This is a genomic window from Nocardia spongicola, assembly GCF_047200775.1.
Taxonomy (GTDB): domain Bacteria; phylum Actinomycetota; class Actinomycetes; order Mycobacteriales; family Mycobacteriaceae; genus Nocardia.
In genome coordinates this window covers 57,672-115,342 of the sequence record NZ_JBJZOO010000012.1, presented here as the reverse complement: position 1 = coordinate 115,342, position 57,671 = coordinate 57,672, and the positions used below count along the sequence as shown (strand labels likewise).

Below are 57,671 nucleotides of genomic sequence, written 5' to 3'. Positions count from 1 at the left end.
ATGCATGGCTTCCAGCAGTGGGTCACGTCGGCGCACGGCGCCCGCACCGAACCCGCCGAAGGTGATCATCACCGCGCCGAAGAATCCGAGCAGCGCGGCATGGCCTTCGGGGCTTCTGGCGAAGTCGGAGTAGGCGCGCATTCTCCACAGGAAACCATGTGCGGCGGCTGATTCGCGGTAGGGGGAGTCGGATGCTGTGTGGTCGGCGCCGAGAGTGGAACCCGGTCCTTCCGCGCGTGTTTCGGGGGATGCCATCTGGTGTTGGTTCCCCCCGAGTGGTCGGCGGTCGCAACCGCGAGCGAATAGGTCGGCGCTCAGTTTACGGCGTCGTGCGGAATGCTATCCGGCTGGTGCGCGAGGTCAGGTGTCGAGCGGGCCCGGCAGTGCCGGAAATACGAGTTGCCGCCAGTTTCCCGGAAAGCAGCGCGGTCGGCACTCCGACGCCAGGCGTGGTACCACAACCAGCGATGATCACATTCGCACTGGACCGGGGGAAATTGTTCGGCCGAAACGGTCCGGTTTGCCGGAAAAGATGCGCCGCGGAGAACGGCGTGCCTGCGAGCATGCCGTAGTCGAACCACGTCTGTGGCGTGTCGAGCCGATCGACGGCGAAGTTCTCGACGATCCCGCGATACCCCCGTGCTTCCAGCACCATAAGCAGTTCGCGTAGATAGGCTGGGCCGAGCCGGGGCCAGTCCAGGGGTGCGGCTGTCAGGTTCGGGCATGGCGCCAGCAGGGAGAACGGCTCGTAGCGTATCCCGGACCGTTCGATGAACAGCGTGGGATCGGTATGCGCTGGGCGAGTCAGCAGCAGTGAGGGGTCGCTCATCAGCGTGCCACGGCCGCGCCGTGCGGTGATCTCGGCGAAGGTACTGTCCCAGGCCCGTCCGAACTCGATGACGTGGTGTGCCTGCACCGGCCAGCCCGCTGTGACCGCGGCGGGCACAGTGCCGTGCGCGACCACCGCCGAGGGCGAGGCCCGCAGGCCACGCCTCGGTCGTACGCCGAAACGGTCGAGTGATCCGAGATCGGCGGTGAGCACGAGCGCATCGCAGTCGAAGGACCGTCCGTCGGCGGTACGGGCACGCCGCGCTCTGCGGCCCGCGTAATCGATTCCGGTCACCTCGGTGTCGAGTTCCAGCGTGCCACCCGCATCGGTGAACGCCTGTGCCAGTGCCACGGCGATCGTCCGCATACCGCCTTCGGGAAAGTAGACGCCGAGCGAGGTGTCCATATGTGGGATCGCCCCGTATACAGCGAGTGCTTCGGCAGGCGGCATACCCGCGTAGAGGGCTTGGAAGGTGAACAGGCGGGCCAGGCGTGGATCGCGTAGAAACCGGTGTATCCGGTGTCCGAGCCTGCCGAAGCCACCCAGCCGCACCAGTTCGATCAGCGCGCGGCGCTTCGCGGGCAGCCGCACCAGGTCCAGCGGCGAGTCGAAGTTGGTATCCATGAACTCGGAGAACTCGGCCGCGTAGACGCGTGCGAGCCAGTCGCGCAGCCGCAGGTATCCGCGTGCTTCGGCGGGGCCGCAGGTCCGCTCGACCTCCGCGGCCATCGCGTCCGGGTCGGCGAACAGTCTGATCTGGGTGTGGTCGGCGAACCGTGCGTGGTAGCTCGGTGCCAGTCGACGCATGCGTAGCGGGGGGACACAGGTTTCCGGACTGCGCCCGACCGCGCCGAGTGCATCGGTGATCAGCTCGGGCAGAGTCAGTACGGTGGCGCCGGAATCGATGACATAGTCCGCGCCCTGATAGCGCCCGACCCGGCCGCCGGGGTGCTCGGCCCGTTCGAGCAGTGTCACCGTATGCCCCGCGCCGGTCAGGTACAGCGCGGCGGAGAGACCGGCCAGCCCTGCGCCGACCACCACTACCCGATCGGTGGGTCCGGTAACAGTTCTCATGCCGTTCTCCTTCTCACCCGGACGTGCGCCGTCACGAGGTTCACGCGGTCCGTTCGGTCGCGGCCAGTGCCATGGCACGTAGTCGTTCTTTCGCCACCGGAGTCGCCGAGCTGGTCTCGATGGCGGCAAGGCCACGCTCGGTGAGCTCGGCGATCCGACGTTCCACCGCGTCGACCGCGCCGAGTTCGATGAGCAGCGCGCGCAACCGTTGTACCGCCTCCGCGCTCAGCTCGGTGCCGATCCCGCTGCGCAGCAGCGCGGCAACGGCGGGGGCGGTGTCGTCCGCGCGGCGCAGCGCCTCGGCAAGTAGTACGGTGCGTTTGCCCTCGCGCAGGTCGTCGCCCGAGGGCTTACCGGTCACCGCCGGATCGCCGAAAACCCCGAGCAGATCATCGCGGAGCTGGAAGGCGATGCCGATAGCGGTGCCGAATGTCCGGTACGCCTCGATCAACCCGTGGTCGGCCGCCGCGAGAGCCGCGCCGAGATGCAATGGGCGTTCGACGGTATAGGCGGCGGTTTTATACCGGTTGATCCGTAACGCGGCTTCGATCGATTCGTCGGCACCCGCCTCGCCGGTGATGTCGAGCAATTGGCCGCCGAGCACCTCGGTGCGCATGGCAGCCCATACCGGGGTGAATCTGCTGAGCGCCGCCTGCTCGAGACCGGCCGAATGCACCATGTCATCTGCCCAGGCCAGCGCCAGATCACCGATCAAGATGGCCACGCTGGTGCCGAAGTGCGCGGCATCGCCTGCCCATTCGCGTTCGCGGTGGCGCTGGGTGAAGTCCACATGCACGGTGGGGAAGCGGCGGCGGGTCTGGGAGGAGTCGATGATGTCGTCGTGGATCAGTGCGCAGGCCTGGACCAGTTCCAGTGCGGTGCAGGCGGTGAGCACTGCGTCGGCCTCCGGTCCGGTGGCATTACCACCGGCGCCGAGCCAGCCGATCCAGGCGAACGCGGGTCTTGTGCGTTTCCCGCCACGTAATACGAACTGTTCCAGCACGTCCGCGGCCTCGGCGAAGACTGGGCCGAGTCGTTCGACAGTCGCGCGACGGGTACCGAAGAAACCCGTCAAGATCTCTGCTATAGCGGTGCCGAAAGCGGGGGTGCCCGGCTGCGGCACGGTGGCGTGCGGAGTCCGGGTGCCGGTTCCGGCGGACAGGGCGGCCTCCATGGTCGTGCGGACACCTCCATGGTTGTGCGGACAGGGGACGCACGGGCCGAAGAGCGCCCGAGCGCTGTGGGTGATCCCTCAGCCGACCGAGTACGTTCGCGTGCCGATCGGCTGAGCGGACATGTCGCCCGGTCCGAAGAATACGCGGGAGTCCGAACAACCCGGCAGTGCCGTTACCGGACACCTCTAGACTGGATCGGTGACTTTCGACAACGCGCGGGCAAGCTCGCCCCTCGACCGGCCTGCCCGGACACTACCCGGTGTCTCTGGAACGCCTTCGGTTGTCCAGAGTCTGCGGGCTCATCCTGGGCGCGCGGTGCCGTTCTCGGTGGAGTTCAATCCACCGAGGGACGAGGCCGCCGAGGCGCGGTTGTGGCGTGCGGTGCGGCAGTTCGAGCGCATGCATCCGGCGTTCGTGTCGATGACCTACGGTGCGGGTGGCTCCACCCGTGGCCGTACCGTGCGAGTCACCGGTGAGCTCGCACGGGAGACCACATTGCTGCCGGTGGCCCATCTGACCGCGGTAGGGCACAGTGTCGCCGAGTTGCGTTCGCTGGTCGGCGCGTATGCCGATTCCGGCATACGCAATATCTTGGTGCTACGCGGTGATCCGCCGGATGATCCGCTCGGGGAGTGGCACAAGCACCCTGACGGAGTCTCCTATGCCGAGGAACTGGTGCGCCTCGTGCGCGATCTCGGTGATTTCCACGTCGGTGTCGCCTCGTTCCCACAAGGCCATCACCATTCGCCGGATCTGGCGACCGATACCGCGTTTCTGGCCGCGAAATTGCGCGCGGGCGCGGAGTATTCGATCACCCAGATGTTCTTCGACGTCGAGCACTATCTGCGCCTGCGTGATCGGATCGCGGCGTTCGATCCGATCGAAGGCGCCAAGCCGATCATCCCGGAACTGATGCCGATCACTTCGCTACGCACTGTGCTGCGTGCCGAACAACTCTGTGGCAGAGCGCTCCCCGCCTCCGTTATGGAGCGGTTGCGCAAAGCGGCAGGCGATGGTGTCGAGAACGCCGCGGCGGTGCGTGCCGCCGGTATCGAGATCGCCACCGAGATCGCGCAGCGGCTGATCGACGAGGGCGCTCCCTGCCTGCACTTCATCACCCTCAACTTCGCCAAGGCGACCAGTGAGGTGCTCACCAATCTCGGTTACGGTGTCATGGACGCGCCGATCAGCGCCTGACCCTACGCATCGGCAGTGCGGTCACGCACTGTGGGTGGATGCGGAAATCGCTGCGAACGTACAGGTCTCGTGCTCGTGCTCCGGCATCACCGGGAATCGGGTGCCCGCCAGGAAATCACTGTCCGCAATACGGCCTGTCGTATCCGTTTGCCGGAGTACTGTGCCCCTCGATCGTTCCGCCGATGAGGAGGTTTCGTGACCATAGTGCACCGTCTGTCCGTGTTGCCTGCGTTGTCTGTTGTCGCGACGTTGTCTGTTGTCGCGACGTGTGCGGTCGTTTCGGTGTTCGCGGGGCCAGGAGTCGCGAACGCGGCCCCTGCCCCCGTGATTCCGGCCGTCGTCGATCATGCGACGCCGGTCGCCGAGCCGGAGCAACCGCCGAGTTCTTATCAAGCCGCGCTCGACGCACTGCGCGAGCTCGGCATCGAGCCGTTCCTGTACCCGGCCGCGGCGGCGTTCTGCCGGGAGGACACCGATTTCGGTATCGCTCCCGCCCTGGCAGGGATTATTCCTGGTCCGTGGCCGAAGAACACCGTGCAGATCCCCGGTCTCGATTTGAGCGCCGTCAAGGCACAACAGGCCGTGTTCACCTTCGTGCCCCTCGGTCTTACCGCAGACGGACCGGATACCGCGGGTATGCAGGTCGCTTGGCTCAATCTGAATAACGGCCGCGGTGGCACGGCCGCGATGGGCTCGCTGCCGGAGGTCGCCGGGGCGATGATCCCGACAGCGGTTCCGCCGCAGCTGCGGCCAGAGGCCGAGCAGCGCATCCGGGACTTCCTCGTCGCAGCTCTCCCGATGGGCGGGGTGCGTGCGGTCCCGGTGGATACCGGCTCCGGTACCGTCCTGGCCGCAGTGTTCGGCTCGGTTCGCAATGGCGCCAGGTCCTGCTATTTCTTGCCGACGGTCGGTATCAGCACCGTGCCATGAGTGAATGCGGTACCAGGAGCGGATAAGCGGTTGGTCACCCGGCAGCGCTGGGCGCCTCGACGGTGCCGCGCCCGCCGGGTGTCCCGCGATATCTACCCCGAGCTCAGCGGAGCGGGCGATCTTTCCAGCGCACCGTGCCGCGGCGCATCGCCCGATGCGAACGCACCCAGAGCAGCAGGTATGCCCCTACGGACAGGGGATGTGCGAGGGCGGCGAGAAAGTCGGTGCGGTCGAGTGACCCACCGGTCTCGATGGACCGGGCCAGCAGCCTGCTCGCTACCGCGGCGAGCCAGCCGATCGAACCCGTGCGCCGGACCCGGCCCTTACCGAGGAGGGCGGCCGCGGGCGGTGCTACATAGACAAGGGTGGACAACAGCCCCACTGCGGCTCCTCCTGCCACGGTGCCCCCATAAGCCGACCAGAGCCAGCGGGTGTAGCCCGCGTCCAGTTCGGCCGCGCCACGGTACATTCTGGTGCGGGTCAGCGGCCCTGCGGCTACCAGAGCAGTGGGATATCCGGCCCGACGCAGGATACGGGCGAGCTCGAGGTCCTCGGTGCGGTTTCCCGCCACCGCCGCGTGGCCGCCCACCGCGCGATAGTGCGCGTGGTCGAACACGAGGAACTGGCCGCAGGCCACCGCGGTCGATGGCCGCGGGCTCCGCTCGGCCGCGGTGATCGGCAGGGTCGAAGCCCACGACCAGCACAACAAAGGTTGCACCACGGCCTCCGCCACCGATCCTGCCAGTTGCAGCGGCCACGGCGAGACCAGTGCGGCTCCCCGCGCGCGTAGGGTACCGACCGCTGCCGCGAGTGCCGTTGGGGCCAAACGGACATCGGCGTCCAGGAAGACCAGCACCGGTGCGGTCACTGCCGTGGTCAACCGGGCGCAGGCCGCGGCCTTCCCGGTCCACCCTGGAGGCGGGCCGGATTCGGTGCGTGACAGGGTGAAGCGCGGATCACCTGCGATCGCCGCGCGGGCGGCGGCGGTGGTGTCGTCGGTGGACGCGTCGTCGAGAATACGTACCGACAGCTCTGGTACTCCCACCTGTGCGCGCAGATCGGCGATCAGATCGGGAAGCCGGTCGGCTTCGTTGCGCGCCGGGATACAGACGGTGATCGGCTCGTGTACCGGGGCAGGCGTACCAGGCAACCGGGGCACGGTGATGCGGTTGTACAGCGCGATGCCCGCGCCGAGCACCGCCAGTGTGGCACCGCAGGCAGGCAGGATCGAGCCCGCGGATAACGGTGTCGGCCGATCGGCATCAAACATGTGCGCCACGTTATTCCGGCGTACGGGCCGAGTGCTCAGCGGTTCTGCGTCACCGAGCGCCACCAGCGGGTCGGGGAGAATCCGGTGCCGGAGGGGGTGGGGTTGCGATCCAGGTAGGCCACCGCGGCGACAATAGCGGCAACCGCGAGGGTGACACCGCCGACGATACCTGCCCAGCCCGCGAACGAGCGGGTGTTCGGGTCGGCGTATCGGACCTCGGCATGCACCATGGAGACATCACCGGGTGGAAGTTTCCAGGAGACGGTGCTGTCGCCCTCGCGGATGCCGTTGGTTCTGGCGACGCGCGCCGGGAACGCGATGGTGAATTGCACATCGGAGCCGTGCGGCGGAACGGATTTCAGATCGAACCGGCCGGTCAGACCGACCAGGTCCCCGGTGCGCTGGAACTGTAGCTGGAACAAGCCCTGGGTTTGTTCGGACAGCTGCCCGAGTTGCTGTACTTCGCCGAAGGACAGGTCGTTGAAGAACACCTGACTGCCCACATATCCGTCTTGGGTGTACGGCTCCACCCGCAGTTTCGCCGCGATCGACTCCGGCGCTTCGAGCTGGGGGCCGGTGTCGTCGGGGCCGACGGGCACCACAGCGACCACGATCCGGCCCGATACCCGGTCGTTGGACGAGACTCCCATCGATACCTGGACGCGTAGGCAACTCGCGAGCATCGGGACCAGTAATGCCGCGAGCAGGAAGGCCGCTGTGGCACGTACTCCGGTGCGGCGGGGCCGACGCGGCGGACGATCCTGGGCGGCGGGCATCATGGTGACTGGACTCGGCTGCACGGGGATATCGTGCCAGGCCGCATGGCAGGCAAGGAAACGCTGGATGCGAGACCGTGTCGGCGCATAGTGCCGAGTGCCTCGGCGGTCACTTCATGGCGCGTCCGGCTACGACCAGCAGCGGGACACCGAGCACCCCCATCCCGACGAGACCGTACCCGGCGGAGTACGGCAGGTCGAGGAATACCGCGTGCGCCAGTGCCGAACCCAGCCAGGTCCACAGGAACAGTGCGACCGGTACGGCGAGTGTGATCGCGTTCGGCCGCGCCTGCGCGCGGGGAGCCGGCGCCGTGCGTTCCCAGATCGCCAGCACTCCGGCTATCACGAGCGCGACGCCGAACCATCCCAGATAGTTCGTGTACGGAATTTGCGCGAGCCCTGGCAGCCCGGAGGTGGTGTCGCACCAGGTCCACTGCCCGTCGGCGACCATCTGCGGATCCAGGAACAGGTCCCAGCCCACTGCGCCGGTCGCGGTCAGCGCGATCCGTGACACCGTACGCCGCGACACTATTCCGGCCACTATGTACACCGGATAGATACCGCCTGTCCAGGCCGTCGCGATGAGTAGTGGCACATCGAACAGGGTTGGGCCGAGTCTGTCGGTGGCGTATGCGTAGCAGCCGAACGGCACCCCGGTCGCGACCCCGACCACTTCGGCCAGCAATCCGATCCCGGAAACGAGCACCAGGAAACCGATGGCATACCGGATTCCCCTGGTGGCAGTCGCGTGCGCCAGTGCGGCACCAGCGCACAGCAGCACGATCGTGACTGTGCTGCGGTCACGTGCGGTGCCTGTCGTGAGGGGATAACAGATCTGCGCGATCACCGCTGCGGTGAGGAGGGCGAAGGGAAGGAGGAAACGGGCCGAACGCCATCCCGATGCGGACCGGTCCGCGGTCGGCGCGCGCTGTGGTCGTGGCGGCTCGGTGCGGTCGAGGGGCGCACTCGGTACGTCGTCCCGGCCTGTCATCGTCCCAGTCTGCGGCAGAGTCCGCGGCGGCGCATATCGCGCAGTGCGAGGGTGGCGGCGCTACGGCCGCTCGTTCCGCAGACACCACCACCGGGATGGGTGGACGCGCCGGTCAGATACAGTCCTGGTGCGCCGGGGACCCGTTGTCCGGACAGCTCAGGCAGGGGTCGCCACAGCATCATCTGGTCCAGCGACATCTCCACATGCATGACGTTTCCGCCGATGAGCCCGAGCTCACGCTCCAGATCCACCGGCGTCTGTACATGTCTGCGCAGCACTGTATCGGTGAAACCTGGTGCATACGAATCGACCTCGGCGATGATCCGGTCGCTCTCCCGATGCGCCAGTGTGGCCCAGTCGCTGCCGTCGGCAGGCCGGTAGGGGTGCCATTGGGCCCACAAGGACAACTGATGTTCGCCGGGCGGCGCGATGGTCGGATCCAGTGCGCTGAAGCTCATCGCGAGCACCACCGGCCGTGGTGGTAGCTCCCCAGCCAGTGCGGCGCCGTGCGCGCGGCGCAACTGTGCGCGATCGGACACCAGGAATTGTAGGCCGTTGGCGGAGTGCGCGGCCGGACTGTCCGGATAGTGCGGCAGCCGGCTGGTGGCGACCCGGACCACCATGCCGATCCCCGGTCCGACTCGAATGCGGCGGCGCCAGTCGTCGAGGATCGCGCCGTCGAATCCGCCTGCCCGCAGCAGATCGATCGTGGTCAGCACATGGGTGCCCGCGATGACGATATCGGCACGCAGTTCGCGGCCCGATGCGGTGCGCACCCGCCAGTGTCGGCCGGTGCGCTGTAGCGCCGATACCGCATCGCCCGTGGTCACCGTTCCGCCATCGGCGCGCAGCCGCGCTGCCAGGGCTGTGGTCAGCGCGCCACTGCCGCCGACCGCGCGACCCGGCGGCAGTGTGTGCATGAGCGCGGCGAAGCCGACCATCGGCGCTGTGCCCGGTTCCGACATCGGCGGGCCGGATTGCGCGCCGAACCAGGCCAGCGCTGCTTTCAGGCGTTCGTCCTCGAAGAAGGTGTCCAGCAACGCGTCTCCGGATTGCAGGAACTCCCTGGACAGCGCGCTACCGCCGTGCGGCGCGTCCAGGCCCCAGAACGATCGCACCAGTCCGCCCGGTGTCGGACCGATACCGAAGGCTCGCATGACACGGGTACTCCGTGCCCCCCACACCCGGACGAACCGGCGATATGCCGCGGCGTCTCCGCTGCCACAGGCCGTGGCGATCGAGGCACAGGTGGATTCCAGGTCACGATGGAATACGATCGCCGGGCGGCCCACATGAGCCGGGGCGAATCCCCATGGATCACAATCCAGGTAGCGCAGCCCGAAACGGTCGAGTTCCAGTTCCTCGAGGATGCCGGTGTGGCGGATCATGATGTGCGCCGACGAGCCACGATCGACCCGATGGCCGGGGAACCGTTCGACCGTCGATACCGCGCCGCCGAGTACGTCATCGCATTCGAGTACTTCGACCCGGTGCCCGGCACGGGCGAGGTAACACGCGGCGATCAGGCCGTTGTGACCGGAACCGACTACCACTGCCGTCATAACGGCAGCCGCCGGCCGAGGATCGCGAACGGCCTGGTGTCGCCTGCGAACACGAAGTTGCGCAGCACATCGGTGAATCCTTGCCTGCGGTACAGCCGCCAGGCGCGGTTGCCCTCACCGTCGACCTCGGGGGTGGACAGTAGTACGGCCCGCTCGGTCCGGTCGCGCAGCAGCCGTTCCAGCAGCGTGGAGCCGATACCGCGGCCCTGTGCGGTTGGGTGCACATGAAGTTCGGTGAGCTCGAAATAGTCCGAGAGCAGCTCCCGCGTGGTGTGTTCCGGCAGGCCCGAACGGCGCATTCCGTTGTGCACCTGTTGGTGCCACCATTGCTGGGTGGCACCACGGTAGCCGTAGGCGACCGCGACGATGGGTGCCTTCCTGAGATCGATCCTGCCGGAATTATCGGGTAGTACGGCGGCCACCGCTTGCCAGCCGGGCCTGGTCATATGCTCGGTCCACATCGGTGCGCGATGGTGCTCGGTGCCACGCGGATAGCCCATAGCCGCCACGTATACCGCCAGTGCGTCGGGCAGCCGGGAGCGCAGGGCTGCTACGGAGATGTCGACAACGGCGGGTGCGGGAGTGTGATTGGGCTTGACGGCAGTCATGGCTCTCGTCGGTTGCGCGCGGACGCGGAAGTTTGTCAGGGGGTGTCGCTACTATTCGAGCTCAATTGAAACGTTCGAATACCTGTTCGGTTCGGGCGGTGCTTGAAGGCGGTGCGGCATGCTGCCTCCAGCCTAGAGACCCGGCCAGGGTGCGCGATGGTGGAGGGACGCCGATGTCTGGTCGAGTGGAATATCCGGGGCAGCCCGGCCGGGCCTGCACGCTGTTGGAGCGGGCGGATGGCTTGCTCATGCAGGCGGCGGGAGAACGAGATCCGCGGGAGCGGTTCCGTACCGCCTATCTGGCCGCGCTGCGTGGTGCGGGGGCGGTGATCGCGCGTACCGGTGCCGACGCCACGCCGAGGGCGCGCTCGCGGAACGCGTGGGTGCTCTTGCAGCGCGCCGCGCCCGAGTTCGTGATGTGGGCGGACTACTTCAGCGCGCACTCGGAGACCAGGGCTGCGTTGGAGGCCGGGCTCGACCGATGTGTCGACAATCATGCGGCGGACGAGTTCTTTTCGCGAGTCGGCGCCTTCCTGCACGATGTGGAGGATCTGCTCGCGGAATCGGCTCGATTGCGACCCGCGCCGGGCGGCATCGGAGGGCTGACAGCTTAGTTATCGGCGAGTAGGTGGTCTGGCCTTGTTCGAACTCGTATCATTAGTGTCGGATAGCCGCCAAGGTCGGCTATCTGCCGCCTACCCGGAGGCGGCAGCCACGTCCTAGTGCCGGGGGAGGTACCGTGCCACTCTCCGAGCACGAGCAGCGCATGCTCGAACAGATCGAGAGCGCTCTCTATGCTGAGGATCCCAAGTTCGCCTCGTCCGTCCGCGGTGGGCGACTTCGTACGACGTCGAGTCGTCGTAAACTTCAGGCCGCGGCGTTGTTCGCTCTCGGCCTGTTCCTCCTTGTCGCGGGTATCGCGGCGCCCGTGAAGCCCGGTGGCTTCCCGATCATCAGTCTGATCGGGTTCATCGTCATGTTCGGCGCCGGTGTCCTGTTGCTGCTCGGCGCCTCCAGAAGCGCCGCCAAGAACGAGCGATCCGGTAAGGGTGTGTCCTCCGGAGGCTCCGGTGGCCATCAGGGCAAGCAACGCAAGTCCGGTGGTTTCTCCGAGCGCATGGAGGATCGCTTCCGGAGACGGTTCGAACAGGAGTAGCCGGCCTCAGGCGACCGGCGATCCCGGCATAGATGGCGACGCCGCACCGTACGGTGCGGCGTCGCCATCTATGTGACCGCGGATTGTGTGTGTAGTCACCTATACCGCGGATGATCTCCAATCGAATTCCTATCTCCCCCACCTCTCCCCACACCCTTTCCCGCGTGTGTTCCTCGCCGGTTCGCAGCGCCTATACCAGGGCATTTGCTGGGTATTTTCGGGTACTCGACCGAAGGTGCGGTGCGTGTCGGCGGAACTCGTGAAAGTTCCCCACCGCAGTGATAGCTGTGATGACCTGCGGAATCGGTTGCGCCAGGAGTCGGATCGCCGCTTGTTTCGATTGAAAGTGGGGGAAAGTGGGGTAAGGTGGGGCGCGCAGTACCGAAAGGCCGACCATCGAGGTGATCGACTAGGGAGGTATCGAGATGTTTCTCGGTACCTACACACCTCGTTTGGACGACAAGGGGCGACTCACGTTGCCTGCGAAGTTTCGAGACGATCTGGCGGGAGGGTTGATGGTCACGAAGGGTCAGGACCACAGCCTTGCCGTGTATCCGAAAGAAGAGTTCACCGCGCTCGCCCGCCGAGCCGCGGCCGCGTCTCGAAGCAATCCGCAGGCCCGCGCGTTTGTCCGGGCGCTCGCAGCCGGAACGGATGAACAACGCCCAGATGCACAGGGTCGGATCATGTTGTCGGCCGAACATCGTCGCTACGCCGATCTGAAACGGGATTGCGTGGTGATCGGCTCGGTCGACTTCCTGGAGATATGGGACAAGCAGGCGTGGGAGTCCTACCTCGCCGAGCACGAGGAGGACTTCTCGCAAGCAAAAGACGAGTCACTGGGCGGGATCTTCTAGCCGCGAGTGAACGAGTGCCGCGCGGTCTCTGCCCGGGCGCGGACCCTGACGTACTTCCCCGACGCCAGGCGCCGAAGTTCGGTCAGAGACCACGAGGCATTCGTATCCGTAGTAAAAGCACTGTGTATCAAGGCAGCACCGTCTATCCAGGCGATTTGTTTGCGGTGCTGGACAAGGCGAGGCAGGACTCCGGGAGGACGAGGTGAACCGTGAACAGCGCGGTCCTCGTCATGTTCCGGTTCTGCTGGAGCGGGCCGACGCGCTGTTGGGGCCCGCTATGGCCGAGCCGGGTGCGATCTACATGGATGCCACTCTTGGGCTCGGTGGTCACGCCGAGTATTTCCTGCGCACCTATCCAGATCTCCGGCTGATCGGCCTTGACCGGGACACCACCGCATTGCAGTTGGCCGGCGCGCGGCTCGCGCCGTTCGCGGACCGAATCACCTTGGTGCACACCCGTTATGACGGGATCGCCGATGCGTTGCTCGGAGCAGGGCTCGCCGCCACCGGCTCGGTCGCGGCGATTCTGATGGACCTCGGTGTCTCGTCGATGCAGCTGGATGAGGCCGAACGTGGCTTCGCCTATTCTGTCGACGCTCCGCTGGATATGCGGATGGACTCGAGCCACGGGCCCACCGCCGCCGATGTACTCAACACCTACAGTCACGGCGATCTGGCTCGGGTACTGAAAACCTATGGGGAGGAACGCTTCGCGGGCCGGATCGCCGCGGAAATAGTTCGGCGGCGCCGGAGCAAGCCGTTCAGTACCAGTGCCGAGCTGGTGGAGCTGCTCTACGCCACGATCCCCGCGGCCACTCGCCGCACCGGCGGGCATCCGGCCAAGCGCACCTTTCAAGCGCTCCGTGTGGAAGTCAACCGGGAACTGGATTCGCTACGCGCTGCGGTACCTGCCGCGCTCACTGCGCTCGGGGTCGGCGGTCGCATCGTCGTCATGTCTTATCAGTCACTGGAAGACAAGGTGGTCAAACAGGAGCTTTCCGCGCGAACGACATCCAGAACACCACTGGGCCTTCCGGTCGAACTGCCCGGTATGGGGCCGGAATTCCGGATGTTGACCCGCGGCGCGGAGAAGGCGACAGAACAGGAGATCGAGGAAAACCCACGAGCGGCACCAGTACGAATGCGAGCAGCGGAGCGGATCCAGGAGGCACGGTGAGGAATCATGGCGCAGCGCCTTGCCGTGCCGACCGGGTGCGGGTGTCCCGCGGGAGCGCTGTAGGCACGGTGAGGAATCATGGCGCAGCGCCTTGCCGTGCCGACCGGGTGCGGGTGTCCCGCGGGAGCGCTGTAGGCGAGGAGGGGAACCGATGAGTGTACGGTCGCGGACTGCCGAGGTGCCTGGCCGGGCCGCCCGGCGGGTCGAAGCTGCCGAGCGCGTGCGATCCGGTGCGGCGCAACGGGCCTATACGCGGCGGCGCGCGCGTGCGGAGCATCGTTCGGACACCGCGCTGTTGCCCGCGATGCGCCGTTCGGCTACTGCCGGGCACGTCCCCTTCGTCGCGGCCGTTATCGCGCTGCTCGGTTGCGGGCTCGCCCTCACCCTCCTGCTGACCACCCGAGCTGCCGAGGACAGTTACCAGCTCAGTGACGCACGGGCTACCAATCAGCGGTTGGCCGATGAACGTGCCGCGTTGCAGCGCGAGGTGGAGGCCGCCGACTCCGCGCCGGAGCTGGCCGCGCGGGCGCGGGAACTCGGTATGATTCCGGCCGAGGATCCGGCTCGCTTGGTGATCGGCCCGAATGGCGAGGTCACGGTGATCGGTACCCCTACGCCTGCGCAGGGCACGCCGGTGCCGCCGCTGAACACCTCTCCGGTTCCAGGAACCGGCAATATCGAGGCCAGGGGCGAACGAGTGCTTCCGGTCCAGCTCACGCCGAGCGTTCCAGCGCCGGATCAGCCGGATCCAGCCGCGCATACCGATGTTCAGGTGACCGGTGCGCCGACGCATACTGTCCCGGTGCCTCCGATAGCGGTCGAGGCGGATCAGGGACAGCCTGTCGAAGCGGCGGCAGCCCAGGCGGCCGCGCCCGCGTCGCGGCCAGAGGCAGGCACAGCACACCAGGCATCGGCCGCACCCGATGGAGGTATCAGGTGACGCATCCCCGGCCCGCACCGCGTCGGCGCCGCGGGCCGTCCGCGTCCCGCGGCGGGGGTAGACCGCGTCGAGTCGCTCCACCTGATCCGTTACGGTTGCGTCTCGGCGTCGGGCGAGTGGTGATGTTGGTCGCGCTCGCTGTTGTCGCCTTGCAGTTGCTGTGGGTGCAGAGCATCGCGGCTCCCGGTCTGTCGGCGCAGTCGGCGAGTCAGCGCACCACCCACCAGCCGGACCCGGCGATCCGCGGGCCTATCACCGACCGCAACGGCAGATCACTGGCCTTCACCATCTCCGCGAAAGCTCTGACCTTTCAACCGGTCCGGGTTCGTCAGGAGCTGGCAGCGGCCAAGTCCACCAGTGATACGGCGCCCGATCCGGATGAACGGTTGCACGATATCGCCCGCACTATTCACCGGAAACTGGGTAAGGACGCGCCCTCGGAGGCGGATCTGCTGGCGAAGCTGCGCGGTGACGACCTGTTCGTGTATCTGGCCCGCAATGTGGATCCGCGGGTCGCGGCCGAGATCACCGATAAGTTCCCCCAGGTCGGTTCCGAACAGCAGAGCATCCGGGTATATCCCGGCGGCTCTTTGGCTGCGAACGTCGTCGGTGCTACCGGGTGGGACGGCCACGGACAAGTCGGGCTGGAGTCCTCGCTGGACTCGGTGCTGGCAGGTACCGATGGGTCGCATACCTACGATCGTGGTTCCGATGGCACGGTCATCCCGGGGAGCTGGCGCGATGAGCAGCCCGCGGTCGATGGGTCGGCGGTCGAGCTGACCTTGGACTCCGATCTGCAGTACTACGTGCAGCAACAGCTGCAGCAGGCCAAAGATGTCTCCGGCGCGGGTGCCGCTTCTGCGGTGGTGCTCGACGCCAGGACCGGGCAAGTCCTGGCGATGGCCAACGACAACACCTTCAATCCGGCGTTGGGGCCGCAGAAGTGGGCCGAGGCCGACCTGAGCAACCCATCGGTGATGGACACGTTCGAACCCGGTTCGGTGAACAAGATCATCACCGCTGCCGCGGCCATCGAGTACGGTGTCACCGGGCCGGACGAGGTGCATCAGGTGCCCGGTGACATCCGGATGGCCGGCGTCACCGTGCATGACGCGTGGTCACACGATGTCGAGCCGTATACCACCACAGGCATCTTCGGTCGTTCCTCGAATGTGGGCACGCTCATGCTCGCCCAGCGGATAGGCGAGGATCGTTTCGCCGATATGGCGCATCGGTTCGGGCTCGGCCAGCGTACGGGTATCGGTCTGCCGGGGGAGAGTCCGGGGCTGATGCCCGATCAGGTGCAGTGGTCCGGTGGCACATTCGCGAATCTGCCTATCGGGCAAGGGCTTTCGATGACCACCCTGCAGATGACCGCCATGTACCAGGCTATCGCCAATGATGGTGTCCGGATTCCGCCCCGGATCGTCCGAGCGGAGATCGCACCTGACGGTACCCGTATCGAGAAGACCCAGCCGGAGGGCGTGCGGGTGGTCAGCCCGCAGACCGCGGCCACTGTGCGGACCATGTTCCAGGCGGTGGTGCAGCGCGACCCGATGAACGCGAATCAGAACGGCACCGGCTGGCCCGCGGCCATCGAGGGCTACCAGGTGGCGGGTAAAACCGGTACCGCGCAGAAGGTGGACCCCGACTGCCGGTGCTATTCCACGTCGTCGTTCTGGATCACCTTCGCGGGTATGGTCCCCGCGGACAACCCGCGCTACGTGATCGGGCTCATGCTCGACGCGCCGGTGCGCAGCTCCGACGGCAGCGGTGGTGGTTCGGCGGCTCCGCTGTTCCACAACATCGCCTCGTGGGCGCTGCAGCGCGACCGCATCCCGCCCTCGGCGCAGCCGCCCAAACGTTTCGTACTGCAAGCGGGGTGATCGGTACCGCCTGTGCGCGATCGCCGTGGCAGGTATATGGAAGCTATCCGCACTGTGTGGAGGACGTTGCAGGTGGACAGGGTATTCGAGCAGCGGCGGAGGGTGGCGATATGCGCTGTCCGTGGCAGTCTCGTTTCATGGCGTCCGTACACCGCGTGGGGTGCCTCTGCAGGCAAGGGCGAAGTCGTAGGGTGCGGTAGGTGTCGTCGGCGGCTGTGCCATGGGGCCGCGTGGTCCCATCGTGATCGGACGACGGTAACCTGACACGTCGATCGATTCCCGAAAGGAGCCTGGTTCCTGTGCAGTCCGGTCAACCGCGCGCATTGCGGCCCGCGCATGCGCGGGCAACGCCACTGGCGTCGCTGGCCGCCCTCATCGGGGCTGTAGTGAGCCCGGAGTCGGCGGTGAGCCCGGAGTCGGCGGTGAGCCAGGAGTCGATGACGCATGGTGTGCTGGTCACCGGCATCGAGCAGCGTTCGCATGCCGTACTGCCCGGTGACGTGTTCGCCGCGCTGCCGGGGGCCCGCGCGCATGGTGCTCGTTTCGTGCAGGACGCGCTGGCTCGCGGCGCTGTCGCGGTGGTGACCGACGCGGCGGGCGCGGAGCTGGCCGGTCGGCTTCCGGTGCCGGTGCTGGTACGGGAGCACCCGAGGTCGGTACTCGGAGAGCTGTCGGCGGCGATCTACGGTAACCCGTCCGACCGGCTGCGCATTGTCGGGATCACCGGCACCTCGGGTAAGACGACAACCTCCTATCTGGTGGAGGCGGGGCTGGCCGCCGCGGGGCTGTCCACCGCGCTGATCGGCACTATCGAGACGAGGATCGGCGGCAGGCGGGTACCGAGCGCGCTGACCACTCCGGAGGCGCCGCAGCTGCACGCGATGTTCGCGCTCATGGTCGAGCAGGGGGTGGACGCAGTGGTGATGGAGGTGTCCAGCCACGCACTGGCGCTCGGCCGGGTGGACGGGGTGCGATTCGCAGTGGGCGCTTTCACCAACCTGTCCCAAGACCATCTGGATTTCCACGCCGATTTCGACGATTACTTCGCCGCCAAACGCAAACTGTTCGAATCGGGTTCACCGGTAGCGGCGCGTACCGCCGTGGTGTGCGTGGACGATGAGTGGGGGCAGCGGCTGGCTGCCGGGTTGCCGAGTCCGATCACTGTGTCCACCACACGGGATGCTGCCTGGACTGTCGCGGGCTCGGTGTCGAGGCACAGTGGCGAACAGGATTTCACCGCATCCGGACCCTCGGGGGAGGTCGCGGTGCGGCTGCGGCTTCCCGGCCACTACAACGTCACCAATGGCTTGCTCGCCGTCGCTGTATGTGCCGCGGCGGGAGTCGAGCCTACGGTTGCCGCGCCCGCGCTGGCGACCGTGGACGTGCCGGGCAGGATGCAGCGGGTCGAGCGTGGTCAGAATTTTCTGGCGATGGTCGACTACGCGCACAAACCCGCGGCGCTGGAGTCCGTGATCGCCACGCTGCGTGGTCATCTGACGGCAGATACCAGGGGACGGCTCGCGGTAGTTGTCGGCGCGGGCGGCGACCGTGATACGGGCAAGCGGCCACTGATGGGGGCAGCGGGTGCGCGCGGCGCCGATCTGCTGATCATCACCGACGACAATCCGCGCAGCGAGGACCCGGCGGCCATCCGTGCCGCCATGCGCTCCGGTGCGCTGGAGGTGTCCGAGGCCGAACGTGGTGTGGTGCGTGAGATCGGTGACCGTGCGGAGGCGATCGCGGCCGCGGTGGCCTGGGCGCGCCCCGGTGATGTGGTGCTGATCGCAGGCAAGGGACATGAGACAGGGCAGGAGATCCAGGGCGTGAAGCACCCGTTCGACGACCGCGAAGTACTCGCGGACGCATTGGAAAGACTGAGTCCGCAAGGTAAGCACGCGGAGGACTTGACGGTTTCATGATCGAGATGACACTGCGGGAGATCGCCGATATCGTCGGCGGCACGCTGCACGATGTCGCAGACCCGGAGCTACGAGTGACCGGCGCGGTCGAATTCGATTCGCGCCGTATCGGTTCCGGTGATCTGTTCTTAGCTCTGCCGGGAAGCAGTTCGGACGGCCACGACTACGCGCCCGCGGCGATCACCGCAGGCGCGGTGGCAGTACTGGCGGCACGGCCGGTCGGGGTACCCGCCATTGTCGTCGCGCCTACCGTTGGTGCCGCGCCGTCGAGTTCGATTGCCCTGACTCATGACCCGGATGGTTCCGGCGCGGCTGTGCTCACCGCTCTTGCCGCATTGGCACGCGCCGCCACCGCGCGCTTGGCCGCAGAGAGCGGGCTCACCGTGGTCGGCGTCACCGGTTCCTCTGGTAAGACCTCGACCAAGGATCTGCTGGCCGCCGTTTTGGCTCCGCTGGGTTCGGTAGTCGCCCCGCCAGGGTCGTTCAACAATGAGCTCGGCCATCCGTGGACCGCGTTACGCGCCGATGCGAGCACCCGATTCCTCGTGCTCGAACTGTCGGCCAGGGGGCCTGGGCATATCGCCGCGCTGGCCGATGTGGCGCCGCCGAGTATCGGTGTCGTGCTCAATGTCGGTACCGCGCACCTCGGTGAGTTCGGCAGTCGCGAGGCCATCGCGAAGACCAAGGGTGAGCTGGTCGAAGCGCTGCCTGCCACCGGGCTCGCTGTGCTCAACGCCGATGATCCCAGAGTCGCCGCCATGGCCGCCCGCACGTCGGCGCGGGTGGTGCTGGTCGGGCAGGCCGAGACCGCCGATATCCGCGCTACCGAGATACGGCTCGACGACCAGGCCAGGGCCGCGTTCACCGTGCACACTCCGGTGGGCAGCGCACCGGTTCGATTGGCCGTGCACGGCGAGCATCAGATCGGCAATGCGCTCTCGGCGATCGCGGTCGCGCTGGAATGCGGGGCGGGTCTGTCCGAGGTGACCGCGGCACTATCCGGTGCGACCGCGGCATCGGCGCGCCGGATGGACGTGCGGACCACCGCCGATGGGATCACCGTCGTCAACGATTCCTATAACGCCAATCCGGACTCGGTTCGTGCCGCGCTCAAAGCGTTGGTGAGCCTGGCGCGCGCGGGCCGGACCCCGCGCCGCAGCTGGGCGGTACTCGGCGAGATGGCCGAGCTCGGGGAGGAATCCGTGCTCGAGCACGATGCCATCGGCAGACTCGCCGTGCGGCTGGATGTCAGCCGGGTGGTTGTCGTCGGTACCGGAAGGCCGTCGCGGGCATTGCATCAGGGAGCGGTGCTGGAGGGGTCGTGGGGCGAGGAATCGGTTCTCGTTCCGGATATCGAGGCCGCGATCGCGCTACTGGACGAAGAAGTCGCAGCGGGTGACGTCGTGCTGGTCAAAGCATCGAAGTCGGTCGGCCTATGGGAGGTCGCCGAGCATCTGACCGACCCGGATGTCGTGGCCGCACGCAGTGCGGGCGCGGCAGGTGGCCGGGTGGGGCAGGATACGGAGGCAGCAGGATGAGACAGATTCTCTTCGCCGCGGGGATCGCGCTGACGGTCTCGATCCTGCTCACTCCACTGTTGATCAGGCTGTTCGCCAAACAGGGCTTCGGCCAGGAGATCCGGGTCGATGGGCCGGCCAGTCATCAGGCCAAGCGTGGTACACCGACCATGGGCGGCGTCGCGATCCTGGTCGGGATGTGGGCAGGCTATCTCGGCTCCCATCTGATCGGTATCGGCTACGACGCCGAAGGCCCGACCGCATCGGCGCTGCTGGTGCTCGGCCTGGCCACCGCGCTCGGCGCGGTCGGTTTCACCGACGACTTCATCAAGATTCGCAAGCAGCGCAATCTGGGCTTGACCGCGGCGGGTAAATATATCGGCCAGTTGTCCGCGGCTGTGGTCTTCGGCATACTCGCGCTGCAATTCAGGGGGGAGAGCGGGCTGACCCCCGCCAGCAGGCATCTGTCCTATGTGCGTGACATCAGCACGGTGACCATGGGCGTGGCCGTATTCCTTGTGTTCGTGTGCTTCGTGGTTGTCGCGTGGTCCAATGCGGTAAACCTCACCGACGGATTGGACGGACTGGCCGCCGGATCGATGAGCCTGGTCTTGGGCGGGTACGTGATCATCACCTTCTGGCAGTACTACCACGCCTGCGAGACCAAGCCGGAGGCCGGTTGCTACAACGTGCGTGATCCGCTGGATCTCGCCCTGGTCTGTGCCGCGGGTGCCGCGGCGTGTATCGGATTCCTGTGGTGGAACGCGGCTCCGGCCAAGATATTCATGGGCGATACCGGTTCGCTGGCGCTCGGCGGCTTGCTGGCCGGTCTGTCCATCACCACTCGGACCGAGTTGCTGATGATCGTCATCGGCGCGCTGTTCGTCGCCGAGACGGCCTCGGTGGTGTTGCAGGTCGCGGTCTTCCGTACAACACGCAATCGATTGTTCAAGATGGCGCCGTTCCATCATCACTTCGAACTCAGCAAGTGGGCCGAGACCACAGTGATCATCAGATTCTGGCTTCTGGCCGCGATGGCCTCCGCTGTCGGGCTCGGGCTGTTCTACAGCGAATACCTCTCTGCGGTCGGGTGAACGAAATGGTCGAACATTCTCCGCGGGCACTACGTTCCCCTGGGCCCATGCTCGAATTTCTCCGCGGCCGCGATGTCCTGGTCGCGGGCTGGGGTGTTTCCGGACGTTCGCTGGTCGAGCCACTGCGTGATATCGGCGCTCGTCCGGTGGTCACCGACAGTGCCGCCGCCGCATTGGCCGAGGCCGCCGAGCTCGGCGTGGATGTGGCCACCAGCGTGGAGCTGAAGGAGGCCGACTGGAGCCGGTTCGCGTTGGTGATCACCAGCCCGGGCTGGCGGCCGGATTCACCGGTACTCGCCACCGCGGTGGCCGAGGGCACACCGGTATGGGGCGATGTGGAATTCGCCTGGTGGGTCGATCAGGCCCGGATCTACGGTCCGGTACGTAAATGGCTGGTCATCACTGGTACCAACGGTAAGACCACGACAACGCAGATGACACATGCGATCCTTCGTGCCGCGGGTATCGCCAGCGTCGCCTGCGGGAATATCGGTCTTCCGATCCTGGACGCCTTGCGGCGTAACCCCGGGCCGCAGGTGCTCGCCGTCGAACTGTCCTCATTCCAGCTGCATTGGGCGCCGTCGGTACGGCCGGAGGCCGGGGTGGTGCTCAATGTCGCCGAAGATCACCTGGATTGGCATGGTGGCCTGGATGCCTATGCCGCGGCGAAGGCTCGTGCGCTGATCGGCCGGGTCGGGGTGGTTGGTCTTGACGATCGGGTCGCGGCTTCGTTGGCGCGTAAGTCCAAGGCACGTCGGACGGTAGGTTTCCGGGTCGGGGTACCCGCGGACGGCGAACTCGGTGTGGTCGACGGAAAATTGCTCGACCGCGCGTTCACCAAGGCCGCGATCCTCGCCGAGGCAGGCGATATCAGTCCGCCTGGCCCGGCGGGTATCGCCGATGCACTTGCCGCGGCCGCACTGACCAGGGCGATCGATGTGGCGCCCCAGTTCGTCCGGGAGGGTTTGATCGAGCACAAGGTCGGTCCGCATCGCTCCGCGTTCGTACGTGAGCTGGCCGGGGTCGAGTTCGTGGACGACTCCAAGGCCACCAACCCGCATGCGGCGCGCTCCTCGATTCTGGCGCACCCGCACGTGATCTGGGTGGCAGGCGGCTTGCTCAAGGGCGCGCATATCGAGGACTTGATCGAGGAGGTCGCCGATCGGCTGGTCGCCGCAGTGCTGGTCGGCGCCGACGCGCCGGTGATCGCGGCCGCGTTGGCGCGACACGCTCCTGAGGTACCGGTCGTCGAGCTGACCGCGGGAGACGATGCGGCAATGGACGACAAAGCGGCAGCGGGTGACGAAACGTCGAAGACGGCGGCTGCCGAGGCCATGATGGCGCGTGCGGTGCGCGCGGCGGCGGGATTCGCCAGCAGTGGTGACACCGTACTGCTGGCGCCCGCCGCCGCATCGCTGGACATGTTCGCTGATTACGCGCACCGGGGCCGAAGTTTCGCCGCCGCGGTGCACACCTTGGAAGACGGTGACATCGGACGGCGACTGTGACGGGAACGGCGCGGCGCAAGCGTGGGCCGGTACCCGGATTCGGGACCTGGCTGGCGCGGCCGCTCGCGTCGTTCCATCTGGTGGTCACCATCGCCACCCTGCTCACCGTGCTCGGATTGGTGATGGTGCTGTCGGCGTCCAGTGTCGAAGCCTATGCCGATGGTGGATCGGCCTATTCGCTGTTCATCCAGCAGACACTGTTCGCTGTGGTCGGTGCGGTGCTGTTCTACCTGGCGTTGCGTATTCCGCTGCGCAGGTTGCGGCAGTGGTCCTTCCCGCTGTTCGCATTGTCGGTGCTCGCGCTGGTTCTGGTGCTCATCCCCGGCATCGGTACACAAGTGCAAGGTGCTCGCCGCTGGCTGCTCTTCGGGCCGATCTCGGTGCAGCCGTCGGAGATCGTGAAGGTGACTCTGGTGGTCTGGGGAGCACACCTGCTGGCCTCCCGGCGCGCCGCGAATGCCACGCTCAAGGACATGCTGGTTCCGCTGGTGCCCGCCGGTCTGCTGGTGTGTCTGCTCGTGGTGCTGCAACCGAATCTGTCGACCACCATCGCCCTCGGTATCGTGCTCGCGGCATTGCTGTGGTTCGGTGGCCTTCCAGTGCGTCTGTTCGTGACGATCGCTCTGTCCGGCATGATCGCCGCTGCGGTGCTGGCACTGTCGGCCGGTTATCGCTCCGACCGCATGCGGGCGTACTTCAACCCGGGGGACGATCCACAGGGCATCAATTATCAGGCGCGGCAGGCGCGGTATTCGCTGGCCGACGGTGGCATCTGGGGGCGTGGACTCGGACAGAGCCGGGCCAAATGGAACTACTTGCCCAACGCGCACAACGATTTCATCTTCGCGATCATCGGTGAAGAACTCGGCTATCTCGGTTGCGCGCTGGTGCTCGGTCTGTTCGCCCTGTTCGTCTACACCGGTCTGCGTATCGCGTCCCGTTCGGTGGATCCGTTCCTGCGACTGCTCACGGCGACCGCGACGACGTGGATCACCGCACAGGCGCTGATCAATACCGGCTATGTGGTCGGTTTGCTCCCGGTGACCGGTCTGCAGCTTCCGCTGGTTTCCGCTGGAGGATCGTCTTTGGCCATCACGCTGTTCATGTTCGGTGTCATCGCGAACGCGGCCAGACATGAGCCGGAGGCGGTGTCGGCATTACACGCCGGACACGACGGTCGTTTCAGCAGGTTGCTGCGATTGCCCACACCAGAGGTGTACGCACCGGCTCGTCCGAGCACGGCACGGCGTGGCAGGGCGAGCGGGTCCGCGGAGTCAGGGCCGTCGTCGCTGTCACCGGGCAGGCGCGCACGGTACGGTAGCGAACCGGTGCGGCGCAGGTCAGCGCAGAGCCGGGGCACCAGTTCGGCCCGCGCTACCCGCGCATGGGAACCCAGCTATCCGGTCAAGCATGCAAGAGAACGGGGAAAGTCCAGGTGATCTCGGTAATCGTCGCCGGCGGCGGCACGGCGGGGCACATCGAGCCTGCGCTGGCGGTGGCGGATGCGCTGCGGCGGCTCGACGAGTCGATCCGGGTGACGGCGCTCGGCACCGAACGTGGGCTGGAGACCCGTCTGGTTCCCGAACGGGGCTATCCGCTGGAGTTGATCCCCCCGGTTCCCCTACCGAGGAAGCCGACGGCCGAGCTATTGCGGTTACCCGGACGAGTGCGGGCTTCGGTGGCCGCGACCAGAGCGGTGATCGAGGCGGTCGACGCCGATGTGATCATCGGATTCGGCGGATATGTGGCGTTACCCGCGTATCTCGCCGCGGGCACTGGTGTGCTGCGTCGTCGGCGTGCGGTTCCGGTGGTGGTGCACGAGGCGAATGCCAAGGCAGGCATCGCGAACAAGGTCGGCGCTCGCCGTGCCGCGCGAGTGCTCGCCGCTGTTCCCGATTCGGGCTTGCCGAATGCTCAGGTCGTGGGGATACCGGTGCGTGCATCGATCACCGGGCTGGACCGGGTCGCATTGCGCGCCGAGGCCCGTGCCCACTTCGGCCTGCCCGCCGAAGGCCCGGTACTGCTGGTTTTCGGCGGTTCCCAGGGGGCGCGGACCTTGAACGAGGCGGTATCCGCTGCCGCACCTCAGCTCGTCGCCGCCGGTATCTCGGTATTGCACGCGCACGGTCCGAAGAACACTCTCGAGCTGGACGGCTCCGTTACCTCCCCGCAGGGGGACGCCCGTTATGTGGTGGTGCCGTATCTATCCCGGATGGACCTTGCTTATGCGGCTGCCGATGCGGTGGTCTGCCGGTCGGGCGCGATGACTGTCGCCGAAGTCTCCGCGGTCGGGCTGCCCGCGTTCTATGTGCCGCTGCCGCACGGTAATGGGGAGCAGGAACTCAATGCCAGGCCGGTGGTCGGTCAGGGTGGTGGCAGAATCGTCCCCGATGCCGAGTTGACGCCGAAGTATGTGATCGATGAGGTGATTGCGCTGCTCATGGATTCCGCACGGCTTATCGAGATGGGCCGTGCCGCCGCTGGTGCCGGGCACCGCGACGCCGCCGACGCGGTGGCGCGTATCGCGAGAGAGGTGGTGTACCGATGAGTGACATCGTCGCACCAGGAGTTGGACCGCACGCCTCGGAGCGGATGGCGCTACCACCGGAACTGGCACGTGTCCATATGGTGGGTATCGGCGGGGCGGGTATGTCCGGTATCGCCCGGATTCTGCTCGCTCGCGGTGGTGCGGTATCGGGTTCTGACGCCAAGGAAAGCCGCGGTGTGCTCGCGTTACGTGCACGGGGCGCGCAGGTGCGGATCGGGCATGACGCGACCGCTCTCGACCTGCTGCCCGGCGGTCCGACCTCGGTGGTCACCACCTACGCGGCTATCCCGAAGACCAATCCCGAGCTGGTCGAGGCCGCTCGACGCGATATTCCCGTGCTGTTGCGTCCCACTGTGCTGGCCGCACTCATGCAAGGACATCGCACTCTGCTGGTATCCGGTACGCACGGTAAGACCTCGACCACCTCGATGCTGATCGTCTCGTTGCAGCATTGCGGGGTCGACCCGTCTTTCGCGGTGGGGGGTGAGCTGAACGAGGCTGGTACCAATGCCCATCACGGTACCGGCGATACCTTCGTGGCCGAGGCCGATGAGAGCGACGGCTCGCTGTTGCAGTACGAACCGGACGTCGCCGTCGTCACCAATGTCGAGTCCGATCACCTGGATTTCTTCGGCTCCGACGAGGCCTACGTACAGGTCTTCGATGATTTCGCCGATCGGATCGCACCGGGCGGCCTTTTGGTGGCCTGTCTGGACGATCCTGGCTCGCTGGCGTTGGTCGAGCGGGTCGGTGCGCGTTTGGCGCAGCGGAACGTTCGGGTTCTCGGCTACGGATCCGGTGATCTCACCGATGCGCCGGTCGCGGTCGGCGCTCGGTTGCACAGCTGGGAGCCGCGTGATGTCGGCGGAATCGCGCAGTTCCAGCTCGCCGACGAGGCCGCCCCACGTACTCTGCGGCTTTCGGTGCCGGGCAGGCATATGGCGCTCAACGCGCTCGGTGCGCTACTCGCCGCCCGCGCCACCGGTGTCGATGTGGGCGATATTCTCCAGGGCCTGGAAGGGTTCGGCGGTGTGCATCGCCGGTTCCAGTTCGCCGGTCGGGAGAACGGGGTGCGCGTTTTCGACGATTACGCGCATCATCCGACCGAGGTACGCGCCGTGCTCGGGGCCGCGGCCGAGCTGGTGCAACAGGAGGCGCGGGACGGTGCCCGGTCGCGGCAAGGGCGGGTCATCGTGGTCTTCCAGCCGCATCTCTACAGTCGCACCGCGACCTTCGCGCAGGACTTCGGCGATGCGTTGAGCCTGGCCGATGAGGTTGTCGTGCTCGATGTCTATGGTGCGAGAGAGAAGCCGTTGCCAGGGGTGAACGGTGCGTTGGTGGCGCAGGCGGTCACGAAACCGGTGTACTACCAGCCGGATATGTCCCGGGTCGGTCGTCAGGTCGCGGGGCTGGCGCTGCCTGGCGATGTGGTGATCACCATGGGCGCGGGAGATGTGACCATGCTCGGTACGCAGATTCTCGACGGACTTCGGGCGCGGCCCCAGCACGGACGGTGACCCGGCGTGCGCTGGGTCGCAGCGGCGCGCGGGGCCGGACGCCGCGTGGGTGATCGATTCGGCGCGCCGCAGTGGCGCCGAATCCGGATATGGGGATCGCTGGCTGTGTGTGTGCTTACCGTGGTAGGCATCATCGCCTGGTGGACTCCGCTGTTCTCGGTGCGCACCGTGCAGATCGAGGGTACGGTGACAGTGCCGGAACACCAGGTGCGTGAGCTGCTGGAAATCCCCCCCGGCCGCCCTATGCCGCGTGTCGATACCGAGGGGATAGCGCGGCGGGTGGCGAGCATTCCGAAAGTACGTACGGTGCGAGTGCAGCGGGTTTTCCCGTTCACCGTGCGGGTCACGCTCGTCGAACGGATTCCGGTGGTGTTCTACGAGAGTCCGCAGGGCGCGCATCTGCTCGATGCGGAGGGGGTGGAATTCGCGCTCGGACCGGCGCCGATCGGGGTGCCGCGGTTGGTCACCGATCATCCAGGCGGTACGGACCCGGTGACCGAGGCCGTGGTATCGATACTCGCTGTGATGCCCGCCGCATTGAGCATCCAGGTGGACGAGGTCGTGGCGCGATCCATTTCAGATATTTCGCTCACATTGCAGGATGGTCGCACGGTACTGTGGGGCGGGGCCGGCGACGCCGAACGGAAGTCCGCGGTCGTGCTGCCCTTGTTGACGCGTCCCGGAACGGTGTTCGATGTTTCGAGTCCCAATCTGGTCACGGTAAGGTGACCCACGCCCGATGCGCTCAGTGGAATGTGCTCAGTGTATTTTCGCCGGTCCGGAGGCGGTTCCGGTGTGCAGGGGCGGACCGGGGGCGCTGGTGCACCATACGATGTGTGGGGTGGCGGGGCGAGCAGGATCACGCAAGATTCCGACCCTGGTCTCGGCGCGCCTGCTCGCGTATCGGGACGGTTACGAATAGCGTTCCACGATAATGGGATACTTGACATAATGCTAACCCTATGGTTTACCTTTAGGGTTTGCCCGAGTCATGGTTCGCTCACTACAGCGATCCGGACCATGACTCGGGTCGAGAAGTGGCGTGCCGAGAATCCGGAAACGACAGGCTTTAGATCTAAGGAAGGCGAGAGCCCATGACGCCCCCGCACAACTACCTTGCGGTGATCAAGGTCGTCGGTATCGGCGGCGGCGGCGTGAATGCCGTCAACCGGATGATCGAGCAGGGACTCAAAGGTGTCGAGTTCATCGCGGTCAATACCGACGCGCAGGCGCTGCTGATGAGCGATGCCGATGTCAAGCTCGATGTCGGCAGGGAACTGACCCGAGGTCTCGGGGCCGGTGCGGACCCCGAGGTCGGGCGTAAGGCCGCCGAGGACCACAAGGACGAGATCGAAGAGGTGCTCAAGGGCGCCGATATGGTTTTCGTGACCGCGGGAGAGGGAGGCGGCACCGGTACCGGTGGCGCTCCGGTCGTCGCGCAGATCGCTCGTAAGCTCGGGGCGCTCACGATCGGTGTGGTCACGCGTCCGTTCTCGTTCGAGGGCAAGCGGCGCGGCAATCAGGCCGAGGTCGGCATCAACTTGCTGCGCGAGTCCTGCGATACGTTGATCGTGATTCCGAACGATCGGTTGCTGCAGCTCGGCGATGCCGCGGTGAGCCTGATGGATGCGTTCCGTTCGGCGGACGAAGTACTGCTCAACGGTGTGCAGGGCATCACCGATCTGATCACTACTCCCGGCCTGATCAACGTCGACTTCGCGGATGTCAAGAGTGTGATGTCCGGCGCGGGCAGCGCGCTGATGGGTATCGGTTCGGCACGTGGTGAGGGTCGTTCGGTGAAAGCGGCGGAAACGGCGATCAATTCGCCGCTGCTCGAGGCGTCCATGGATGGTGCGCACGGGGTGCTGCTGTCGATCGCGGGTGGATCGGATCTGGGGCTGTTCGAGATCAACGAAGCGGCCTCACTGGTCCAGGAAGCCGCGCATATCGAGGCCAACATCATCTTCGGCACCGTGATCGACGACTCGCTCGGCGACGAGGTGCGAGTCACCGTGATCGCCGCGGGCTTCGATGGCGGCGGTCCCGCCCGCCGTACCTTCGAGCCGACCAGCCGGGCCACCATCGGTTCGGCGCGTTCGGGGGAGATGCGTTCAGGGGAGACAGGACAGCGTCGTACCGGTGAGATCACGGAGCGCGACACCCACAGCACGGCGGATGCCGCCACACCCGGCGCGGTGCCGAGCTATCGGAGCACCGACCGGCCGCGCACGCCTGCCGAGCCTGCCGTCCTGAACAACCCTCGGTCGCGCGTGGCGCCGCAGGCGGATCCGGACGACGACGATGACGATGTGGATGTGCCGTCGTTCATGCGGAGGGGCTAGCTGTTCGTCTCGCGGTCTTCGGGAGAATTCGGGACCGAGTATCCGGGGGTGGGTGCGGCGTAGGCAACATGTGGACTTTCGCCGAGCGCCGCTAGGCTCGCCGTTATGACTATCGCGCCGGCAATAACTGTTCGACGGGTCACCACGACAAGATCCGGCGGCTGCTCGGCGCCGCCGTACGATTCGTTCAACCTCGGTGACCATGTCGGCGATGATCCGGCAGCGGTGCGGCGTAACCGGGAACGGCTGGCCGATGGGATCGGTCTGACGCCGGAGCGCCTGGTGTGGATGGAGCAGATCCACGGCCGTGCTGTGGAGATCGTCGACGGCCCACGTGCCGAGCCCGTCCCGGCCACCGATGCTCTCGTGACCACCGTGCCCGGTCTCGCGCTCGTGGTGCTCACCGCCGATTGTGTTCCCGTTCTGCTCTCCGACGATGAGGCGGGCGTGATCGCCGCAGTGCATGCCGGACGTATAGGTGCCAGGATCGGCATAGTGCCGCGGGTGCTGGCGGCAATGGTGTCGCTCGGTGCGCACGTGGATCGGATCGGCGCTTTTCTCGGGCCTGCGGCGTCCGGAAGGCAGTACGAGGTCCCCGCCGCGATGCGTGCCGATATCGAAGCGCATCTGCCCGGCAGCGCGACCACGACGGTGCGCGGCACTCCAGGACTCGATCTGCGTGCCGGCATCGCCGAGCAGCTCACCGAGGCCGGTGTTACCGCGATCGCTGTCGATCCACGCTGCACCATCGAAGACCGAACCCTGTTCAGCCACCGACGTGGTGCGCCGACCGGCCGGATGGCCGGAGTGATTTGGATGGAGGCCTCGGCATGAGCGTTCGGGTCCGAAGGAGGCAGCGCAGGTGAGCAGTGCCGAAGCGCGGATCGCCGGGGCCGCGGCGAGAACCGCCGAGTTGTCCGGCAATCTTTCCGGTTTGCTCGCGCGGATCGAGGCGGCGTGCCGAATGGCGGGCCGGGCACCGGAATCGGTGCGGCTGCTGCCGGTGACGAAGTTCTTCCCCGCCTCCGATGTGGCGATCCTTTACCAGCTCGGTAGACGGGAGTTCGGTGAGTCGAGGGAACAGGAGACCGCGGCCAAGATCGAGGTGCTGCGCGCAGGGGATCATCCTGGTATCCGCTGGCATATGATCGGCCGGTTACAGCGGAACAAGGCGCGGAATGTGGCCCGCTGGGCGCACACCGTGCATTCGGTCGACAGCGAACGTCTGGTAAACGCTCTTGCCGCCGGTGCGCGTGCCGCGCTGGACGCGGGGGAGCGCACCGAGCCGCTCCGAGTGCTGCTTCAGGTGAGTGCGGATGACGATCCGGCGCGTGGCGGTGTCACGGCAGCGGAGATTCCGGGACTCGCCGCCAAGACGGCGGCCGCGCCGGAGTTGCGCTTATCGGGTCTGATGGTCATTCCGCCGTTGGATACCGAGGCTGACGCGGTGTTCGCGCGGCTCGCGGCCTTGCGTACCCGGTTGCTCGCGGATCATCCGGAGGCGGAAGAGTTTTCCGCGGGAATGTCCGGTGACTTGGAATCCGCGATCGAACACGGTTCGACGGTTGTGCGTGTCGGTACCGCCTTGATGGGGGCGCGACCGATAATCTCGGCGTAGCAAGGGAACCACATCAGTCACATTCGACACATATGCTGGGAAGCTGGCGGGGGCTGAGCAAGACTTCAACACCCGGCCGCCACCGGGGCCGAAGGAAGGTCGACCAATGAGCACGCTGCACAAGTTCAAGGCGTACTTCGGCATGGTTCCGCTCGAGGATTACGAAGACGACTACGTGGATGATCGTGCCGCTCGCGGTATGGATGAGCGTGGCATGCGTGGGCCCCGTGGCTATTCCGAGCGTGATGGTTACGCCGACCACTACGGTGATGACCGCTACAACAGTGCTGATCGCTTCGGCACCGACTATCCCGAGCCCGCCTACAAGGCGCCCTACCAGGCGGGATACCCGGTATCTCGGCACGAAGACTACGCCGATGAGCACTACGGCGCCGACCGTTACGAAGCGCCACGGCGGCCGACCAGGATCGATTCCGCCCCGTCGGGGCGATTCCGGGCAGGTGGTGGTGCCCCGGTCGTGCGCGGCGCCACTCGTGGTGCGCTCGCTGTCGATCCCGATGCGGAGGAGCGCAGGCTGGAGGAGCGGGTGCGGCCCGAACCCGCTTCGATGCGCAGGCCGGGGATCTTCGAGGACGGAGGCCCCTTGTCCAGAATCACCACGTTGCGTCCAAGGGACTACAGCGAGGCACGGATCATCGGTGAACGCTTCCGCGAGGGCAATCCGGTGATCATGGACTTGGTGGATCTGAGTAACGCCGACGCCAAGCGGCTGGTCGATTTCGCCGCGGGTCTCGCCTTCGCGCTGCGTGGATCGTTCGACAAGGTCGCGACGAAGGTGTTCCTCCTCTCACCTGCTGATGTCGACGTATCGGCCGAAGAACGCAGGCGTATTGCGGAAACCGGCTTCTATAACCAGAAATAAGCTCGTGATCGGCGGGTAGAACAGACCGGTCGAGGGTGATCCGGCGCGGTCATTTTGCACGACGAGGTTTTTGCGGCAGAGTGAAGTTGTGGCCTTGTTCGCGGTGCTGTACTTCGTGCTGTTCATCTTCTGGCTGTTGCTGATCAGCCGGGTGCTCATCGAGTTCATTCGTAACTTCGCCCGAGACTGGCGACCTAGAGGTATCCTGGTCGTCGTTCTCGAGGTGATCTTCACGATCACCGATCCTCCGGTTAAACTCCTGAGGCGGTTGATACCTCCGGTATCACTGGGCGGAATTCGTTTGGATCTGTCGATAGTGGTCCTGCTTTTCATCGTCTTCATCCTGATGTCGGTTGTGGATGGGCTCGGGCAATCCGTAGCCCCGGTGTGACAGAATGGGCCGTGAAGACAGCTTGCTAGATCTCCAAAAGACGCTGAAGGGATCCTTCCATGCCGCTGACCCCAGCCGATGTGCACAACGTCGCGTTCAGCAAACCGCCGATCGGGAAGCGCGGCTACAACGAGGATGAAGTCGACGCATTCTTGGATCTTGTGGAGCAGGAGCTCTCACGGCTGATCGAGGAGAACGCGGATCTGCGTCAGCGGGTCGCCGAACTCGATACGGAACTGGCCGATGCGAAGAAGAATCGCGGCTCTGCCGCGGTGAACACCGCGAAGCCGTCGGCCCCGCAGGCTCCACCGGAGCCGGTCAAGCCGTCGGCTCCTGTCGCGCAGCCCGCCCCGATGCCCGCCGCCGCGCCCGCGGCCAAGGAGGCTTCTGGCGCGGATGCGAATCAGCAGGCAGTCAAGATGCTCAATATCGCCCAGGAGATGGCGGAGCGGGTGACCAGTGACGCCAAGTCCGAGGCCGAGAGCCTGCTGTCGAATGCCCGAGCGAATTCCGAGCGACTGGTCACCGACGCGCGGACCCGGTCGGAGGCCATGATCGCCGACGCTCGTCAGAAGTCGGATGAGATGCTGTCGGATGCGCAGGCTCGCGCGGACAGCCAGCTGCGGCAGGCCAAGGAGAAGGCCGACGCGTTGCAGGCCGATGCCGAGCGGCAGCACACCGAGATCATGGGGACCATCACGCAGCAGCGCAGTGTGCTGGAGAGCCGGATCGAGCAGCTCAAGACCTTCGAGCGGGAGTACCGGGTGCGGTTGAAGTCGTATCTGGAGTCGCAGCTCGAGGAACTGGAGAACCGCGGCTCGGCTGTCCCGGTCGACGGCGGCGAAGCATTCGCCGACACCAATTCGTCGAACAACCTCGCGCCCGCCTCATTCGCGAAGGGGAGCAAGTAGCGGCCGAGCGCTACAGCAGTGTAGACCGCTAGAGGAAATGTCGAACCGCCTGGCATGCCTTGGGGGTCATTGTGGTCGTCCTTACACTCGTCCTTGCCGCGATCGGTTTCGTTCTGCTCGTGGTATCGCTTGCTACCGGATCGGTGCTCTGGGCGTGGGGATGCATTGTGGTATGCGGCCTCGGCGCGGTGATCTTGCTGGCCAGTGCGCTGTCCGTGCGGAGGCCCGATAATGATTCCCCGTATGCCGGTCGAGGAGCCGAGCGCGAAGGTGTCGAACGCTGAAGTGATCGAAAGTTCGAGGTGGTTGCCTCGAGTGGGTCTCGGCGGCCTTACCTTATGTGGTTGACCGTGGGGGCTAGAATCGAATGACACATGGCGTAGATCCGGCTATCACCGGGGAGTCTTCGGAAGAACGGTGACACGGCCCTCGTGGCGTGCGCCAAGTAGAACCGAACGGGTGAGCCCGTCACAGCTCGCGAAATAAGAGGTCCGGTGTGTGCGCTACGCCGGACAAGCGGGGTGGTACCGCGGTTTCGGCGCACCAGGCGCTGTCATCGTCCCCGTGTCAGGATACGGCACGAGGAGACGCATCCGCGATGGCGGACCATACTTCCAGCAACAGCGCCTACCCGCGCGTCGACATGGGCGCAGGTAACGGGATGTCCTTTCCCGAGATGGAACGCCGGGTACTCGACGCGTGGGCGGCTGCGGACACATTTCGCGCTAGCATCGAAAATCGTTCCGGTGCATCGGAGTTCGTCTTCTATGATGGACCGCCCTTTGCGAATGGTCTGCCACATTACGGCCATTTGCTCACCGGATACGTCAAAGATCTCATCCCACGTTTCCAGACCATGCGGGGTAAGCGGGTCGATCGCCGCTTCGGATGGGACTGCCACGGATTGCCCGCGGAAATCGAAGCCGAAAAACAGCTCGGTATCACGGAAAAATCACAGATCGATGCGATGGGACTGGAGAAATTCAACGCGGCATGCGAATCTTCGGTGCTGCGTTACACCGGGGAATGGCGCGACTATGTGACCCGCCAAGCCCGCTGGGTCGACTTCGACAACGACTACAAAACCTTGGATACCGACTTCATGGAGTCGGTCATGTGGGCGTTCAAGTCGCTCTATGACAAAGGCTTGATCTATCAAGGTTTCCGGGTATTGCCATACAGCTGGTACGAGCAGACGCCGCTGTCGAATCAGGAGACCCGTCTCGACGATGCCTATAAGATGCGGCAGGACCCCGCGGTCACCGTCGATATGGTGTTGCGAGTGCCCGCCGATCATCCATTGCGTGAGCTCGACGGGGCCAATGCGCTGATCTGGACCACTACGCCGTGGACACTGCCGTCCAATCTGGCTATCGCGGTGCATCCCGACATCCGCTACGTGCACTTGCGCGCGGTCGACGGGAAGCGCTATCTGCTTGCGGCCGAAAGAGTTTCGCATTATTCGCGAGAGTTCGGCGCAGAGGTGGAGACGCTCGGCGAGTTCGATGGCGCCGCGCTGGCCGGTCTGTCCTATGCTCCGCCGTTCGATTTCTTCCTCGGTCATCCGAATGCGCACCGTGTACTCACCGCCGAGTATGTGACAACCGATTCCGGTACCGGAATCGTGCACTTGGCGCCTGCTTTCGGTGAGGAGGATATGGATGTCGCCACGGCGAACGGCATCGAGATCGTGCAGCCGCTCGACGCGGGCGGCAAGTTCACCTCGATGGTCCCTCCGTACGAGGGCCAGATGGTGTTCGACGCCAATCCGGTGATCATCAAGGACCTCAAGACCGCGGGAAAGTTGTTGCGGCACGAGACGATCGAGCACTCCTATCCGCACAGCTGGCGCTCCGGACAGCCGCTGATCTATATGGCTGTGCCGTCCTGGTTCGTGGCGGTCACCACGTTCCGCGAACGGATGGTCGAGCTGAACAAGCAGATCACCTGGGTGCCCGAGCATATAAGGGACGGCCAGTTCGGTAAGTGGCTCGAGGGAGCGCGGGACTGGAACATCAGCCGTAATCGATACTGGGGCAGCCCCATCCCGGTGTGGGTATCCGACGATCCGGCATACCCGCGTACCGATGTGTACGGTTCGCTGGACGAGCTGGAGCGTGATTTCGGCGTGCGCCCGGCTGATCTGCACCGACCGATGATCGACGAACTCACTCGGCCGAATCCTGATGATCCGACCGGTAAGTCGACCATGCGCCGAGTGCCGGAGGTGCTGGACTGCTGGTTCGAGTCGGGCTCGATGCCTTATGCCCAGGTGCACTATCCGTTCGAGAACAAGGAGTGGTTCGACAGCCATTTCCCTGGCGATTTCATCGTCGAGTACAACGGGCAGACCCGCGGCTGGTTCTACACGCTGCATGTGCTCGCGACCGCGCTGTTCGACAGTCCCGCGTTCAAAACCGTTGCCGCGCACGGTATCGTGCTCGGCGATGACGGACTGAAGATGAGTAAGTCCAAGGGGAACTACCCGGATGTGAACGAGGTGTTCGACCGGGACGGCTCCGATGCCATGCGCTGGTTCCTGATGAGTTCGCCGATTCTGCGTGGCGGTAACCTGATCGTGACCGAACGCGGTATCCGCGAGGGGGTCGGTCATGCGCTGCGGCCGTTGTGGAATGCCTGGACCTTCCTGCAACTGTATGCCGCTCGTCCGGGGACATGGCGGACGGATTCACCGCATATGCTGGACCGTTACATCCTGGCGAAGCTGGCGCAGACCAGAAATGTCATGACCGACGCACTGGAGCGCTACGACATCGCCTGCGCTTGCGAAGAACTGCGCTCGTTCGCCGACGCGCTCACCAACTGGTATGTGCGACGGTCGCGTTCCCGGTTCTGGAGCGAGGACCGCGATGCGGTGGACACGTTGCATACCGTGCTAGAGGTGGTCACCCGGTTGGCTGCGCCGTTGCTGCCGTTGCTCACCGAGGTGATCTGGCGTGGCCTGACCGGCGAGGACTCGGTACATTTGGCGGATTGGCCGAAAGAAGGCGAGTTGCCGGATGATCCGGAACTGGTCGCGGCCATGGATGAGGTACGGGTGGTGTGCTCGACGGTGCTCAGTCTGCGTAAGGCGCAGAACCTGCGGGTGCGGCTGCCGTTGGCCGAGGTCACCATCGCCGCGGACGATGCGCAACGCTTGGCGCCGTTCGTCGACATCATCGCCGACGAGGTCAATGTCAAGAAGGTGGATCTGACCGCCGATGTGGCCGCACACGGACGTTTCGACCTGGTGGTCAACGCGCGTGCCGCGGGGCCACGCCTCGGCAAGCAGGTGCAGACGGTGATCAAGGCGGTGAAGGCGGGGGAGTGGTCCGAGAGCACTGATGGTGTGGTCACCGCGGCCGGAATCACTTTGCTGCCAGAGGAATACACCCAGCGATTGGTGGCCGCCGAACCGGAATCGACTGCGGCGTTGCCCGGAAACGCCGGCCTGGTGGTGTTGAATTCGGTTGTCACGGAGGAGTTGGAGGCCGAGGGGTGGGCTCGTGATGTGATCCGTGATCTCCAGGAGGCCAGGAAGTCCGCCGGTCTGGATGTGTCCGACCGGATCATCGTGGTGCTGGATGTTCCGGAAGATCGGGCCGGATGGGCAGATACCCACCGCGATCTGATCGCGGGTGAGATCCTGGCCACCACGCTGACCTTCGGCGACGCGGGTCCGGAGGCTGTCGACCTGGTCGGCGGTGTGCGAGCGACGGTGACCAAGGCCTGACCGCCTGAACTGGACATACGCCGGGGCGCGACAGCGGAGTCGCGCCCCGGCGTATGTCGCAGTGCGACCGGACGATCCGCATCGGCCACGGTTCCCGCGCGTTGCCGATGTGACCGGAGGGGATGCGGGTGATCCGTTCGATCGTGGAGGGTACGCGCTCGGTAGGTATCTGTCAGGATAATTTGTGTGATATAGATCACACGCTGAAAATTTGCTGAACTCCTGCCCGCGGCTGATCGCGCGCGGCAGAATCGCGATATTGCCCCTGATGCCGGACGGCTGGAGGGGTGGCACGAGTTTCATTCATGGAGTGTCCTATCTGAACTGTGCGCATGGGGCGGTGTTGTACGCCCGGATGCGGTGACCACGGCTCCGTCTCGATGGCGTTGTCTGCCGTGCGTTAGTCATAGTTGCTGTGTGATTGCCCGTTGATCGGGCTCACGGAAAGGGCGAGCACGTGCCAACGAACTCTCTACGATCTCTGCGTCGCAGCACCCTCGGATTCTCGTTATCAGTCATCGCGGCTGTCCTGCTTGCCGGGCCCGCGTGGTCCGACACCGGCGAGCCGGGCAGCGCATCCGGTAGCAGCCCCGGTCGCGAGCTCGTCAGCGGCAGCGCGGTCGCGGTGCCGTTTCCCAGCGTGCGTGGTCTCGGTGCGCTGGCGGCGGCGACAACACAGCTCGGTAAGCCTTATGAATGGGGTGGGACCGGTCCGTTCAGCTGGGACTGCTCCGGCCTGGTGCAGTGGGCGTACCGCCAGGTCGGGGTGAAAATTCCCCGGACAACCTGGCAGCAGGCGAAGGTGGGAACGCCGGTCCCGCGCTATGCCCTTTCTCCGGGCGATGTCGTGGTGCTGAATCGGGACGGCTCGCACGTCGGGATCTACGCGGGCTATGGTCAGGTCCTCAATGCTTATGACTGGGGTGTGCCGGTCGGTTACACCCCACTGCGCCAGTTCGATATCTACGCCATCCGCCGCTTCTGAGTGTTCTCGCGCCGGATGTGTTCTCGGCGGGAGTGGCCCCGACCCGTACCATGCGGGCGGGGCCACAGCGCGGGAGCGTGCCCCGCGGCCGAATCACTCGAATCGGATCACGCCTCGGCAGCCGCTGCCCGCACTGCCGGTCACCGGGGGAGAAAGCACCTGGAACGCGACTTGTCCCGGATCGTTGATTCCGAGATCCACCCTGGTCACCATCCAGTAGTAGGTGTCGGGCAGCGAGACACTGATGTTCTTCTCCGGAATGGTCAGCGATGCTCCGGCCAAGGGATTGACAAAAGACACCACGTCGAGGATGGCGCGGGTGCCTGCCTTCGCCGATAGGACGGTCTTATTGCAGTGGCCATTGGTGAGGCCGAGTTGCGTCGTCTCCGACTCGGCTGCCGCTGGGCCCGCGGCGGTGATGATGAGGGCTGTCGCGACGCCTGCGGTGAGGCCGAGGCGACGCATGCGCAGACTCGAAGTAAAGCTCACGAACGCACCTTTCTGCTCGAACAGGAACGGAGGAACGGTGAGCTCCTGATCGGCGGTGAGCAGTCCGCACAGCGGCATCGCCGATCACGAGCGGCGACAGCATAGCGGTGCGAGGTGCGGTCCAGGTGTCGATCAGTGCTCGAGGCCGTCGGCGAGGTTGCGCAGCAACGGTCCGTACTGTGGATGTGCCAGCGCCGAGGCGAATTGCGCGACCAAGTAGTCGGCCGGATTGCCGGTGTCGTACCACCGGCCCCGGATCACCTGACCGAATACCGGATTGTGCGCGGCGTAGACATTGATCGCATCGGTGAGGTACACCTCGCCGGTGCGGTGCTCGTACCAGGCCTCGGTCTGTGCGCGCAGTTCCTGGATGATTCCAGGGGTGACCACGTAGCCGCCGATCGCCGCGAAGGACGATGGCGCGTCCTCGGGTTTCGGCTTCTCCCGCAGCCCTGTGATGCGCAACAAGCCGTTGCCGTGGTCGTCGGCCACCACCGGAACGCCATAGCGTTGTGATTCGGTGGAGTCCATCGGCATCAGCGCAAGGACGGGTGCTCCTGTGGTGGTGTAGGCGTCGATGAGCTGCTGGGCTCGTGGTACCTCCGCGACGAACACATCGTCCGGCCACAACACCAGCATCGGCTCGTCACCGAGATGGCGGGCTGCGTTGAGCACCGGGGTTCCGTTGCCGTACGGACCATGCTGGTCGAGGTAGGTGATATGGCCGAGCCGGGACAGCTCACCGACCTCCTCGACCGCGTCGGCGAAGGCGGACTTTCCCTCCGCGCGTAACTGGGCGACCAGTGTCTGGTTGGGGCGGAAGTGGTCCTGGATCAACGATTTCCCGCCGCTGACCACGATGGTGATGTCGGTGATGCCAGAGGCGACCAGTTCGCGGACCGTATGCTCGATCACCGGCTTATCGCCGACCGGCAGCATCTCCTTGGGGATGGCTTTGGTCAGCGGAAGCAGCCGGGAGCCGATACCGGCGGCCGGGATGACGGCCTTGCGGATGTCCATGGACCCGATCATCACATACCAGGGCGTACCTGCCGTGCTGTCGGCGCGGCTCGCCGATAGGTGTCTGGTACTGATAGGTACATCGCATCGGGCGGTGAAAGGGCAGATCAGGGCATCAGTGCGGGGAGTGGGTCGCCCGGTGAGAACTGGAGCGGTGTCGTGCCGGAAGGGTTGTGTCGGAACGGTGGCGACGGAACGCTGGTGACAGATCGGCAGTGCCTGCGGGCCCAGCGCAACCGGACCGTGGCTCTATGTCCCTGGATGTGTGCCGGACGTATGCCGGGATATGTCGGTGGACCGGCGTACATTGCTGCTGTGCGTACCGAGAAGGCGACCGGCGAACTCGCGGCCGGGAATGGTGCCGCACACGATGCGGAACCGGTGCGCGGGCAGCGGCTCGCCGTCCTCGATTCCGCCGTCCGCGCCGACGCGGACAGTGTCGCGCGCCGCTGGGTTCTGCACATCGATATGGACGCGTTCTTCGCCTCGGTCGAACAATTGACCCGCCCGACCTTGCGCGGCAGACCGGTGCTGGTCGGGGGGACCGGAGCCCGTGGCGTCGTGGCCGGAGCCAGCTACGCGGCGCGGGCATTCGGTGCGCGCTCGGCGATGCCGATGCATCAGGCCCGCAGACTGGTCGGTGTCACCGCGGTGGTGGTGCCGCCGCGTGGTGTGGTGTACGGGGCGGTGAGCGGACAGATCTTCGACGCGCTGCGCAGCCGTATCCCGGTATTGGAGACGCTGTCGTTCGATGAGGCATTCGGCGAGCCCGCCGAGCTGGCCGGCGCGACAGTGGCTCGGGTGCAGGAGTTCTGCGAGGAGCTGCGCGCACAGGTGCGTGCTGATACCGGGTTGACCGCTTCGGTCGGCGCCGGTACCGGAAAGCAGCTGGCCAAGATCGCTTCCGGGCTGGCCAAACCTGATGGGGTCCGGGTCATTTCACCGGCCGAGCAGCCCCACTTGCTGGCCGGGCTCCCGGTGCGCAGACTGTGGGGCATCGGGCCGGTCGCGGAGAGCAGGCTGCGCACCCTCGGTATCGAGACGGTGGGCGCTTTCGCCGCCCTACCGGAATCGGAGGCGATATCGATCCTCGGTGGCAGCGTCGGCGCCGCATTACACCGGCTGGCCAGGGGGATCGACGATCGTCCTGTCGCCGAACGGGCCGAGTCCAAGCAGATCGGCGCGGAGACCACCTACGAGAACGATATCGTCACCCTCGTCCAGTTACGGCGGGCCATCGCGGAGATGGCTGATGCGGCGCACCGGCGGTTGCTCGCGGATGGGCGTGCGGCCCGCACCGTAGTGCTCAAACTGAGGAAATCCGATATGGGCATCGTCACCCGCTCCAGTACGTTGCCGTACGCGACCGAGGATCCGGCGACGCTCCGCGCCGCCGCGCAGCGTTCGGCGCTCGATCCGCGCGAACTGGGCCCGGTCCGGCTGGTCGGAGTGAGTTACGGGGGGTTGTCCATGGTCCGGCAGGAATCGTTGTTCCCCGAACTCGATCGCGGTCAGGCCGGCGAGATCCCCGTGGCGGGAATGTCACCGGAGCAGGCGTCCTTCGAGAACACAGCTGCTGCGGCCGACGCAACCGGCACCGTGGGAACGGTGTCGCCCGCCGCACCTGTCCCGGCCGCCACTGCCTGGTATCCCGGTATGGATGTGACCCATTCCGAGCACGGCCATGGCTGGGTGCAGGGCGCGGGGCAGGGCGTGGTGACGGTTCGCTTCGAAACCCGTTCGACCGGCCCTGGGCCTGCGCGTACCTTCGCCGCTACCGATACGGCCCTCACCCCAGCCGATCCATTGAGCAGTCTGCTGTGACGCAGGCCGGAGCCCGAACTCGCCGATCGGCAGTGTGCGGCCGTCGCAGGCGGCGACTGTCGGCCAGGTGACTCTTTGCGGAGCATTCGATGCCGGTAGCCTGGGGCTTCGTGCAGCGCTGCCGTCCTGGCGGCGATTGTTACGGTGGAACACGACACCGACCTCCTCGAACGCAAAGGACGAGCAGTTGAAGCTTCGTAAGACTGGACGCATCGCCATCGCCGGCCTGGCCATGGTCGCCGCGCTCGGCATGACCGCCTGCAGTAGTGACGATACGGACAATGAGTCCGCTGCTACGACGTCGACCAGCGTCAAGGCGGCTACTACGACCGTGGAACTGCCGCCGACTCCGACTGTCGCGGAGCTGAACGCCGACCTCGCCCGTGCGCTCGACCCGTCGGTACCCGCTTCCGAGAAGCTGGACAAAGTCCAAGGCGCCGAAGTGGATCCGGAGCTGCCCGACCGCCTGGCCAAGGCCGCGGCGGGCTCCGATGTGAAGATCGTGGTCACCGACGTCGTCCCGTTCGGTGACAGCGTGACCGCGAAGGCCACGTTCATCGTGAACGGCCAGGAGAACGTCGTCGATGTCCCCTTCGTCGTCGACAACGGCAAGTGGAAGATCCAGCAGCTCTGGGCCTGCAACATGCTGACCCAGCTCGGCGAGCAGTCGCCCGCCTGCAGCTAGTCCGCGTGTTCCGGCCGGGCAGGCCGCCGGGGTTATCCCCGGCGGCCTGCCCGTTGCCGTCATCACCGCGACATGCCGAGCCGCCGAGCCTGCTGTGTACTCGTAGGTAACCGTGGCCCGAGAGCCGGGCTCGGTCGTGACGTAGCCTTGCGGGCATGTCGATTACCGTGCAGGCATCGGGGGCGATCGGACTCACCACGGCGCAGGTCGAACAACGTCGCCGGGACGGTCTGACCAATGATGTCCCTGCCCGTGCCAGCCGCTCGGTCCGCGATATCGTCCGGGCGAATGTATTCACCAGGATCAACGCCATTCTCGGCATCCTGCTGATCGCGGTGCTGGCCACCGGTTCGATCATCGACGGCATGTTCGGCCTGCTGATCGTCGCCAACAGCGCGGTCGGCATCATCCAGGAGATTCGCGCTAAACGCACACTGGACCGGCTTGCCATCGTCGGTCAGGCCAAGCCGACCGTGCGCCGAGACGGTACCGCCGTCGCGATCGCGCCGAATGAGGTGGTGCTCGACGATCTGATCGAGCTCGGGCCAGGCGATCAGATCGTGGTGGACGGCGAGGTCGAGGAATCCGCGCTGCTCGAGGTGGACGAATCATTGCTCACCGGTGAGGCCGATCCGGTCGACAAGGAGATCGGCACTTCGGTGATGTCCGGCAGTTTCGTGGTCTCCGGCTCTGGCGCTTACCGCGCCACCAAGGTCGGCCGGGATGCCTACGCGGCGAAGCTGGCCGAGGAGGCGAGCAAGTTCACCCTGGTGCGCTCCGAATTGCGCAGCGGGATCGACAAGATCTTGAAGTTCATCACCTATCTGCTCATTCCCGCTGGTCTGCTGAGCATCTACAACCAGCTGGTCTCCAGTAACGAGTCGTGGCGGCCCGCGGTCACCGGGATGGTCGCCGCACTGGTGCCGATGGTGCCGGAGGGGCTGGTGCTGATGACCTCGATCGCCTTCGCGGTCGGTGTGGTGCGGTTGGGCAAGCGTAAATGTCTGGTGCAGGAGCTGCCTGCCATCGAGGGATTGGCCCGCGTCGATGTGGTGTGCGCGGACAAGACCGGCACGTTGACCGAGAACGGTATGCGGTTATCTGATCTCGAGCCGCTCGGTGCCTTCGACGACAGCGAGGTGCGCGCCGCCCTGGCCGCGCTGGCTGCCGATGATCCGCGTCCGAATGCCAGTGTGCGGGCGATCGCCGAGGAGCTGCCGGAGGGGCCAGGTTGGTCGCGTACCGCCGTCGCGCCGTTCTCCTCGGCCAAGAAGTGGAGTGGCGGCTCCTATGGCGCGCACGGCGACTGGCTGCTCGGCGCGCCGGACGTACTGCTCGACCCTGGTTCCGCGGAGGCGGTCCTCGCCGAGGAACTCGGTGCCTCGGGTCTGCGTATCCTGCTGCTGGCGCGCAGCGACCGGCCGGTGGACGCGCCGGACGCCCCTGGGGTGGTGCGCCCCGCCGCCTTGGTCGTACTGGAGCAGAAAGTGCGTCCGGATGCCAGGGAGACCCTCGAGTACTTCGCGGATCAGGATGTCTCGATCAAAGTCATCTCCGGTGACAACGCCGTATCGGTCGGCGCGGTGGCTTCCTCACTCGACCTGGCCGGTGGTGACCATGCCATCGACGCACGCGAGTTACCGGAGGATCGCGATCGATTGGCCGATGTCCTGGAGCGCAACACCACTTTCGGCCGGGTCCGTCCGGATCAGAAGCGGGCCATGGTCGCGGCCCTGCAGGGCAATGGGCATACCGTGGCGATGACCGGTGACGGAGTTAATGATGTTCTCGCGCTGAAGGATTCGGATATCGGTGTGGCGATGGGGTCGGGTAGTCCGGCCACTCGCGCGGTGGCGCAGATCGTGTTGCTGGACAACAAGTTCGCCACGCTGCCTTTCGTGGTCGGTGAAGGGCGCCGGGTGATCGGCAATATCGAGCGGGTGTCGAATCTGTTCCTCACCAAGACCGTCTATTCGGTGCTGCTGGCCTTTCTGGTCGGGATCGCCGGAATCGGTTCGCAGATCTTCGATTACGAACCCATCGCTTACCCGTTCCTGCCGAGGCACGTCACCATCGCGGCCTGGTTCACGATCGGTATCCCGGCATTCGTGCTTTCGCTCGCGCCCAACAACGAGCGTGCGCGCACCGGGTTCGTCGGGCGAGTGATGCGGCTGGCCATTCCCTCCGGTGTGGTGATCGGCGTAGCCACCTTCGTGTCCTATCTGATCGCCTATGCGGGCCCTGATGCCAGTGAAGAGCAGAAGATCCAGGCGGGTACCACCGCGCTCATCACGCTGATCATGATCGCGGTATGGGTGCTTGCTATTGTCGCGCGACCGTATGTGTGGTGGAAGGTTGTGCTGATCGCGGCATCGGCCGCGGCTTATACCGCCCTGTTCACCGTTCCGTTCACTCGGCATTTCTTCAAGCTCGACCCCTCCGATCCCGCGTTGACCGGTGCCGCGCTGGCATGCGGTGCGGTCGGTATCGTGCTCGTCGAAGTGGCCTGGTGGGTGAGTGCGGCGGTACTCGGCGATGAGCGGCGGCTACTGCCCAGCTCACCGGGAGGGGCGGCCTGATAAGGCTCGAGCTCTGAGTTCGGTGCGGTGAGAAGCCTTGTGCGAGGCGATATTCGGGGTTGGAGTACCTTCTCCGAGTATGGAGATACTACTGCACCAGATCGACGCGTTCGCCGATGCACCGTTCTCGGGCAATCCGGCCGCAGTCATGCCGCTCCCCTTCTGGTTGCCGGATGTATTGCTCCAACAGGTGGCCGAGGAGAACAATCTCGCCGAAACCGCGTTCTATACCGCGCAGTTACCGTCCGAGGCCGGGGCGGCGCCGGGTGAGTGGCCCGCTTTCCATCTGCGCTGGTTCACGCCGGAGGCCGAGGTCGACCTGTGCGGGCACGCCACCATGGCCAGTGCCGCGCAGATTCTGGTCGACACCCATCCAGGGGCGGACCGGGTGAGCTTCTATACGCGCAGCGGCTGGCTGCATGTCGACCGCACCGATGACGATGAATTCGTCCTGGATCTGCCTGCGGTGCCGAGTATTCCGGTACCGCCGGAGCCTGCGCTCGTCGCGGCACTCGGGGTGCGTCCGGTACGCGCGTATTCCGGTACCGACGAGGTGATCGTGGTAGCCACCGAACAGGAGGTGCGTGATGCCGCGCCGGTGTTGTCCGGCTTCCCCGCGCTACCGCGTGCGGCGATCATCACTGCCCCAGGTGAGTCGGTCGACTTCGTTTCCAGGGTCTTCGCTCCTGGCATCGGGGTGCCAGAAGATCCGGTGACCGGATCCGCGCATGCTCAGCTGGTGCCGTTGTGGGCCGAGCATACGGGTCGTACCGGATTACGTGCCAGACAGCTGTCGCGCCGCGGTGGCAGCCTGCGCTGCGAGCTGACCGGCGACCGCGTGCTGTTGTTCGGCCGCTGCCGCCGTTATCTGGACGGGGTCGTCACCCTGCCGGATCCGTATCCGGCCGGATAGCGGGCGCGGGTCGGCCTGAGCGTCGTTCGGCCGTGGTGCGCGGCATCGGCGCCGCGCTCACGGTGGCGGGACCGGGCCGTCGTCCGGGCCGGGTGCGACGATATCGCGGTAGCCGGGCAGCAGGGGGACGACTGCGAAACTGCCTGCCACCGCATCGGCGGGGAGCGCTTGGACGGCGCGGATACCGTTGTGGCTCGCCAGACTCCGCAGCTCGGCCGGTGCGCCGCGGACGACGAGCCCGACCACGCACGCGCAGCCTGTCCGTAGCTGCGCCGCGGCGAAGGCGGCGATCCGGGCGGAGCGTTCGTCGGTGGGGGGTGGGAGTAACCAGGCCGCGTATCGAGCGGAGTTCACCGCTGCGCTGGTCGGTGTCGGAACCGGCACGGTGACCAGCGGTGTCTGTACCCGGTCGAGTGCCACGTGGTACAGCACCTGGGCAATGCGCATCCCGTCGCTGTAGGCCGGGATCTGTTCCGGCACAAGGGGTGCGGTGAAAGATACGAGTGCCCAGCGGTGCTCGACGGTGTCGCCTGTCAGCGAATCCTGTGCTCGCGCCAGGTACGCCGCGACCTGCTCGCCCTGTTCCGGGCCGAGCCGATCGGTGGACACCGCGGGCCGATACGGCGGAGTCAGCGCACCCAGCACGAAAATCAGGGCGGCTGACACGGCGGTCCCTATGGCGAAGACGGTCCGCCACGACGGCATCCGCCGATCAGGCATCGCGCAGGACGTCGATGGCGTGGCGTAGATCGTCCGGGTACTCGCTTGTTATCTCCAGATAGCGGCCGTCGGCGGGATGCTGGAAACCCAGCGATCGGGCATGCAGCCACTGGCGTTGCAGCCCGAGCCGCTCCGCCAGCCTCGGGTCGGCGCCATAGGTGAGATCGCCACAACACGGGTGGCGGATCGCCGAGAAGTGCACCCGGATCTGATGGGTGCGGCCGGTCTCCAGGTGGATATCCAGCAGGCTGGCGGAATGGAACGCCTCGACGGTGTCGTAGTGCGTGATGCTCGGCCGCCCCTCGGCGGCGACGGTGAACTTCCAGTCGTTGCCGCGGGCCCGGCCGATCGGGGCATCGATGGTGCCGCTGCTCGGATCGGGATGTCCCTGCACCAGAGCGTGATAACGCTTGTCGATGGTTCGCTGTTTGAACGCGCGTTTGAGCACGGTATACGCATGCTCGGACTGAGCGACCACCATCACCCCAGAGGTGCCGACATCGAGGCGGTGCACAATGCCCTGCCGTTCGTGAGCGCCCGAGGTCGAGATTCGGTAGCCCGCCGCGGCCAGCCCACCGACCACGGTCGGTCCGCTCCAGCCGACACCGGTGTGCGCGGCCACGCCGACCGGTTTGTCCACCGCGACGATATCGTCATCGGCGTAGAGGATCTTCATACCCTCCACCGGCTCGGCCTCGATGGTGAGCTCTCGCCTCTGTTCGGGGAACACCACTTCCAGCCATGCCCCGGCAGTGAGCCGATCGGACTTCCCGGCAGCGTTGTGGTCGAGGCGGACGGCGCCTTCTTCGGCGAGTGCGGCCACGGCGGTGCGGGACAGGCCGAGCAACCGGGACAGCCCGGCATCGACGCGCATCCCGTCGAGCCCGTCGGGAACGGGCATGGTCCTGGTCTCTCTCATGTCGCGCTACCCTCGCTCGCACTGTCCTGTTCGCCGCGACCGACGCGGGTGCCGTTCGGCTCGAAGCCGAACAGCGTGAGCACCACCAGCGAGATCGCTCCGCATACGATGGCGGAGTCCGCGACATTGAACACCGGCCACCAGCCGATCGCGACGAAATCGACCACATGTCCTTGTAGCGGGCCCGGCGCGCGGAACAACCGGTCTACCAGATTGCCGAGCGCGCCGCCGAGCACCAAGCCGAGGCCGATCGCCCACCACAGCGAGCGCATGGTGCGCCCGATGCGTATCACACCGATCACGACGGCGACGGCGACCAGGGTCAGCAACCAGGTCATGCCGGTGGCCATGGAGAACGCCGCGCCCGGATTGCGCACCAGGCTCAGGCGCGCGAAGTCACCGATGATCGGTACCGGATCCCCCGGCGTCAGGTGCGCGACCGCGAGGGTCTTGGTGAGCAAGTCCAGGCCTAGCACCACTGCGGCGAGGGCGAGTAGGACGGGAAGCCGCCGCGGTGCGGGGGACGGGGATGGGGTGGTCGGGTTTGCCGGATCGGCGGTGTCTGCTTGGCTTTCCTCGGGTGGCCGGTCGTCACTCACGCCGACTATCATCTCTCGAGCCGAATCCGAGCTGGTGCGCGCGTCCGGTTGTCTCGGCGGACGCCGCGGTTGTCCGTCCTCTGATCGGCGCGTACCCGAATGTCTCGACCGACACCAGGGGAACGCCCGTACCCTGTTCCACGTGACGGTGTTGTCTCCCCCCCACCTGTCCCGGATAGCCCGTCCGGGTGTGCTGTTCATGGTGCTCGTGGTCGGGCTCTCCGCTTTCGGGGTCGGTTGTGCCGACCGAGCGGAATCCGACGGCGAAACCGATGGCACCGGGCCACTGGGTATCGGCAAGGAAGTGACTGTGCCGATACCGGCCGCGGTGACCATGGTCGTCTCGAACGGCGCGGAGCCGCGCTCGCTGCTCCGACCGGACTATCCAGCGGGCACCGTGCAACAGGTGACGCTCTACACCGCGCATCGCATCGAGCAGCAGCTCGATGGGCAGCCGCCGCGTGATTTCTCCACCCCCGCACTGACCATTCCCATGACCGCGCAGACTACGTCCGAGGGCATCGACCTGGTCCTCGGTATGGTCACCTCGCCGGATCCGAAACTGGCCAAGGCGCTCACCAAGATCGGTGGCTCGCACGCGGGTTTCGATCTCAGTGAGCTCGGTGCGATCACCGAGCTGCGGCTGGAGCCGGCTCCCGAGGTGTCGAATACCGCGCGCACCGCCCTCGAGCACGCGTTCTATCAGGCTGTTTACCGATCGATCGCATTTCCGGGCGAGCCAGTAGGTGAGGGCGCGGTATGGACGGTGCGACAGGATGTCGCCAGTGGTGTCCTGCTCGACCAAGTGACCACTGCGACACTGACCAAACGTGAGGGTGACCGGCTCACCATCGAGTTGCATGTCACGCAGACGCCGAAATCGCTGGTGTGGACGCTCCCGAATCATGCGGGCACCCTCGATATCCGGGATTACGTCATGCAGGGCACAGGCGTCATCACGGTGGACCTCGGTTTGCCCTTGCCGGTGTCGGGGTCCATCACGGTCGGTGGGCATCAGGTCTACCGCGATCCGCGTACTGCCAGCACGCTGCAGCAGAAAATCGATACACAGGTGTCGTGGGTCGAATGACGCGCGCGGGCGGTCCGCTGCCCTGAGACCATCCGTTGGTGCCGCGGTCACCGTCTTTCCGGTGCGAGCTACCAGCATTGGTCCTTGGCTTGGTGCATGGGTGGCGATCGGGCGGTCGGCGGCACACCGAGGCGGATAGCGCCGCGCACGCCGGAACTTGTCGGCTCCGGTGTGCGCGGCGTACTGAAGTCCGCGCAGACGTGCAGGCTGCCCGATGGCGCGGGGCGCTGCTCCTCATGGACCGGCGACCGTGCCACCGGTACCGGTCATCCCGCGGTGATCGAATCGCCCTCGACCTGGATTTTCTTCGGGGCGAGCGGAGTGGTGGCCGGTCCCTTCGCCACCGCGCCGTCCAAACCGAACTTGCTGCCGTGGCATGGGCAGTCGATGGTGCCGTCGGACACCGTGGATACCGTGCACCCCGCATGGGTGCAGACCGAGGACAACCCGACAAAGGTGCCCGCACTGGGCTGGGTGACCACGGTATCGCCGACGATCACGCCTCCGCCGACCGGGATATCGGCGGTTTTGGCCAGTGTTCTCGCCTGCTGCCCGGCACCTGCGGCCCCGCTCTCGGCGTCGGCGGCGGGAGCGGGGTTCGGTGCAGGCGCCGCGTTGTCGTTGCCATAGGTGGCGCACGCGGTGAGCGCTGCCGCGGCGACGGCGCCCGTGCCCGCGATGACGACACCGCGGCGGGTGTGGAGTTGTTCGTCGAAAGTCATTCGGATTCCGTTCAGAAGATGAGGCCGTTGTTCTGGAAGAACCACAGCGAGGAGGTGAGCCAGAGACCGGTGAGACCGGTGAACACCAGACCGCCCGCGACCGGGAGAACCCAGCCGGGCAGACCTTTACGGGTGAGTAACAGCATCTTGGCGACGAAGGCCCCGTAGAAGAAGCAGCCGAACAGCGAATGCAGCAGAACGCGGGACTCGTAGTCCTGGAAGCCCAGTGCGTACAAGCAGTGCACCGCGACCGGGATGCTGGCCAGTACCGCCAGCCGACCGGACCACACGTGGGCGGTGCCGATCCAGCGTGGCGCCACCAGGCCGGGGAGCTTGCCGTACATCGCCAGTGCCGAGCCGACCTGCCCGAGGGCCAGGACGAAGGCGAGTGTGGCCAGCCAGGATTTCACCGCCGTCGGGCTGGAGAAACCGGCTATGTTGACGGAGAAGAACCGCGGGTCGTGCATCCGGCCGTATACGCCGAGCGCTACGGCCACCGCGGCGCCGATCAACACAGGGAGCACGATCGCCATAGTGGAGCCTGCGCCGGGGCGGGCAGGGCCGGACGGTGTGGTCGTTGGCTCAGCCGACATCGTCACCACCCTCGACCTTGCTCGCGGTGATCTGCTTGCCACCGACGAACGCCGTCGCATCCGGTGCCAGGCCGGGAGCTGGTGCGGTCGTGCCATCGGCCGCGCGCTGGACACCGGTGACGGTGCCGTCCGCGGCGATGATCCAACTCTGTCGGATGTTGTCCTCGCGGTAGACATAGAGCCCAGCGGGTGATTGCACCGGTGCGGCGGTGAAATCCCATCGCTTGCCGCCGAGCACCAGCGTCCCGGTGACGACTGTGCCGTTGTAGCGGCCGTCGAGCCGGGCATCGCCCTTGCCGGTGAGCTGCAGTGTCGTGTCCAGCACACTGCCGCGCAGCCAGGCCTCGGCATTCGCGCCGTCACAGGCGTAGGCGATCGCCGCATCGCCTTCGACGGCGATCGCCAGGGTGATCACGGTGCCGCCGGTGAGGGGGATGGTGCCCACATAGTCGGCCTGTGCGGGCAGGGCGGGGCCTGGCGGTGGTGGTTCGGATGTCGGCGGTGGTGAAGCCGGCGGTGGTGCGCCGGATTCGGTCGTGGTGTTCGGTGGTGCGGCTGCCGGTTCATTGTCCTTGGACATGTTGACCATCAGCAGGACCACACCGAGTGCGAGCGCCGCCGCCAGGGTGAACCAGGGCCCGAGACGTTTCATGCAATCTCCTCGAACGTGCGGCAGGCGCTGTGCCGATACCGCGTGCCTCTTCATCACGACGCCAGGCGCTTGACGGTTCAATTCCGATCGAGAACGGGTGTCCCGGGCGTGTCGCTATGGCTACGGCGCCCTCGGACGATGGCGTCGCACCGGCACCGCGACCGCAGCGCGGATCCGCGGTATCGCCGGGCCGCGTGGTCGCGGTGGCGCGGGCGGGTACGGACAACAGTCGCTCATCGAGTGATTCGCCAGGACGCGCCGCTGCTCGGCGCCGCCGACACGCCGGACGCCTGCCCACAGTGGTAAGCCCTGCCGAACTCGTCGGCGGGCCGACCTAGAATCGTTCCAGCCACCCCCCGTCGAGACCTTGGGAGGAATGACCGTTTTGGCCGCCTCGTCCGGATCGTTCGTTCATCTGCACAACCACACCGAGTACTCCATGCTCGATGGGGCGGCCAAGATCTCACCGCTGTTCGCCGAGGCACAACGGTTGGAGATGGCCGCGGTCGGGATGACCGACCACGGCAATATGTATGGGGCATCGGAGTTCTACAACTCCGCCGTGAAACACGGCATCAAGCCGATCATCGGGATCGAGGCCTATATCGCGCCCGGCTCCCGGTTCAACAGCAAACGCGTGCAGTGGGGTGATCCGAGCCAGAAAGGTGACGATGTCTCCGGTTCGGGCGCGTACACCCATATGACCATGGTCGCGGAGAACGCGACCGGGCTGCGCAATCTGTTCAAGCTGTCCTCGCTGGCTTCGTTGGAAGGGCAGCTCGGTAAGTGGGCTCGGATGGACGAGGAGATCATCGCCGAGCACGCCGAGGGCATCATCGCGACGACCGGTTGCCCCTCAGGCGAGGTGCAGACCCGCTTACGGCTCGGCCACGACCGGGAGGCGCTGGAGGCCGCGGCCAAATGGCAGGAGATCTTCGGTAAGGACAATTTCTTCCTCGAGGTGATGGACCACGGGCTGTCCATCGAGCGCCGGGTCAGGGAAGGGCTGCTTGCCATCGGTGACAAGCTGGGTATTCCCCCGCTGGCGACGAACGACTGTCACTACGTCACCAAGGAGCAGTCGAGCAACCACGAGGCGCTGCTGTGTGTGCAGACCGGTAAGACGCTGTCGGATCCGACCCGCTTCAAGTTCGATGGTGACGGCTACTACCTGAAATCCGCCGCGGAGATGCGTGCGCTCTGGGATGCCGAGGTGCCCGGCGCGTGCGACAACACGGTGCTGATCGGCGAACGCGTGCAGTCCTATGACGACGTATGGGCCTTCAAGGACCGCATGCCGGTCTTCCCGGTGCCGGAGGGGGAAGATCAGGATTCCTGGCTGCGCAAAGAGGTCGACCGCGGCCTGAGGCGCCGGTTTCCCGGCGGTGTGCCGGAGCAGTACTACACCCGCGCCCACTACGAGCTCGATGTCATCAAGCAGAAGGGTTTCCCCGCGTACTTCCTCGTGGTCGGCGACCTCGTCGCGCATGCGAGGGAGGTCGGCATCCGGGTCGGGCCCGGCCGTGGTTCGGCGGCCGGTTCGCTGGTGGCGTATGCGTTGGGCATCACCAATATCGATCCGCTGCCGCACGGTTTGCTGTTCGAGCGGTTCCTCAACCCGGAGCGTCCCTCCGCACCCGATATCGATATCGACTTCGACGATCGCCGCCGCGGTGAGATGGTTCGCTACGCCACCGAGAAATGGGGCAGCGACCGGGTCGCTCAGGTGATCACCTTCGGCACCATCAAGACCAAGGCCGCGATCAAGGACTCCGCACGCGTCCAGTTCGGCCAGCCAGGTTTCGCCATCGCCGATCAGATCTCCAAGGCACTGCCGCCGCCGATCATGGCCAAGGACATTCCGCTGTCGGGCATCATGGATCCCGACCACGAGCGGTACAAGGAGGCCGCCGAGGTCCGTGAGCTCATCGGCAGCAATCCGGATGTCGCCAAGATCTACGAGACCGCGCGCGGCCTGGAAGGCCTGATCCGCAACGCCGGTGTACACGCCTGTGCGGTCATCATGTCCTCCGAACCGCTGATGGACGCCATACCGCTGTGGAAGCGGCCCCAGGACGGGGCGATCATCACCGGCTGGGACTACCCCTCGTGCGAGGCCATCGGCCTGCTGAAGATGGACTTCCTCGGCCTGCGCAATCTCACTGTGATCGGTGACGCGCTGGACAATATCAAGGCCAACCGCGGCATCGATCTGGATATGGACAATCTGCCGCTGGACGATCCGGCGACCTATGAATTGCTCTCGCGCGGTGACACACTCGGTGTTTTCCAGCTCGACGGCGGCCCCATGCGCGATCTGCTGCGCCGTATGCAGCCCACCGGCTTCAACGATATCGTCGCCGTGCTCGCGCTGTATCGCCCCGGTCCGATGGGCATGAACGCGCACAACGATTACGCCGACCGCAAGAATGGGCGGCAACCGATCACGCCGATTCATCCCGAGCTGGCCGAACCGCTCGCGGATATCCTCGCCGAGACCTACGGTCTGATCGTCTACCAAGAGCAGATCATGTTCATCGCGCAGAAGGTCGCCTCCTACTCGATGGGCAAGGCCGACGCGCTGCGTAAGGCGATGGGTAAGAAGAAGCTGGAGGTCCTGGAGGCGGAGTACAAGGACTTCCACGCGGGTATGACCACGAACGGGTTCTCCGAGGCCGCGGTGAAGGCGTTGTGGGACACCATCCTTCCGTTCGCGGGTTACGCGTTCAACAAATCGCATGCCGCGGGCTACGGCCTGGTCTCGTTCTGGACCGCCTACCTCAAGGCCAACTATCCGGCCGAGTACATGGCGGGCCTGCTCACCTCCGTCGGCGACGATAAGGACAAGGCCGCGGTCTACCTCTCGGACTGCCGCCGTCTCGGCATCACCGTACTACCGCCGGACGTCAACGAATCCGAGCAGAACTTCGCCTCCGTCGGCAAGGACATCCGCTTCGGTCTCGGCGCGGTGCGCAATGTCGGCGCGAATGTCGTCTCCTCGATCATCCAGGCGCGCAAGGAGAAATCGAAGTTCACCGACTTCTCCGACTACCTGAACAAGATCGATGCCATCGCGGCGAGTAAGAAGGTCACCGAATCTCTCATCAAGGCGGGAGGGTTCGATTCGCTCGGGCACCCGCGCAAGGGCCTGCTGCTCATCCACTCCGATGCCATCGACGCGGTGATGTCCACCAAGAAGGCCGAGGCGATAGGCCAATTCGACCTGTTCGGCGGTGAGGACGCGGATGAGTCGGTGACCTCGGTGTTCACCGTGAAGGTTCCCGACGAGGAGTGGGAATCCAAACATCGGCTCGCACTGGAGCGAGAGATGCTCGGGCTGTACGTGTCCGGACATCCGCTCACCGGCATCGAGCATGTGCTTGCGGCGCAGGCGGATACGCAGATCCCCGCCATCCTGGAAGGTGATCTCAAAGACGGCACACAGGTGACCGTCGGCGGCATTCTGGCTTCGGTGAACCGGCGCATCAACAAGAACGGCCTGGCATGGGCGTCCGCACAGCTGGAAGACCTCACCGGTGGTATCGAGGTGCTGTTCTTCCCGCAGGCGTACTCGGTGTACGGCATGGACGTCGTCGAGGATGCTGTGGTCCTGGTGAAGGCGCGTGTCTCGGTGCGTGACGACCGGATCTCGTTGATCGCCAACGATCTCGCCGTACCCGACTTGTCCGCGGTCGGGGTGGCCAAGCCGCTGTCGGTCACCATCCCGACCCGGATGTGCACCCCGGACAAAGTCGGCGCGCTCAAGCGAGTATTGAGCAGCCATCCTGGCACGTCGGATGTGCACCTGCGGCTGGTCGGCGCAGGGGATAAGACCACGCTGTTGAAACTCGATGATCGGCTGCGGGTTTCGCCGTCCTCCGCGTTGATGGGTGATTTGAAGGCGCTGCTCGGCCCCGGTTGCCTCACCGCTTGAGCGTCACCCCGACACTGCGATACCGAGGGTGTGCGCGCCTATGAACCGGGGTGTGGCCTCTAGATAGAACGACTCGGCGCTGCGGATTTCGAAACCGGCGTTGGTCAACAGGCCGCGGATATCGCGGTTCAGGTGACAGCCGCCGAACAGTTTCTTCTGTACCGGGTTCAGGCGGTGCTGCCAGACCTGCACCCTGTGGTCCGGTGCCAGCCCGTGCTCGAGGAAGTGCAGGGTCCCGCCGGGGACCAGCACGCGGCGCACTTCGGCCAGGGCGGTGGCGATATCGGGGATGGTGCACATGGTCCAGGTGGACAGGGCGCAGTCGAAGGTGTCGTCCGTGGCGGGCAGGGCCTGCCCGTCCAGCCCGGTCCGCAGTACCGGCACAGTGGCTGCGGCGACGCGCTTGCGGGCGAGCCGCCAGCCGGTATCGGCGGGCTCTACCGCGTTGACCGACTGGACCGAGTCCGGGTAGAACGGCACATTCAAACCTGAGCCGAAGCCGATTTCCAGGACCCGTCCGTGCAGCCCGTCGCATACCTGCTCGCGCAGCCGATCATTGGACCGCATGCCACAGGCCATGTTCACGATCCGGGGGAGAACTCGTTCGCGATAGCAGTCCACCCCGCCACTCTCACACAGACCATCGGCTCGGACCAGGGCCGAAGGTCTGCTGTAGGAGTGTCGGTACCGTGGGCGGACGCCGCCGCTGGGTCGAGGGGATGGACACCGCGGCCAACGGCCGGGCTTGGTCTCGGTGCCGGGCGAATCGGTCGCACGCATGGGATGCTGGGCGGGTGACGGTGTTCGAGGTGTGGGCGCCGCGGCCGGAATCGGTGCGGTTGGACCTGGATGGAGTCGTCCACTCGATGGCGCGGTCGCCGAACGGGTGGTGGCGGGCCGATGTGCCCGCCGAGGCGGGGGCCAGGTATGGGTTCCTGCTCGACGACGATCCCAAGGTATTGCCCGATCCACGCTCACCCCGTCAGCCCGACGGGGTGCACGCCCGCTCGGCGCTGCACACACTGGATCCGGCGGGGTGGACCGACGCGGGCTGGACCGGGCGGCCGCCGGCCGGAGCGGTCTACTATGAGCTGCACATCGGAACTTTCACCGCGGAGGGCACCTTCGATGCCGCGGTCGAGCGGCTCGATCATCTGGTCGAGCTCGGTGTCACCGTGGTCGAGGTGATGCCGGTGAACGCCTTCGACGGTACCCACAACTGGGGGTACGACGGAGTGCTCTGGTACGCGGTGCAGGAGAGTTACGGCGGGCCCGACGGTTTGCAGCGGTTCGTGAACGCCTGCCACGTCCGTGGGCTTGCGGTCTGCCTGGATGTCGTTTACAACCACCTCGGGCCGTCCGGTAACTATCTGCCGCGCTTCGCGCCCTACCTCGCCGAAGGGCGGAACACCTGGGGGCAGTGTCTCAATCTGGACGGTCCGCAATCCGATCAGGTGCGCGAATACATTATCGACAATGCGCTGCGCTGGTTGAGCGTTTTCCATATCGACGCACTGCGCCTGGACGCGGTGCACGCCTTGATCGACCATACTGCGACGCATCTGCTCGCCGAACTCTCCGTGGCCACCGAAGGTCTGGCCGCCCATATGCGCAGGCCACTGACCCTGATCGCGGAAAGTGATCGCAATGATCCCGCGGTGATCACCCCGCGTGCGGCCGGTGGCCTCGGGATGACCGCACAGTGGAACGACGACCTGCATCATGCCGTGCACACCGCGGTTTCCGGTGAGCGGCAGGGCTATTACGCCGATTTCGGTTCGTTGCGCTGCCTGGCTCAGACGCTTACGCACGGGTTCTTCCATGCCGCAACCTATTCCAGCTTCCGTGGTCGCATCCATGGCCGCCCGATCGATCCGGCGCTGCTTCCCGGTAGTGCGCTGCTGGCCTACACCTGCGATCACGACCAGATCGGTAACCGTGCGCTCGGCGACCGACCGAGTGCCTATCTGACCGCGGGCCAGCTGGCGATCAAAGCGGCCCTGGTACTGTGCGCGCCGTTCACGCCGATGCTGTTCATGGGGGAGGAATGGGGGGCGCGCACACCGTTCTTGTTCTTCACCTCGCATACCGATCCGGTGGTCGCCGCCGCCACCGCGCAGGGGCGTAAGGACGAGTTCGCCACACATGGCTGGTCCACCGACGAGGTGCCGGATCCACAGGATACTCGGACATTTCTGCGTTCGAAGCTGGATTGGGGCGAAATGGAAGAACCGGGTCATAACCGGTTGCTGTCTTGTTATCGAGCGTTGCTCGCACTGCGCCGGGAACGCGCGGAGCTCAGTGATCCATGGCTGACGCATGTTTCAGTCGACTACGACGAGGTGGCGCGGTGGATCGTTGTCCACCGCGGCACACTGGCCTTGATATGCAATCTGGACGAGGATCAGGTCGCCGTGCCGATCGCCGGTATTCCGCTGCTGTCCTGGGAGTCGCCGACGATCGGCCCCGCTGCGACAACCCTTCCCGGACACTCTTTCGCGCTGATCGAAACGGCACCATCGGCCTCGAGATGAGCTCGTGGAAATCCCTACCCCGGCTCTGTTCTCGGTGATTGTCGATAACGGGCCTACAACTGTCCGAGGCAGACCTTTGTCGACTGTGAGCTACGCCACTACCCTCGGGGGTATGAGCACCATCAGGTCCAGAACCCCGGCGGATCTACCTCCGGGAATCGGGGGCAGCGCAGCCGCTGAATTCGCGCCGTTCGTGCGTGCTTTCGCACGGGCATTCGGCAATGGTCGGGGCACCGGCGCGGCATTCGCACTGTATCGCGACGATGAGCCGCTGGTGGATATCTGGATCGGCGCCGCGGGCGAGGTTCCGTGGACGAGGGACACCGGCACTATCGTTTTCTCCGCAACGAAAGGGATCGCCGCCACGGTCGTGCATCGCCTCGCCGACCGCGGTCTGCTCGATTATTCGGCCCCCGTCGCCGAGTACTGGCCGGAGTTCCGTGCCAATGGCAAGCGCAAGATCACTGTCCGTCAGCTGATGTCGCACCGGGCCGGGCTGTCCGCGGTGAAGCCGCTCGTGACCGATGTGGCCGATGTGCTCGACCACCGGCTCATGGAGCACCGCCTCGCCGCGGCGAAGCCCGACCATTTGCTCGGTGTTCCCGCGTACCATGCCATCACCTTCGGCTGGCTGGTCTCCGGCCTGACTCGCGCGATCACCGGTGCCGATCTGCGCGAGCTGTTCCGTACCGAGGTCGCCGAGCCGCTCGGCATCGGTGGCCTGCATCTGGGCAGGCCGCCCGCGGGCGCGGGGATCACCTATGCGCCGCTGGCCGGTCTTCAGCTCGGCGCAGTCGGAAAATCGCTCAGTACGGCATTTCTCGGTCGCAGCCATCGGTTCCCCGGCGCCCTCGGCGCTGTCACTCGCGGCTTGTTCCTACCCGGTCTGGAAAGAACTATGCAGGGCACCGATCCGCCGATCCTGGAGACCGAGCTCGGGTCGGCTAATGCGGTGTGTACCGCGTCCGCACTCGCCGCCATGTACAGTGCGCTCGCCTGCGACG

50 protein-coding genes (2 of these 50 cut by a window edge) are annotated in these 57,671 nt (G+C 65.9%); 33 read left to right on the top strand and 17 right to left on the bottom strand.

Annotated elements, in window-relative coordinates; translation table 11 throughout:
- The 3 genes from ACL02S_RS19235 to ACL02S_RS19225 all read right to left on the bottom strand — a co-directional run.
- Window positions 1–255: the 5' end (the start) of an alpha-(1->6)-mannopyranosyltransferase A gene (locus ACL02S_RS19235; RefSeq protein WP_412803838.1), read on the bottom strand. 1,446 nt of this gene lie to the left of the window's left edge; the window shows 255 of its 1,701 coding nt (coding positions 1–255); the start codon lies at window positions 253–255; its stop codon lies beyond the left edge, outside the window.
- A 64-nt stretch (window positions 256–319) separates the two neighbouring features.
- Window positions 320–1,903: a phytoene desaturase family protein gene (gene crtI, locus ACL02S_RS19230; protein ID WP_412803837.1), complete on the bottom strand. Its 1,584-nt coding sequence runs from the start codon at window positions 1,901–1,903 to the stop codon at window positions 320–322.
- Window positions 1,904–1,943: 40 nt separating this feature from the next.
- Window positions 1,944–3,077, bottom strand: coding sequence for a polyprenyl synthetase family protein (locus ACL02S_RS19225; RefSeq protein WP_412803836.1), 1,134 nt, complete (start codon window positions 3,075–3,077; stop codon window positions 1,944–1,946).
- A 199-nt stretch (window positions 3,078–3,276) separates the two neighbouring features.
- Between ACL02S_RS19225 and ACL02S_RS19220 the strand changes: the two genes are divergently transcribed.
- Together ACL02S_RS19220 and ACL02S_RS19215 are read left to right on the top strand one after the other, a co-directional pair.
- Entirely contained in the window at window positions 3,277–4,275 is a 999-nt protein-coding gene (locus tag ACL02S_RS19220) for a methylenetetrahydrofolate reductase (RefSeq protein WP_412803835.1), read from the top strand.
- 195 nt (window positions 4,276–4,470) lie between these two features.
- Window positions 4,471–5,205: a hypothetical protein gene (locus ACL02S_RS19215; RefSeq protein ID WP_412803834.1), complete on the top strand. Its 735-nt coding sequence runs from the start codon at window positions 4,471–4,473 to the stop codon at window positions 5,203–5,205.
- 103 nt (window positions 5,206–5,308) lie between these two features.
- Here ACL02S_RS19215 and ACL02S_RS19210 read toward each other — a convergent pair whose 3' ends face one another.
- The 5 genes from ACL02S_RS19210 to ACL02S_RS19190 all read right to left on the bottom strand — a co-directional run bounded on the left by ACL02S_RS19210 (window position 5,309) and on the right by ACL02S_RS19190 (window position 10,412).
- Window positions 5,309–6,475 (bottom strand): glycosyltransferase family 2 protein, encoded by a 1,167-nt coding sequence (locus ACL02S_RS19210; RefSeq protein ID WP_412803833.1) that lies wholly within the window; start codon window positions 6,473–6,475, stop codon window positions 5,309–5,311.
- 35 nt (window positions 6,476–6,510) lie between these two features.
- Window positions 6,511–7,251: an LppM family (lipo)protein gene (locus ACL02S_RS19205; protein WP_412803851.1), complete on the bottom strand. Its 741-nt coding sequence runs from the start codon at window positions 7,249–7,251 to the stop codon at window positions 6,511–6,513.
- Between the two features lie 109 nt (window positions 7,252–7,360).
- A complete protein-coding gene (locus tag ACL02S_RS19200; RefSeq protein WP_412803832.1) occupies window positions 7,361–8,242 on the bottom strand; it encodes a carotenoid biosynthesis protein in 882 nt (293 codons plus the stop codon).
- The gene (locus ACL02S_RS19195) at window positions 8,239–9,804 is read right to left on the bottom strand and encodes a phytoene desaturase family protein (protein ID WP_412803831.1); all 1,566 of its coding nucleotides are present in this window, start codon (window positions 9,802–9,804) and stop codon (window positions 8,239–8,241) included. Before ACL02S_RS19195 ends, ACL02S_RS19200 begins: the two co-directional genes overlap by 4 nt.
- Window positions 9,801–10,412, bottom strand: a complete 612-nt coding sequence (locus ACL02S_RS19190) for a GNAT family N-acetyltransferase (RefSeq protein WP_412803830.1) — start codon at window positions 10,410–10,412, stop codon at window positions 9,801–9,803. The genes ACL02S_RS19195 and ACL02S_RS19190 overlap by 4 nt, the downstream gene beginning before the upstream one ends.
- Window positions 10,413–10,585: 173 nt before the next feature.
- On the opposite strand from ACL02S_RS19190, the gene ACL02S_RS19185 reads away from it, so the two are divergent.
- From ACL02S_RS19185 to ACL02S_RS19075, 23 genes are all read left to right on the top strand, one after another.
- The gene (locus ACL02S_RS19185; protein WP_412803829.1) at window positions 10,586–11,026 is read left to right on the top strand and encodes an SAV_6107 family HEPN domain-containing protein; all 441 of its coding nucleotides are present in this window, start codon (window positions 10,586–10,588) and stop codon (window positions 11,024–11,026) included.
- A 125-nt stretch (window positions 11,027–11,151) separates the two neighbouring features.
- Window positions 11,152–11,568 (top strand): SCO2097 family morphological protein, encoded by a 417-nt coding sequence (locus ACL02S_RS19180; protein ID WP_412803828.1) that lies wholly within the window; start codon window positions 11,152–11,154, stop codon window positions 11,566–11,568.
- Window positions 11,569–11,993: 425 nt separating this feature from the next.
- Window positions 11,994–12,425, top strand: a complete 432-nt coding sequence (gene mraZ, locus ACL02S_RS19175) for a division/cell wall cluster transcriptional repressor MraZ (RefSeq protein ID WP_412803827.1) — start codon at window positions 11,994–11,996, stop codon at window positions 12,423–12,425.
- 202 nt (window positions 12,426–12,627) lie between these two features.
- On the top strand, window positions 12,628–13,602 hold the full coding sequence (gene rsmH / locus ACL02S_RS19170) for a 16S rRNA (cytosine(1402)-N(4))-methyltransferase RsmH (RefSeq protein WP_412803826.1): 975 nt from the start codon (window positions 12,628–12,630) through the stop codon (window positions 13,600–13,602).
- A 151-nt stretch (window positions 13,603–13,753) separates the two neighbouring features.
- Window positions 13,754–14,542, top strand: coding sequence for a cell division protein FtsL (ftsL, locus tag ACL02S_RS19165; protein WP_412803825.1), 789 nt, complete (start codon window positions 13,754–13,756; stop codon window positions 14,540–14,542).
- Window positions 14,539–16,428 carry a peptidoglycan D,D-transpeptidase FtsI family protein gene (locus tag ACL02S_RS19160; RefSeq protein WP_412803824.1) on the top strand — a complete coding sequence of 630 codons (1,890 nt, stop codon included), beginning with the start codon at window positions 14,539–14,541 and terminating at the stop codon, window positions 16,426–16,428. The genes ftsL and ACL02S_RS19160 overlap by 4 nt, the downstream gene beginning before the upstream one ends.
- 299 nt (window positions 16,429–16,727) lie before the next feature.
- Complete coding sequence (locus ACL02S_RS19155) at window positions 16,728–18,347, top strand: UDP-N-acetylmuramoyl-L-alanyl-D-glutamate--2,6-diaminopimelate ligase (protein ID WP_412803823.1); 1,620 nt, start codon at window positions 16,728–16,730, stop codon at window positions 18,345–18,347.
- Window positions 18,344–19,885, top strand: a complete 1,542-nt coding sequence (locus ACL02S_RS19150; protein ID WP_412803822.1) for a UDP-N-acetylmuramoyl-tripeptide--D-alanyl-D-alanine ligase — start codon at window positions 18,344–18,346, stop codon at window positions 19,883–19,885. The genes ACL02S_RS19155 and ACL02S_RS19150 overlap by 4 nt, the downstream gene beginning before the upstream one ends.
- Window positions 19,882–20,958, top strand: a complete 1,077-nt coding sequence (mraY, locus tag ACL02S_RS19145; RefSeq protein WP_412803821.1) for a phospho-N-acetylmuramoyl-pentapeptide-transferase — start codon at window positions 19,882–19,884, stop codon at window positions 20,956–20,958. The genes ACL02S_RS19150 and mraY overlap by 4 nt, the downstream gene beginning before the upstream one ends.
- 47 nt (window positions 20,959–21,005) lie before the next feature.
- Window positions 21,006–22,466, top strand: coding sequence for a UDP-N-acetylmuramoyl-L-alanine--D-glutamate ligase (murD, locus tag ACL02S_RS19140; RefSeq protein WP_412803820.1), 1,461 nt, complete (start codon window positions 21,006–21,008; stop codon window positions 22,464–22,466).
- On the top strand, window positions 22,463–23,905 hold the full coding sequence (gene ftsW / locus ACL02S_RS19135) for a putative lipid II flippase FtsW (protein ID WP_412803819.1): 1,443 nt from the start codon (window positions 22,463–22,465) through the stop codon (window positions 23,903–23,905). Before murD ends, ftsW begins: the two co-directional genes overlap by 4 nt.
- Window positions 23,851–25,014, top strand: a complete 1,164-nt coding sequence (murG, locus tag ACL02S_RS19130; protein ID WP_412803818.1) for an undecaprenyldiphospho-muramoylpentapeptide beta-N-acetylglucosaminyltransferase — start codon at window positions 23,851–23,853, stop codon at window positions 25,012–25,014. The genes ftsW and murG overlap by 55 nt, the downstream gene beginning before the upstream one ends.
- Window positions 25,015–25,058: 44 nt before the next feature.
- Window positions 25,059–26,531, top strand: a complete 1,473-nt coding sequence (gene murC, locus ACL02S_RS19125; RefSeq protein WP_503129067.1) for a UDP-N-acetylmuramate--L-alanine ligase — start codon at window positions 25,059–25,061, stop codon at window positions 26,529–26,531.
- A gap of 105 nt (window positions 26,532–26,636) precedes the next feature.
- Window positions 26,637–27,260 (top strand): cell division protein FtsQ/DivIB, encoded by a 624-nt coding sequence (locus ACL02S_RS19120; protein ID WP_412803816.1) that lies wholly within the window; start codon window positions 26,637–26,639, stop codon window positions 27,258–27,260.
- Window positions 27,261–27,625: 365 nt separating this feature from the next.
- On the top strand, window positions 27,626–28,873 hold the full coding sequence (gene ftsZ / locus ACL02S_RS19115; protein WP_412803815.1) for a cell division protein FtsZ: 1,248 nt from the start codon (window positions 27,626–27,628) through the stop codon (window positions 28,871–28,873).
- 105 nt (window positions 28,874–28,978) lie between these two features.
- On the top strand, window positions 28,979–29,707 hold the full coding sequence (gene pgeF / locus ACL02S_RS19110) for a peptidoglycan editing factor PgeF (protein ID WP_412803814.1): 729 nt from the start codon (window positions 28,979–28,981) through the stop codon (window positions 29,705–29,707).
- 28 nt (window positions 29,708–29,735) lie between these two features.
- Window positions 29,736–30,491 (top strand): YggS family pyridoxal phosphate-dependent enzyme, encoded by a 756-nt coding sequence (locus tag ACL02S_RS19105; protein ID WP_412803813.1) that lies wholly within the window; start codon window positions 29,736–29,738, stop codon window positions 30,489–30,491.
- Between the two features lie 106 nt (window positions 30,492–30,597).
- Complete coding sequence (locus tag ACL02S_RS19100; protein WP_412803812.1) at window positions 30,598–31,374, top strand: cell division protein SepF; 777 nt, start codon at window positions 30,598–30,600, stop codon at window positions 31,372–31,374.
- Window positions 31,375–31,462: 88 nt separating this feature from the next.
- Window positions 31,463–31,765, top strand: a complete 303-nt coding sequence (locus ACL02S_RS19095; protein ID WP_412803811.1) for a YggT family protein — start codon at window positions 31,463–31,465, stop codon at window positions 31,763–31,765.
- Between the two features lie 59 nt (window positions 31,766–31,824).
- Complete coding sequence (gene wag31, locus ACL02S_RS19090) at window positions 31,825–32,676, top strand: DivIVA-like cell division protein Wag31 (RefSeq protein WP_412803810.1); 852 nt, start codon at window positions 31,825–31,827, stop codon at window positions 32,674–32,676.
- A 71-nt stretch (window positions 32,677–32,747) separates the two neighbouring features.
- Window positions 32,748–32,960, top strand: a complete 213-nt coding sequence (locus ACL02S_RS19085) for a hypothetical protein (protein WP_412803809.1) — start codon at window positions 32,748–32,750, stop codon at window positions 32,958–32,960.
- A gap of 314 nt (window positions 32,961–33,274) precedes the next feature.
- The gene (gene ileS / locus ACL02S_RS19080; RefSeq protein WP_412803808.1) at window positions 33,275–36,409 is read left to right on the top strand and encodes an isoleucine--tRNA ligase; all 3,135 of its coding nucleotides are present in this window, start codon (window positions 33,275–33,277) and stop codon (window positions 36,407–36,409) included.
- A gap of 457 nt (window positions 36,410–36,866) precedes the next feature.
- Window positions 36,867–37,394: a C40 family peptidase gene (locus tag ACL02S_RS19075; protein ID WP_412803807.1), complete on the top strand. Its 528-nt coding sequence runs from the start codon at window positions 36,867–36,869 to the stop codon at window positions 37,392–37,394.
- 93 nt (window positions 37,395–37,487) lie between these two features.
- On the opposite strand, the gene ACL02S_RS19070 is transcribed toward ACL02S_RS19075, so the two are convergent.
- A complete protein-coding gene (locus ACL02S_RS19070) occupies window positions 37,488–37,961 on the bottom strand; it encodes a hypothetical protein (RefSeq protein WP_412803806.1) in 474 nt (157 codons plus the stop codon).
- Window positions 37,962–38,015: 54 nt separating this feature from the next.
- Entirely contained in the window at window positions 38,016–38,903 is an 888-nt protein-coding gene (locus ACL02S_RS19065; protein WP_412803805.1) for a UTP--glucose-1-phosphate uridylyltransferase, read from the bottom strand.
- Window positions 38,904–39,371: 468 nt separating this feature from the next.
- Here ACL02S_RS19065 and ACL02S_RS19060 point away from each other — a divergent pair, with 468 nt between their 5' ends.
- The 4 genes from ACL02S_RS19060 (at window position 39,372) to ACL02S_RS19045 (ending at window position 44,904) form a co-directional block, all read left to right on the top strand.
- Window positions 39,372–40,727, top strand: coding sequence for a DNA polymerase IV (locus tag ACL02S_RS19060; RefSeq protein ID WP_412803850.1), 1,356 nt, complete (start codon window positions 39,372–39,374; stop codon window positions 40,725–40,727).
- 187 nt (window positions 40,728–40,914) lie between these two features.
- A complete protein-coding gene (locus ACL02S_RS19055; protein ID WP_412803804.1) occupies window positions 40,915–41,412 on the top strand; it encodes a WKL family lipoprotein in 498 nt (165 codons plus the stop codon).
- 155 nt (window positions 41,413–41,567) lie between these two features.
- Entirely contained in the window at window positions 41,568–43,991 is a 2,424-nt protein-coding gene (locus ACL02S_RS19050; protein ID WP_412803803.1) for an HAD-IC family P-type ATPase, read from the top strand.
- Between the two features lie 79 nt (window positions 43,992–44,070).
- On the top strand, window positions 44,071–44,904 hold the full coding sequence (locus ACL02S_RS19045; RefSeq protein WP_412803802.1) for a PhzF family phenazine biosynthesis protein: 834 nt from the start codon (window positions 44,071–44,073) through the stop codon (window positions 44,902–44,904).
- Window positions 44,905–44,961: 57 nt separating this feature from the next.
- On the opposite strand, the gene ACL02S_RS19040 is transcribed toward ACL02S_RS19045, so the two are convergent.
- From ACL02S_RS19040 to lspA, 3 genes are read right to left on the bottom strand one after another with little or no spacing between them, the layout of a single operon-like run.
- On the bottom strand, window positions 44,962–45,570 hold the full coding sequence (locus tag ACL02S_RS19040) for a hypothetical protein (RefSeq protein WP_412803801.1): 609 nt from the start codon (window positions 45,568–45,570) through the stop codon (window positions 44,962–44,964).
- Between the two features lie 46 nt (window positions 45,571–45,616).
- Window positions 45,617–46,543, bottom strand: a complete 927-nt coding sequence (locus ACL02S_RS19035) for an RluA family pseudouridine synthase (protein WP_412803800.1) — start codon at window positions 46,541–46,543, stop codon at window positions 45,617–45,619.
- A complete protein-coding gene (lspA, locus tag ACL02S_RS19030) occupies window positions 46,540–47,142 on the bottom strand; it encodes a signal peptidase II (protein ID WP_412803799.1) in 603 nt (200 codons plus the stop codon). The genes ACL02S_RS19035 and lspA overlap by 4 nt, the downstream gene beginning before the upstream one ends.
- A gap of 142 nt (window positions 47,143–47,284) precedes the next feature.
- On the opposite strand from lspA, the gene ACL02S_RS19025 reads away from it, so the two are divergent.
- Entirely contained in the window at window positions 47,285–48,232 is a 948-nt protein-coding gene (locus tag ACL02S_RS19025) for a hypothetical protein (RefSeq protein WP_412803798.1), read from the top strand.
- A 266-nt stretch (window positions 48,233–48,498) separates the two neighbouring features.
- On the opposite strand, the gene ACL02S_RS19020 is transcribed toward ACL02S_RS19025, so the two are convergent.
- From ACL02S_RS19020 to ACL02S_RS19010, 3 genes are read right to left on the bottom strand one after another with little or no spacing between them, the layout of a single operon-like run.
- The gene (locus ACL02S_RS19020; protein ID WP_412803797.1) at window positions 48,499–48,954 is read right to left on the bottom strand and encodes a QcrA and Rieske domain-containing protein; all 456 of its coding nucleotides are present in this window, start codon (window positions 48,952–48,954) and stop codon (window positions 48,499–48,501) included.
- Window positions 48,955–48,965: 11 nt separating this feature from the next.
- Window positions 48,966–49,487 (bottom strand): DUF6529 family protein, encoded by a 522-nt coding sequence (locus tag ACL02S_RS19015; RefSeq protein WP_412803849.1) that lies wholly within the window; start codon window positions 49,485–49,487, stop codon window positions 48,966–48,968.
- A 49-nt stretch (window positions 49,488–49,536) separates the two neighbouring features.
- The gene (locus ACL02S_RS19010; RefSeq protein WP_412803796.1) at window positions 49,537–50,199 is read right to left on the bottom strand and encodes a hypothetical protein; all 663 of its coding nucleotides are present in this window, start codon (window positions 50,197–50,199) and stop codon (window positions 49,537–49,539) included.
- Between the two features lie 376 nt (window positions 50,200–50,575).
- On the opposite strand from ACL02S_RS19010, the gene dnaE reads away from it, so the two are divergent.
- Window positions 50,576–54,133: a DNA polymerase III subunit alpha gene (dnaE, locus tag ACL02S_RS19005; RefSeq protein WP_412803795.1), complete on the top strand. Its 3,558-nt coding sequence runs from the start codon at window positions 50,576–50,578 to the stop codon at window positions 54,131–54,133.
- Between the two features lie 3 nt (window positions 54,134–54,136).
- Here the strand turns inward: dnaE and ACL02S_RS19000 are convergent, their stop codons facing one another.
- On the bottom strand, window positions 54,137–54,754 hold the full coding sequence (locus ACL02S_RS19000; protein ID WP_412803794.1) for a class I SAM-dependent methyltransferase: 618 nt from the start codon (window positions 54,752–54,754) through the stop codon (window positions 54,137–54,139).
- Between the two features lie 173 nt (window positions 54,755–54,927).
- Here ACL02S_RS19000 and treZ point away from each other — a divergent pair, with 173 nt between their 5' ends.
- Window positions 54,928–56,667, top strand: a complete 1,740-nt coding sequence (treZ, locus tag ACL02S_RS18995; RefSeq protein ID WP_412803793.1) for a malto-oligosyltrehalose trehalohydrolase — start codon at window positions 54,928–54,930, stop codon at window positions 56,665–56,667.
- A 112-nt stretch (window positions 56,668–56,779) separates the two neighbouring features.
- Window positions 56,780–57,671, top strand: the 5' portion of a protein-coding gene (locus tag ACL02S_RS18990) for a serine hydrolase domain-containing protein (protein WP_412803792.1). 356 nt of this gene lie beyond the right edge of the window; only the first 892 of its 1,248 coding nucleotides appear in the window; it begins with the start codon at window positions 56,780–56,782; the stop codon falls past the right edge of the window.

What these genes read in the sequence shown, in the direction of transcription:
- crtI (WP_412803837.1), bottom strand. Translation starts at nt 1,903, where the DNA reads ATGAGAACTGTTACCGGACCCACCGATCGGGTAGTGGTGGTCGGCGCA.
- ACL02S_RS19225 (WP_412803836.1), bottom strand. Translation starts at nt 3,077, where the DNA reads ATGGAGGCCGCCCTGTCCGCCGGAACCGGCACCCGGACTCCGCACGCC.
- ACL02S_RS19210 (WP_412803833.1), bottom strand. Translation starts at nt 6,475, where the DNA reads ATGTTTGATGCCGATCGGCCGACACCGTTATCCGCGGGCTCGATCCTG.
- ACL02S_RS19205 (WP_412803851.1), bottom strand. Translation starts at nt 7,251, where the DNA reads ATGCCCGCCGCCCAGGATCGTCCGCCGCGTCGGCCCCGCCGCACCGGA.
- ACL02S_RS19200 (WP_412803832.1), bottom strand. Translation starts at nt 8,242, where the DNA reads ATGACAGGCCGGGACGACGTACCGAGTGCGCCCCTCGACCGCACCGAG.
- ACL02S_RS19195 (WP_412803831.1), bottom strand. Translation starts at nt 9,804, where the DNA reads ATGACGGCAGTGGTAGTCGGTTCCGGTCACAACGGCCTGATCGCCGCG.
- ACL02S_RS19190 (WP_412803830.1), bottom strand. Translation starts at nt 10,412, where the DNA reads ATGACTGCCGTCAAGCCCAATCACACTCCCGCACCCGCCGTTGTCGAC.
- ACL02S_RS19185 (WP_412803829.1), top strand. Translation starts at nt 10,586, where the DNA reads ATGTCTGGTCGAGTGGAATATCCGGGGCAGCCCGGCCGGGCCTGCACG.
- mraZ (WP_412803827.1), top strand. Translation starts at nt 11,994, where the DNA reads ATGTTTCTCGGTACCTACACACCTCGTTTGGACGACAAGGGGCGACTC.
- ftsL (WP_412803825.1), top strand. Translation starts at nt 13,754, where the DNA reads ATGAGTGTACGGTCGCGGACTGCCGAGGTGCCTGGCCGGGCCGCCCGG.
- ACL02S_RS19150 (WP_412803822.1), top strand. Translation starts at nt 18,344, where the DNA reads ATGATCGAGATGACACTGCGGGAGATCGCCGATATCGTCGGCGGCACG.
- mraY (WP_412803821.1), top strand. Translation starts at nt 19,882, where the DNA reads ATGAGACAGATTCTCTTCGCCGCGGGGATCGCGCTGACGGTCTCGATC.
- murD (WP_412803820.1), top strand. Translation starts at nt 21,006, where the DNA reads ATGCTCGAATTTCTCCGCGGCCGCGATGTCCTGGTCGCGGGCTGGGGT.
- murG (WP_412803818.1), top strand. Translation starts at nt 23,851, where the DNA reads ATGGGAACCCAGCTATCCGGTCAAGCATGCAAGAGAACGGGGAAAGTC.
- murC (WP_503129067.1), top strand. Translation starts at nt 25,059, where the DNA reads ATGGCGCTACCACCGGAACTGGCACGTGTCCATATGGTGGGTATCGGC.
- ftsZ (WP_412803815.1), top strand. Translation starts at nt 27,626, where the DNA reads ATGACGCCCCCGCACAACTACCTTGCGGTGATCAAGGTCGTCGGTATC.
- pgeF (WP_412803814.1), top strand. Translation starts at nt 28,979, where the DNA reads ATGACTATCGCGCCGGCAATAACTGTTCGACGGGTCACCACGACAAGA.
- ACL02S_RS19100 (WP_412803812.1), top strand. Translation starts at nt 30,598, where the DNA reads ATGAGCACGCTGCACAAGTTCAAGGCGTACTTCGGCATGGTTCCGCTC.
- wag31 (WP_412803810.1), top strand. Translation starts at nt 31,825, where the DNA reads ATGCCGCTGACCCCAGCCGATGTGCACAACGTCGCGTTCAGCAAACCG.
- ileS (WP_412803808.1), top strand. Translation starts at nt 33,275, where the DNA reads ATGGCGGACCATACTTCCAGCAACAGCGCCTACCCGCGCGTCGACATG.
- ACL02S_RS19070 (WP_412803806.1), bottom strand. Translation starts at nt 37,961, where the DNA reads ATGCCGCTGTGCGGACTGCTCACCGCCGATCAGGAGCTCACCGTTCCT.
- ACL02S_RS19065 (WP_412803805.1), bottom strand. Translation starts at nt 38,903, where the DNA reads ATGGACATCCGCAAGGCCGTCATCCCGGCCGCCGGTATCGGCTCCCGG.
- ACL02S_RS19060 (WP_412803850.1), top strand. Translation starts at nt 39,372, where the DNA reads ATGGACGCGTTCTTCGCCTCGGTCGAACAATTGACCCGCCCGACCTTG.
- ACL02S_RS19050 (WP_412803803.1), top strand. Translation starts at nt 41,568, where the DNA reads ATGTCGATTACCGTGCAGGCATCGGGGGCGATCGGACTCACCACGGCG.
- ACL02S_RS19045 (WP_412803802.1), top strand. Translation starts at nt 44,071, where the DNA reads ATGGAGATACTACTGCACCAGATCGACGCGTTCGCCGATGCACCGTTC.
- ACL02S_RS19035 (WP_412803800.1), bottom strand. Translation starts at nt 46,543, where the DNA reads ATGAGAGAGACCAGGACCATGCCCGTTCCCGACGGGCTCGACGGGATG.
- ACL02S_RS19020 (WP_412803797.1), bottom strand. Translation starts at nt 48,954, where the DNA reads ATGACTTTCGACGAACAACTCCACACCCGCCGCGGTGTCGTCATCGCG.
- ACL02S_RS19015 (WP_412803849.1), bottom strand. Translation starts at nt 49,487, where the DNA reads ATGGCGATCGTGCTCCCTGTGTTGATCGGCGCCGCGGTGGCCGTAGCG.
- ACL02S_RS19010 (WP_412803796.1), bottom strand. Translation starts at nt 50,199, where the DNA reads ATGAAACGTCTCGGGCCCTGGTTCACCCTGGCGGCGGCGCTCGCACTC.
- dnaE (WP_412803795.1), top strand. Translation starts at nt 50,576, where the DNA reads ATGACCGTTTTGGCCGCCTCGTCCGGATCGTTCGTTCATCTGCACAAC.